The sequence below is a fragment of the Pseudoalteromonas sp. CO348 genome, assembly GCF_004208845.1.
GTDB lineage: Bacteria > Pseudomonadota > Gammaproteobacteria > Enterobacterales > Alteromonadaceae > Pseudoalteromonas > Pseudoalteromonas maricaloris.
This window is the reverse complement of sequence record NZ_SGPI01000042.1, coordinates 1-57,671: the sequence shown is the minus strand read 5'-3', so window position 1 is coordinate 57,671 and position 57,671 is coordinate 1. Positions and strand designations below refer to the sequence as shown.

Here is a 57,671-nt window from a genome sequence, read left to right as displayed (position 1 = left end):
CCTTTGGTGTGAGCCACTTTACGCGCCGATTTTGATGAAAAGCTCGCGGGGTGAACTCGCTTCTACACCATATTCAGGCTTTTGGTGGGAGCCGCTTTATGCGGCGATTATTAAGTTATTCTGACAATCCTTTGACCGTATTTGTGAGGTTTTCTGCGCCTTGCTTTATTTCATTCATCACTTTATTCACTTCATCGATTTGTGCAAGACCAAGCTCTGTGCTTTCAGACACCGTATTCATCAGTGCGGTGGCTTCTTTAGTTAACACTTCATTCTGATTTACCACATCATTGATTTCGTTGGTCGACTGCGAAGTACGTGCTGCCAAGCTTCTTACTTCATCGGCTACCACCGCAAACCCTCTTCCCTGCTCGCCCGCTCTGGCGGCTTCTATCGCGGCATTTAACGCAAGTAGGTTAGTTTGCTCTGCAATCGCACTGATGGTAGACACAATTGCCGAAATCCCTTTTGACTGTTCATTAAGCTGTGCTATCGCGGCCATTGCACTTTGCACTTGATTAGAAATAAGCCCGGAGGTACTGACGGATTCTTGCAACAGCAAGCTCGCACGGGCCGCTATTTGCTCGGTTTGCTCTGATGTCACCTGCGCAACCTCAGCAGCTTGTGCGACTCGATGCGCTTTTTGCACCCGCGCCGTGATATTTGTTGCAAACTTTATCACTTTAATGACTTTGCCATGTTCATCAAAGATAGGGTTATACGTTGCTTCAATCCAAATATCTTCGCCATGCTTACCTAAGCGATGAAAGCGACCACTTTTATGCTGGCCTTTTGCCAGCTCTTGCCAAAAATGTGGCTGCTCTTTATAAAAGCTGTCGTCACAGAACATTCGATGATGCTGACCTTTAATCTCACTGAGTTTATAACCCACAGTTGCCGTGAAATTTGGATTCGCATCTAAAATAACGCCCTCGGGTGTAAACTCTATGGTTGCCATGGACTTATTGAGTGCGTTAGCTATCGCTTCTTGTGCTTTTATAGTGAGCTTTTCTGCTGTGATGTCATTCGCAATTTTAACAATACGGGTCACTTTGCCATTTTCTTCAACCGGAAAATAGGTCGCATCGAGCCAAACTACGTCACCTGCTTTGGTAAAGCGCTCAAAATTACCAAACTGAGCTTGGCCACGCTTAAGGCTTGCCCAGAAACTGCGATATTCCGGAGAATTTACGTAGTCCTTGTGGCAAAAAATACGATGGTGCTGTCCTATCACTTCAGCCTCTGTGTAACCCACGACAGCGAGAAAATGTTGATTGACTGCAGCTATTTGACCATCGGGTGTAAATTCAATTTTTGCGACCGCTTCATCAATCGCAGAAAGTAATGCCCGAGCACGGTTGAGTTCAGCGGTCAAATTTTCAACTTCTTGATTTGGCTTTCGAAAAAAGTTCATAAGCTATTCCGTAACAAACAATATGCATGACTGCATTATTATCATAATTTTGGTAATAAAGTATGAATTATAGATAAGAAAGTGGAGTTTGGCGTTCTAACATACGCACCAAAACAAGCCGCGCGCTGATCACACAAGCAACGCGACTTGGCATTATATCAATGGTATTGACTAACCAGTGCTTTGGATAACTACTTCTGTACCGTTAGACGGTAGTCACCCGCACCGCTGTATGAGTAAACCAAAATGCGGTAATAACCTGAATTTGCCGTATAGTTAATTGACTCTTGTGAGGTTGGCGTCTCCGAAATGGCAACTTGTTGCCATGCTCCACCTTGCCAAGCTTCGAGTTTCAAATCGAAGTCTGCGTTCGCTGGCCCCTCTAAAGTAAGTGCTATTGTGCCACCGCTGTACTGAAACCAACTGCCGTCAGGTTGTATGGCTTGTTGCTTGTCTGCTAAGTATCCAGTGTAAACATCTCCCGCTGGTGGTGGGGTTGTACTACCGCTTACGGTAAATTGGATCTCTGTAGCGGGATCAGAAATATTGCTGATGGACAAGCCAGAGTCGCTTCCATTCCACCATAAGGCATTCGTCCCTTTGCTACTCAACGCATTCGGCAGTGTGGCGCTAAACTCTCCTGCCACATCAAATAAATCGCCATTATCCCCACGGTTGCGACCATTTTCAGGATCTCGTTTGGCATCACCATGCTCCATTTGGATATACGGATACCATTCATTCGAGTTATTGCCCGCAGAATCAACGTGCCAAATAGCCAAACCTGAATCGAGTTGCTCTGAGTTTTGTCCCGATTGATGAATAGCCTCAATGTAAAAGGCTTCATTCGCGTTACTTGGGTTGGTCCATTTATATGAGCTATTAGCGCCCGAAGTATGACTGAGCCTTCCCGTTGGGGCATTAGCATTTACGGCTGGATTAAGTTCAGTTACCGTATCCCAACCAGCTATGGCCCTGAAGTGTGCGACAGGTGGCGTCGGCTTAAAACGGTTGGAAGCACCAATCGCGCCAAATCCCATAACGCCAAAACTTGCGACTGAGCCTTCTGAGCTGCCGTCATAATCATAAAGATCGGGCCAATTTGTGATTAAGTGACCTGACTCATGTACAAAGGTGCCAATTGCAAGGCTATTTCCCATATCCGTGATTTGATAGCGATCGGTACACACGCCATCAGCACAAAAACGTGGACTGAGTCTTGCCATATGTGGCCACAGACCTTTAGACCATGCACTATCAGAGTTGCCGGCATAAAAAATATTTAATCCACGGATCTGCCCACTACTATTTGTAGTCAGCGAGCTAAAATCAAATCCCTGTTGAAATTCAAGCCAGTTCAGCGCTTCTTTTATGAGTTCTTGCGAGCGTACTGTTGAGCTTAATGCGCTATCCGCGTAATACGCTTTGTTTTTCTTTGCGGTGTAATAAGCCGTTACCGTATTGGTATAATCCAGCTTGCCTCCAGAGACCGACGAAAAATACCCTCTTACTGACTGCGCATTACCAAATTCATTGTAATTTTGGTCATTTAAAAAACGCTCAACCTGCGCTTTTGTGATAGTGCCGCGCTCATCAGGGAAATCGATGATGATAGTTAACCCTTTTACTTGACCGCTGATCTCGGCATTCAACGCCATTGCATTATCACTACGCTCAAACTGATGCATATGTATCAAGTCGACTGGTGTTTGGTTTTGACCCAACATTACCTGCTGCGCCGCTTTTACCTTTTTTGCAATAGCAGTTGAGGATAGTCCTTGCTGCATAGCATTTACTGAGTGACGTTGTATGCCTTGCTTGTTGCGTTTGGTCACAAGCTTACCTGTAGATATAAGCTGCTCACCATCAGCCGAAACCTGTGCGTAAGCCATGCCTTTAAGTGATGCATCATACACCACAAGCTCGCCGTCAGGTGTACGCTGCTGAGCAAAGTACGTATTACCATTAAGAATAAGTGTTATTACCTCACCACTCGGTTGGGTAAATTGGTACTGTTCGTTTTTATAAGGGATCGCCGCGTTTACTGCGACACTGGTTGCCAATAATGAGGTTGCGATAATTGCTGATGTTAATTTCATTTTTCCTTTCCTAGGTTACATGTTGTACAATCCATTAACATACAGAATGGATACAAAATTGCAACAACTCTCAAACCATTAAAGGTACAAAATTTATCAACCAGATAAATAACAAATAGTTACATAGCTTGTAATTCCATCATTTTAGAAGCTTTATATTTCAAAGTGAGCAAAAAAAATCCGTTTAAACTATTTTTTTCAATTTTTAGTTTACAAGTACTAAACATTACATTAGCATTGGTCTCGTTCCTTTGGGGCTGCACCTTTTTACCTGCGTATCTAGGCGTGCCTAAAGTCACAATTGAACTCCCGAGAAGTAGAGCTTGCCGACTGGGATGTTGGCATTATTGGGATTTCCTTGGCACAGCTTGTTGCTATTGGAGTTTTTATGCAGGCCAGATGGCCTGCTTTTTTTTGTCCAAAATTCGCCATCTAAGCTTTATACCAATTGCCGAGTGCAACTCAACTGGTTAAACTCAAAGCACATGTTCCTGATTTGATGTAAACCATGTCGGCACTACGTAAACCCGTTTCGGTATTGGTCGTAATATACAACGAACATAATGAGTTTTTGCTATTACAAAGAGCAGACGATAAACACTTTTGGCAATCAGTCACTGGGGGAGTAGATCCCGGTGAAACTCCAATCACTGCCGCGTATCGAGAGTTAAAAGAAGAGACAGGTATTGACGCCGCGGCGCTTGGGATCACCATCCACTCGCATAATAAAACGAATCAATACACTATAAGACCGCAGTGGCGCCATCGTTATGAGCCGGGTGTTACCATAAACACTGAGCATGTTTTTAGTATCCAAGTACCGTCAGGGATCAGTGTGGTACTTGCTGAAGATGAACATACAGACTTTATTTGGCTTAACAAAACACACGCTTGTGAACGCGTCTGGTCCCCAAGCAATCGACAGGAAATAGAACTCATAGGAGTATGATTGAGCTATGTTTACGACATTAGGATCTTTACAAACACCATGTTTAGTTGTTGATAAAATTGCTTTTTTGCATAACCTTTCGCGTATGGAAAAGCATCTTGATGCTTTTAATGTGGCCCTTCGCCCACATTTGAAAACGGTAAAATCCATTGCAGCCGCAAGCTATATTTTGGCCGACAAACAAGCAGGATGTACGGTCTCCACCCTAAAAGAAGCGGAAACGTTTGCTGCACAAGGTTACACCAATATCACTTATGCGGTGGGGATCACAGAAGATAAGCTACAACGCGTTCTTGCCCTAATCAACCAAGGTGTCAATCTAACCATATTGCTAGACAGCATGGAACAAGCCATGCTTGTCTCGCAATTTTGCTCGGAAAATGAGTGCACGATTCCTTGCTTGATAGAAATAGACTGCGACGGACATCGCGCAGGACTTAGCCCTAAAAACAAAGAAATCGTGACCATCGCAACCATACTGGAAAGCAGTGGTTTATATCGGGGTTTACTAACGCATGCCGGTGGCTCATACGCGTGTAGCACGGCTGAGCAACTAATACAGTTTGCTGAGAAAGAGCGCTTAGCCGTTGTGGCTGCTGCATCCATGCTGGAAGAGGCTGGGATCACCACAGCAGTGCTGAGTATTGGCTCTACCCCAACGGCACTGTCAACGCAAAACCTCGATGGGATCACTGAAGTGCGAGCTGGGGTCTATACATTCTTCGACCTTGTGATGGCTGGTATCGGCATATGTGACATCGAAGATATTGCACTAAGCGTGCTAACGCGTGTCACTGGTATCAAACGTAGTGAAAATAAGCTCTTTATAGATGCAGGCTGGATGGCGCTTTCAAGAGACAGAGGTACCGCGAGTCAAGCGTTTGATTGCGGCTATGGCCTCGTCTGTGACCAAGCGGGTAATTTGCTGCCTGGGCTCAAAGTAACCTCAGCAAATCAAGAACATGGCGTTATTGAATGTGAACCCGGCTTCACCTTACCAGACGTGAAACATGGTGACCTACTACGTATTTTACCAAATCATGCATGTGCAACAGCTGCTCAGCACTCGGGCTATCATGTGTTAAGTCATGATGACATCGAGTTTTGGCCAAGATTTGGGGGGTGGTGATAGCTGTACCGCCCGACACAGGATCAGGAGCATTCTTAGTGGATTAGTTTGAGCCGAGTTGATCTATGTAGCGCTCTATAACTTCCTGAATAGATCGATGCTCCTGAACGGGTAAATAATTTATATGGGCCAATAAAAACTCTTTGGTACCATAATTACTGAGTAGTATCTGATTTACTCTCTCTAACACCTGCCTGCTTACTTGAGTCTTATTACACATCACATGACCTAAAATAAACCGAGGTGAATCCGCGATTAGATAGGACTCATATTTATCTTGATTGGCTTTCGCGTATCGCATCACTTCAACAGGGTAACCAAGCAGAAAATCCACACGTTTCAACTCGAACATCCGATGTACAGTTTCATAATGATTACTTCCACCTCTCACCACTTTATTAGCGCTATCCACCTGTGCTAATTGCTTATCTAAAAAAGGCCCATATGACAGATCGTCAGCAGTTACTATCAGCTTATTTCTGTATACGTTAAAAAGTTGCATAAGAGAGACTACATTACCTTCTTCATCAAGCACTTCTTTAGATAGCGGAGGTGAATCAGCATGTTGATATAGACGTCTACTGATATAAAAATTTACTGGCAAGCTGAATAGAAAGTTTTTTTCGCGATAAGTAGTTTTTACTTTGTTAAGAGTGCAAATAGCTGATTTATCTTGCTTTAGCATTGAGCGTAACGTCCGTTTATAACTTGCGCCGAGAAACTCAATGTTTGAGAGGTTTAACTGTTCAAATAGTATTTTGTTGGTTGCGCCAGCAATATTTTCAGGTTTAGCTTTTTGCGTCAAAATAGCGAGGTCTTCTTCATCATCCAAAAATATCTGAATCGTTGTTGCATCAACATTAGCAGTGACAGCTAAGCAAAAAACGACAAATAGGTACCTCAGAAAATTCATATACATCATTCAATTACCTGGTAAACAAAAGGATTCCTGAGCCTAATACCTCCCTCTCTAAATTTAGTTGAGGATTTTACGATTGTAAAATCCATACCTTTCATCAACTCACAAGAATATTATATTGAATATTGTATACTTTAATCCTATGTTAAATAGGCTTGTAAATTAGCAAGCTTATTTAATAAGGATACAACTGTGAAAAAGATATATTTGAGAAGAGCGCACTGTTATGCGCTTCTATTACTATTAACGGCAGGTCCGGCAAGTGCAGCTCAACTCACTGACACCTGTAAATCCTCAGCCCCATTTACTGGAAGAGAAATTGTCAATAAGCAACCTATTTGCCTTCCGAGTGGCACTCGAACTTACTTAAGTATTCCAGGTACAAATAGTGTAAATAGTTTGGCAATTACCACTGGACATGGCTCAGGAAATCTTAATTTATATTCAAAAAATGGGGGGTGGCCAAAACTGGACGGTAGCGATCCAAATTCAAAAAGAAACGGTAATAGCGAATGTATCGTGCTTAAGAACTTAAACCAATATTGGACTTACATAACGTTAGATGGGACCAGTCAAGGTGCCTCATTGGTCGTTGATTTAGGTGCAACCTCATGCCGTAACTTAGGTTCTACTCCACCACCTGGAGATAATGATGGTTATCCTTTAAATTATGCCAACATCAAAGTGTTTAGATTTCAATTTAGCGATGCGCAACTTAACTGGAATTCAATGCAGCGTGATTTAGCTGACGCTGCAGCATATTACACGGACCAATCTTACGGTAAATTTAACCTCACATATGATACATCGGTGCCAATAATTAATATTAATCGACCCAAAAGTGACTTTGACAGTGACTTTCACGGTTGGACAGCTGAATGGAAGAAGCATGTTAAAGCAAACGGCGTTGACCCAGAAAACCCTGGAACTGGTAATGTGGTAATGATGGTTGCCCCTCAAGTTGGTAACTTCAATTCCAGCGCTGCTCCTCCTTCAATCAGTTTATATCACCACACATCAGGCGTGGTGGCACATGAGTTAGGACATGCACTAGGGCTACGTCATGCTAAAGCGCTAGAAGCTGGCCCTGGTAGAGTAATTGGCGATCATGATTATGCAAAGGAAAGTTTAAACTATGGTAACGTATATAGCATGATGGGAATGGGCGCTCATTCTTTAGAAGAATATAACTTACTGTACAAAAAGTATTTCGGTTGGATAAGCGGATCAGAAGTCCCACTCATTACCTCATCGGGAACATATCGCATTTATGCATTTGACCACGGACGCAATGATCAAGGATATATCGGATTAAAGCTGAAGTCAGGTAACGGCTTATATACGTATTGGTTAGAGTACAGAACTACAAATGCGCGATATCCAAATACCAAAAACGGCATACTCATCAATTTAGAGGGCTACTTCGAAAATGAGCAAGACCCACGCTTTTGGAAAACGACCTCTTACCTCTTAGATATGACCCCAGGGTCAAAAACACCAGGCTGGTGGGGTGACGACCAAACCGATTCGGAGCTAACAATCGGAAATTCATATACCGATCACTGGGGAGGATTCAAAATCACCCCGACATCAAAGGGCGGAGCAGAAAATAGCGCTACCGCATGGATAGAAATAAAAGTAGAACTACTTTAATGGAGTAAGTAACGATGGCTATCGTTTGAGGATGATTGCCATCGCTATACCTCTGAGTGAATTTATTTATAGCAGATCTTATTACGGATCTATATATATCATATCAATGACCTCAGCCATTATATTTTTTCTTTCTCTAACATTGCGCTTATTTAACTTTCTTCCTTCACCGACTCTATCACTGGCTACAGCAACGAGCATATAAAGCGCTTTACTATGTTCTGCAACCGATTCTCTTCGTATCATTTGAGGCACTTTGGGAATATACTGCGACTTGATGTCTGCAAAGTGCGCAAACACTGAAACCAAATCTTCCTGCTTTGGGTAGCTCTTATCTGCGCACCAACACACTAGAGTAACATTAAGATTTTTTGAATAAAAATGCCCCCAATTTAGTTCAATATTTTGGGCTTTTAATAATGGATGAACCAAGTGTAAGGAAACTCCATCTACAAGTAGTTTTACTAAGTAAAACGAATCTAGTTGCAACTGATTGTCGACGATAAATGAGTCTATCGCTTTTCCTTCTTTATCTATTAATTCAACTAAAACTCCTGAATAAGCCCGATCAGACGTTAAATATATCTTAAAGGGCACCAGTAGGCTGGCACCAATCAGTGCACAGCCAATGAGCAGCGCTATAGCTAATTTCCTAAAAGGACGCTCCAATTTCATTTCCTTTATCTTGGGTTCACTTCAAAAATAACTGGATAGTCAAGTAGAGCATTATCAGCCCCATCTTTCAAAGTGATAACTACATTGATTTCTGCCCCAGATATTTGATTTTGCGTAGTTAAGTTATAACTCATTCTTATTGTCTCACTGTCAACAAAAGACGCCCCCGTAGTATCAATTTTCACACCAGCAGGCATATTCGAAAACTGACTAAACAAATTTCGTACCTGCGACATCACATTTTGAGAGGCCGATACATTTACAGTAACAGGAACGGACTGTCCCGCAGCAACATTAACAATAACCCTAGGTGTGCTGCCATCTACACTGATCGGAATGATTTTACTTTGATGTTGTCCTTCGAACTCAGCAACTATCATGATTTGATGTTGACCATCGCTAAGCTCTAAACGCTTGGTGAAAGTCCCGTCATTTTGTATATCTGTGTTTTCGTTATTTACTCTTACTAATGCATCTACTTGATTGACACGACCCATGATAGTTACAGAGTTTGAGTTAATTATTGAGTTTGGCTCTGGAGAAATAATCTCAAGGTCTAACTGTTCAGGGTTATCGTCTTGAACAACCAATATAAGATCTACGATTTCAGAACTAATCGTCGCATTAGATGAATCCTTTAGAGTCAAAGTTAACTCAATCGGGTATCGATCAATTGCAGCATTCTGTGAAGCACTATATTGATAATCGAACCCAATTCCTGAGCGTGTACCATAGACTCTAAGTATCTGAAAGTTTGTCCCATAAGGTCTTAATGACAAACTATATGAATATCTTCTGACTAATGCTCTTTGTTCACTTGTTAAGGGCACCTCATAAGTTATAACTTCACTCACGCCACCTTGTATTAGTTCAATATATTCAGATTGAGAACTCGCACGAACTTTTAGCATCAAATACTTTTCTACCAGTTTGCCATTACGTTCAGCTTTAATTTGCAAACGGTGCTCACCAGAATCCAAATTTAAAGTTACCGAAAATGCCCCTATGGAATCTACATCGGCAAGCTTTCCATCGACTGTAACTTTTGCGTCTGCATGAGACACTTGACCATTAATAGTTACTTCCCCTTTGTCAAACTCAGCCCCTTCAACTGGACTAAATATTTCAAATGATAGTGGCTGAGGTAATACTTCAAAACTGACGCTTTTACGGACAGATTTATAACCATTAGTCGCATCGATGAAAACTTGATGTTTACCTTCTGCAAACTTGATTCGCTTATAGAACTCTCCTTGAGCATCAACAGTAGCCTGATGCCCTTGAATAATCACAGATGCCAGAGGGTCGCTAATACTGCCTTTAAATAACACTTCTGATTGCGAATAACCCTCCTGTTCAGTAGGAGATTGCATATTTAGTATGAGCTCATCCGTATCAACACTTACAATAATCGTTTTATTCACGTGTTGCTCAGCCGTTGAGGCGCGAACCACTATTTGATTAATACCTTCACTCAATAATAGTGTATGTGAGAAATCTCCATGTTCAGTGAGAACCACACTTTGCTCATTAATATCTAAGGTAGCCTCCGGATCGTTAACCTTTCCACGTACTTGAAATTCATTTGTACCTATTTTCTGTTCTTGCCTTAGATTGTCAAAACTGACTTGGAGCCTTGCTATCCCTACATACAAAAAGATATTCAAGAAATGTGTATGTACTGTGTTACCACTAGCATCAAGCAAATCGATTGCTACGGGTATTGTATACATACCTGGACGTGTCGATTGGCCTACATACACGTGATAATCAAACACTATAGTATCTGCAGGTGAACCCAACAGTTTCTTATAAGTAAAATTGACCTGAACCCCATGTGGGAGTGGGTCCATAAAAGAAGTTCGATAACGGTTTAACTGTGATATCACATCACTTGTTGTTTTCAACTGCCACTCTTTTTGAGCAGGATCATCAATTCTAACTTCAAGGTGGGATTCATCCGCAACAACTCTGTTGACTACTAGTAGTTTTTTACTCTCTCCAAACTTATTCGTAGCAACGATCTGTATCATATTTTCCCCTTGGTTTAGATAGTATTCCAACTCGAAATCTCCTACCTGAGAGTCGACCGAAATAGGGGTTCCATTGATTGTCAGTTGGGCATTCTTATCGTCCACCGAGCCGTGAATTAATATCTTTTCGGACATTGTATTTAACTCAGCCTCGTTAGGAGAGTCTAGCTTTAATGTTGGACTGCCAAAAGCAACGGAAAAGTTAACAACCTTTTGTGTTGACCCTGCGTCGTTAATGGCTTCCACTACGATTTGGTGGTCACCAACTCTATACTCTGAGGTATATAAAAAGTTACCATCCTTGCGAAGAGTCACCTCTACACCATCAACCAGTACCTTATTAACCGGAATTGAAACATCTATTATCCCGTCTATTGTTACAGGCTTAGCTCCCTCGTTAAATACTTTAAATAACTCATTTTGCCTAGGAGTGCCTATCTCAAAGGCCGGTTTCGGCATCGCCTTACGCTTAAATACGACTGTTTTTTCAGACACGTTATCATTTAAAGTAGAGTGTGCGGTTATCTTTACCTCGTTATCACCTAGCTCTAAAGGTAGGTCCAAATAATGATAAGAATCGAAATCTGATATAACACTCACATAACCACCTTCTCCTATAAAATACCTTTTCGCAGGAAGGCCATTGATATAGACATCAGCAAGTTTGTCATTATTAGTATCAACTTTTACCCTAACCACTGAGAAATATGTTTCTCCTCCGTCCATCGGCTCTTTTAAAGTAATATCAGGAACAGAATCAGACGTACCCAAAACATCAACATAACTTAAATAGTTCCGACTATTTGTTATGGGAGATCTGTTATCTGGCAAATTGACATAATGATTTACTCGCTTCTTCCCTGTGGTAGCACCACCCTCATTAGTTTTTAGCCCAACAATGACTTTTCCAATATAAATCCCGTCTATATTACTTTGATTGGAATCCATTTGAACAAGTGACTTCATATTAATTTCAGAATGATTTCTTTCAACTCGATCTCGAGAGAAAACATATTCAGGCTCATTAAATGTAATAATTTCATCTCTTGGATAGCTATAAAGATCTTGACCAGCAACTAAAGTATACTTATAAGGTTCAAAATTAAGACTAAAACGCTTACCAACCTGAACCCCACTAGCATTACTAACCATTATTTCATAATTCCCCAACAGAGAATCAACTCTCCCCCCCATCAGAAAGTATTCATTTACATCATTATTTAAAACCTGTCTTTTTATTTTTAACGGCTTACCATTCAAAGTAGCTTTTTCAGGAATAAAATTCACTACAGATGCTAACACCGATGTACTCGTTGACCGTACAATGCCATTATCTCTATGGCTCCATAGAATTATTTTTGGCTCCTCATTTATTTCAATAAATTCGGATAAATAATGTATTGATTGGTAATATATTTGCTCGCCTGCATCATCAAACACTCGGATCGTTGATGCATCATCAACTAACTCGCCTCGCGTCACTAATATTTGGTATATTTCATAAGGAAACTCTAAAATGATCGTTCGCTGACCCAGTTCGTCTACACCGAGATCATCTACTATAGTCCCCTCATCTATTCTGCCATAGGCTCCATTTGTAGTTCCTTTACTTGCAGGAGTAGGAGCCTGAAATAAGCCAGACTCTAAGCTTCTAGTCCAACCTAATGCAAACCTAAAACGTTTAGCTTTTGAATATAGTGCTTCGTCTATTTTTAGCGGTAACCTGATAGTATCTGGGGTAAGTACTTTTAAATCAAAAGCGTATTTCTCATATCGCAAAACTCTCGTTAGCTTTTGAATTGAGCCATCCTTAAATTCAAGTTCGGTTAAGACTGTATTTTTTCCTTCTTTCAACCCACTTTCAAATGTGAAATCAAACTGAACAGAATTTTCATCTATAGCTTCTACCCACGAACCATTATTAAACCTAGCTCTTTTTAACCCAGATGAAGTTGATACTTTTATGGAAGGCCATGCGGTATGAATTATTTCCCTATCAAGTAGGTTTGAATACTTGGCTGTATAAGTGCGTTTATTTACTTTAAGTTTATATACGCTAACTCTTCCTTCATACTCTGCATTGATCGTAATCCAATTTTCTTCTTCGGTAATAGGGATATCTACGGAAAAACGACCATCCTCCAGTGCGACAGTTCGACCATTCACCGATAGCAAAGCATTGGGTTCAGAAACTGAGCCTGATAATACGATATTATTAGATGAAACATGTTGGTCATGGCTATGTGAAAATACCTTAATTTGGGGGTATTCATCTGGATAATAGTCTAGTCGATATATTTCGGTGCTAAGTACTCCATTTCGGCTGAGCTCAAACTCCAAATAATTTCGACCGGGTTCAAGGTTAACAGGAATATCAAAAAAACCTTCCTGAATATCTATATTTTTACCTTGATACTTTAGTGTTTCCGCAGCAATTACATAACCTTGATATCTAGTATTAGGTGAACTTTCCACTTCACCATCTTGGTGTGAGGTAACTACCATAGCGGCGCCGCCATTAGGCTTAACCAAAGTCAGCTGAATCCAAGCTTCTTCAGTGTAATTAGCCTTAATGAATGCATTTTTCAAAGTCATGGGAACACTAAATTGATAAACACCGTATGTAGGATCACTACCAATAGACTCAAACTTAATCCCCAAACTTGGATTCATTGAGGGATCATTATCTGTGATACTTGCTTTAAACCCATAAGTAGATAACTTTGGATAGGCGTTATCTCTGGAGGCCTTGCTCGCAAATACCTGCTTACCGTCGAAGTCAACTGTTATATATTCAGGAAGTGTGATCAACCATTTATTACTTACTTTGAAGCTTTGAAATAGCTCAATTTCTTCGACGCTTCCTGCTGGTAAAGTAAGTAGACGAGGTTCAGCTCGCAAATTTATCATTTTCTCAGCCGTTACACCGAACTTACCATACGCAACAATTTTTAGTTTATTTTCACCAGCAGACAGTGGTACAGGAAATACAGTGAACAGGTCACCATTTAATACCCCTTCAACCCCATTAACTACAATGCGCTCTGCTCCCTCTTGCTTTCCTGCTACCGTGACAGATTTGGCATAAAGAAGCTGCCCATCTGTTTGGGAAGTGATATCAAATAAAGGTGGTTTTGCATATTTCACTGAGAACTCTAAATAAATGGTACCTCCATTTGCGTCTCTTCCCTTTAATACAATACTGTTTTCACCTTCTGTTAATTTAAAATCATTCAGTCTAAAACTTCCATCACGGATCTGAACCGCTTCTCCATTAATTAGAAGTACTCCAGATTGAGTATCAATAAACCCAAAAATATCGATCTTCGACGATGAGACAATTCTGATATCTTCGATATTTGTTAATGTAACCCCATGCTCACTTCTTGGTGGAAATTTTAATGTAAAGGGTGAGGTAACTTGCAATTTAAAACCCTGAGTAGCCAATAAAGGAAAGTCCGTTCCAGACAACTCGCCATTCACGAACTTAGCGGTTTGATATAAACCAGTGTCAGAGTTCACACCTGTAATAGAATCTAGTTTCCCTTCTCCGTACTTCTCCAATAACCCAAAGGCAGATTGACCGTTCCTTATACAAGGTAAGGCGGTAAAGTTAATACCAAATTGAAGCGCGATGGAACTACAACTAGAGCTTTCTGTAATTGGAATAATGTTCGATTCAACAGCATCAATAATAACAGCTTGCATCAGCTCTAAAGTAAAATCATCACCTACCCAGCTTTCACCATCGTATGTGTATTCAGCCGTAACTTCGCCATCTATACCAAGAGTAGAGACGCCTTGAACTTTTGCACTACCACCCAACCGTCTCACCAGTTCAGACGCTCGCGGGAGATCTAATAGTTCGGTGGGGTAGTATGTATAATTTCTACCTTTAACTAGCTTAATATTTGGAACAAGAAGTCCAGTACCTTGCGTAGATTCTTGTTGATTACTAAATCCATCGTTATCGAAATCTGCATCTCCATCTGAAACGGAATTAGACCATGAATACGCATTTCTCGGATCTGTATACAACTCGTTTATTTCTACATCATTCGTAAGGCCGTCACCATCTATATCTTCGTCACAAGCATCCCCAAACTCATCACCATCGATGTTTTCTTGTAATTCATTATGGATTAGTGGGCAATTATCATTCGCATTTGATACTCCATCACCATCTAGATCTTGAGTTGATATATCGCAAGCATCCCCTTTCCCATCCTCATCAACATCAGACTGATCTTTATTAGGAACGAATTGACAATTATCAAGAGAAACAAATGCGCTTCCAGATAACAATAGGTTCATCAACGAAGCGTGATCTTGTGCGCTGTAAGATTTATAAGCAGAGCCATCATTAGAGGAGGCAAACTGAACAGCTCCCCTCTCTGGTGTATGGCTAGGAATGCGTATATATGAAACACCATCTTCGGTAGTAAGCTTCAATTGGCTGTTAGGTTGATTCACCACAACACACTCACAATTATATGGGTCAATAGTTGTAATCAACTGGCCAATCATCTTTTTACTTTCTTCAGTTAACTCAAATTCAGTATACCTATGAAGCGATAGATCAAACTCTCCCAGTAAAACTTGTTGATTAGAATCAATGGACTGTTTTACAAAGTAAAGCTTTGAAGATTGGCTCTTTGAATACTCTAAGTTAACACTTTCTACTTTATAAAGGCGTTGTAATAGCAAAGCTTGATTTGAAGGCTCTCCCAATTGTTGATAGTCCAGCACAGTGTCGTTGTCATCATCGTCGTCACACAGATCTCCTAGCCCATCGGTATCATTGTCCCTTTGATCTTCATTTGATACTAATGGGCAATTATCTATAACGTCACCGACTGAATCACCATCGCTATCTTCTTGACCTGAGTTCGGTACTAGAGGCGCATTATCGTTGTAATCTTTGATTCCGTCATTATCATCATCGTCATCACATGCATCACCTTGTTCATCATCATCTGTATTTATTTGACTCGGGTTTGGCAATGCTGGGCAGTTATCATCCTTGTCAGCAATACCATCCTTGTCTGCGTCTGCATAAGGAGGGTGCACTTTGTCATCTTTGGGATCAAACCCCCCCTTTATCTCGTCACTATCAGAGAATCCGTCACCATCCGTGTCTGTTGCAAGTGCATCAGTCTTGTAAACAGTCAACTCTTGGTAATCCGATAAGCCATCATTATCACTGTCACTATTGGTTGCCGATGTACCTGTAACCTTGACTTCTTGATAATCACTTATCCCATCACCGTCTGTATCACCTACGCTCGAACTTGTACCCAACTGGAATTCTTCAATATTCGATAATCCATCGTTGTCTAAATCATCTAACGAATCATCAACGTTAATATTTAAACCATTCACCTTCTCATACCAATCAGGAATACCGTCACCGTCAGTATCCTTATTATCATTCACAGATATAATGCTTGCTAATATTTGCAGTCGACCTGATTGTGAGTTATCAGCTAACTTAACTTGATTATTGTCTAAACCGCGCACTGAATGACCAATAATATTTACATTGGTACTTAGCTGGCTAATATGTGTTTCACCGTCTGAAAGGTTTGATAAGCTCACCGCAGCCATATTGTCAGGCAAAGAGTCTCCCACAATATGTGACAGCGGGTATTTGGCATTAGGGAAATAGAAGTAAACAAGGTTTCCAACCGCATTATCAGCCGTTTTATCTTCGATATATGCAGCGACAGTGTCATTTAAGACAACCCCCTCTTTTGCCATTGTCTTTACTGAAAATAATGCGCCAGACTCAGGTACTAGCTTTACATTACCATTACTATCCTCTTGACGTATCTGGTAATAGTAATAGGTATTTTCGGATAGTCCTTTAACCCGAGTCCTAAATAACCCCATTGCCGTCATTTTATTTTTGATTACTTTATCATCAGTGTAAGTAAACTGTGCTTCACGTGTAGTAGAAGAGACTGGGTGAGTGCCTTTCGGATCTAAATACACATTGACAGTGCCTCGACTTTCCGCAGGTGCAGACCACGCGACAATAAAAGATCGAGTATTCACATCAGAATGTAGTACGCTAGATGGGTGTACTTCTAGTGCCATAGCAGAGATGCTGCTAATAAAATAAAATAAAATTATAATTATCGATTTAAATCTCATTGTATCCCTACTCTTGGCATTTAATTGACGTTGGGTAAGTAAATGTGCAACTTGCTTCAGCAGCGCTATTGCCTGATGCATCAGATATGCTCAATTTAAATGTATTACTCCCCTTATTAAGCTCTGAGGCCTTTGGTGAATAGATAAGCTGCATGTGCTCTGGCTTTAGGTGCAAAACTTCCTCTGTTATGACGCCAATTTGATGGTGGTCTAGCCATAGCTGAGCAAAGTTAGGTGACTGATTTAATTGAATAGAGTCTTGTAAATTACTTGCATTAATAACCGTTCCATTCGGCATAGTGATATTGAGCATTTGAAGGTCTATACCACTAACATTTCCAATTCCCGGATAGCTGGATAGATCGTCACTACCGCTTGAAAAGGGATCTTCTATAACGAATGAGAGCTGTATTGGCTTAGGATAAATTGTTGCGTAACCAGTTAAGTCTTTATAGTACGTTTCTCTAACGATTCCCCATCGAGTATCATACGTATCACCCACGAAAATACCGTGTCTGTATTCTGGAATTACAGCTTTAACAAAAACGGGCTGGTTTGCATAGAAATCACCGACGTTTGTTACTTTAACCTTCCCAGCGCGGTGAGCATAATAATGAACTTGGTCTTCACCTCGGCATTGCCAAATATCTTTATCCTCTTTACAGACTAATTTACTATCTATGACCTCCATTTCTGTACCTTCATCAGCATAATTAAGCACTGAAAAGTGAATATCATCGGCCTTTTGATGAGTCGGCATAACTTTTGTAAAGTCTTTAATTCTAGTGATATCATCCCTTGCATATGCGCTCTTAGGCCCTTCCCAGCGATATCCTTCTCCGGTTAGTTTCCACTCCATTACATCATTCCACATCGCCTTTTCCCCTGTGAGTGGTTCTGATTGTGAGTTACGCATAAATCCATGTGGCTTGAAGCTTATTTCTTCCTCCAAAGGCTGCCCCACAATAGCTGTTATTCTCCGGTCAGATTTTTGGGTAAGTAAAATAGGCCCCATATCAATATCTAATTTGTACTTTAGTGCCTTAGAGCCTATTTGAAGGTTGATGACATAAGTTTCTGCTAAGCCTTGAGTATCTTTATTACCAAACTCATCTATTGTTGGAATGGCCTCACTCATCTTTATATCAGCTAACCAAATACCACGGTTATTCGTTCGAAATCCATTTATTGGTACGCCCTGTATGTCACCAGGTAAAATTTCAATTCCCGAGTCTGGAGTTGGAGAAATAACCTTTACCTCAGCATCACTGACAGGATTACCATAAGCATCTTTTGCTATTAATCCTAATGCGTTAAAACTTTGTGTATACATAGTTCCTTGGAGATCAGTTAAACTACTAGAAATTACGCGGCTAATGGCACCAGCTTTTGCTTCAGCTGTAAAAATAACGGGGGCGGATTGACCTGGAATAGCCATCATCGCGATTTGAGGGATTTTTACCAATGAATTTGATATGTCGCTATTGCCTCCATTAACATATAACTTATCGCCAAGCTTATGATAAACCTCTATTTTCCCGTTTTCATCGGTATCAACCTGTAAAGTTCGTTTAGTAGTAGAAGACGCACTTTTTCCTAACTTACCTTCTCCTGAAACGATCAACCAATCCACTCTCAAGTCTTTAATACCATTTCCTTGAGCATCTAAAAAAGTTACAGCCCAAGGATCCGGAAGCACCTCTCCAACAGGGCATTGACTTCCACAATTCTGTTCTGTTTTCTCTATATTTATTTTTGCCACCGGTGCAGAAATAACTTTTACAGTCAAAAGGATAGGTTCAATATCAGGTATTCCAGGAACACTTACTCTTAGTTGAAAATCCTCAACTAGATTTGGAGCTGCAACTTTAACTGCGACCATGCCATAGCTATCAGATTTTAATGACTCTAGTTGCGTATCGGTGAGCCCTGCTTTAGCGGCAGCGGGACTTGGAGCACTCTCATTCTTTTTTAATGAGTTACGTTTAATAACTTGAAGCTTTTTAGCCTCTTCAGACGCGATACTTTTTTGCGTCAAAACCACATCAGCATTTGCTACAGGTTGTCCCCTTTTATCTGTAATTAGCAATAATATTGGTTCAGCAAGCTCAGTCCCCTTTACTGCAGTCTGACCCTCACCTAGAAGCACAGACGTTTTAGCCGAACCAGTTGGCGCATCAATATCAATAGAAAGCTGATATGCACTCACCATTTCAGATGAAATAACGAGTGTATAAATCCCTGTGGCCTCAATTTCAAAGTTTTGTACCGCTATATAGGTGCCTCCTACACTAGCTTTTCGATGCAGAAGCATTCCTCCATTTGGGTTTAACATTTGGAGACCGAGCTTTGCTCTACTCTGCAGTGGGAGTAATTGAATATTAACTTTTGAACCTGCTAATGCTACAAATGTATAAACGTCTTGTTCGCCTAAGGCGTCAATTCCTCCTCTTACTTTCATTCCAGAGAGCAACTGTGTTAAAGACTCACTGTTTTCCAATACTTGATTGGGCATGATACTTAATGTAGCTTCATTACTTTTTAGTCCATTTACTGTCACTGACAGCATATACTCCCCGGCTTCTATATCGTTTGGAATTTGAACAAGTAATGAGTTATGGGATGCGTTTTGGACTGCTAGTCTTTTGTTACCGGCCAAAACGATATTTTCACCGACTTCGGCCGTAAAACCTTCTCCGGATATTAATACATAACCACGTGGTAGCGTTACGCCTGGAGAAATATAGTTGATAGTTGGCGCTGAAATTTCCTGCTTTGATAGCTGAAAAGTTCCACTATCTACCAACATACGAACTTCTAAAGCTACTCCATGTGGCAAATCAAATCTATCACCAACAATTACTCCTCCCTCATATCGAGCTTCTCGATATGCTTTGGTATTAGAGTCATAGTATCTGATACTCTCAACCGTTTCAGAACTGCCGATTGCTTCTAACATTTGATAAGAATCAAAATCACTTGGAGGGCAAGTGATAGAAACCAAATTTAACCCTTTTTTCAAGGGAAATTGGTGACAATAGGTGCCACCAGGAAATACCAGTTCACCATCACTTTCACTGGCTATTAGGTAACCTTCCCCTGATTGAATGTCAAATTCTACACCTTGTGGCTGGCCATCAAGCATGAAAGCAAACTCGAAACCGCCAGTTTCAGTATTAAAGCGTTCTATTCTATTTACTTCAATAAACTGAGAAACTTGACTTAATAAATCATAAGACGTTAGACCAAAAGGCACTAATTGAGGATAGCCGAAGTAATTCAACCCTTTTTTTAAAGGAAATTTAAATTCACTTGTGGCCTTTTGGTTTATATAAAAATTGATATCTGAGATTTCAATACCCGCAGTAACATCAAATAACAGAGGCTCTTCAACCCCTTCTTCATACGAAGATTCCTTAGGGTCATAATACTCTCGTTCAAAGAACGTAGAGTCAGGGTTAGTCACCAGTATATTAAGCCGCTCAGCTTCCAAGCCAACATGTGAGGAATCCAGAGGCTCTATTTTTAAAAAATACTTCCCAATCGGTACAAATAAGTCGTATTGCCCATTGGTTAAACTGTAAGTACCAACAATTGACTCTTTGGTATCACTATTTACTGCAATAACATGCGCGCCAGTGATCGTTCTACCAGAGACACCATCAAGCACTTGACCAGAAATGCGTCCATAACGAGTTTTTGTGTCAGCGTTTCCCATATAACTTGCAAGCGTGCTGATATCATCTGCTTTTAGCAATGAACCTCGCTCAATATCCGTATCTTGAGTAGGGTACATAGTACTATATGGCAAAGAACTGTGAGCAAGCCCAATACAATGGCCTATCTCATGAAGTGCAACGTTATAGATAAGTTGATCAGAAAAGACCTTTGCACCGTCAAAAAAGATATCAGCGTCAAAGATAGTTCCAGCAGGATAAAACCCAAGTGGAATATCATTTATCCCATCACCATTTAAATCGGCATTATCGTCGGTGATCTCAAGCTCTTTGTTGATGCTTGTGGAGGAACAAACAGCCAATACAGGTTCTGGGAATTCATGTGCAGTGTTAGCGAATGAAATTACGTTATACCCATCAATATTTGGTCCCAGCGCACTACCTCGCCCTTTGCCAGTTTCAGGTGTGGTTCCGCCATAAGAGAATGTTACATTACTATCAGGTAAAGCTTGCCAAGTGGCAAAAGCTTCTCGTAACTTTTGTTCTAAAATATTAAACTCTAAGGGAGGATAGCCTGACTCGTTTAAACTCCATACGTAGGGCTGATTATTAGCATCCCACTTGACTGGAACAGGTTGATTTGAACTATCGAATTGCCAATTTGGACTTCCACCAAATGCCGGGAATATCACCAAAAATAGTAATAAGCAAATCCAGTTTGCGATTTTCATGATTTCAGATTCTTATTGTTTAGTTAATACAGTTTTGTCGTACAGCTAATTCACGCACATCTTGTTGATTCGCGTTATTAAACAAAGTGATAGCCTCTTTCAGAGATAAATCAATATCACATAGAGCTTCTAGCCTGTAGTCTTGAAATTTATCATTTTGCTTTACACGTAGTAACTTGACAGGGAAATCAATTAAATCCCGTTGATTATCCCACCATCCGATTACAAAAAAGAATTCGCTCAGAGGGCGTTCAATTTTTCTTGTTAAAAGAAGGTTTGCTAAATTGAAAATGCTATAACCTTGTTTTGCATCCACTGCAATTGGGTAAATACTAATGCCTGGTATCGACAGCATATATTTTCCATAGTCCAGTTCCCATTTAGGAGAATAGACAACTGGCATCTGACGACTTGATACCATTGTGGTATTTTCTGGTAAAGAAATTACCACTCCTTTGGTAGCCAACGTCTTGATCGTCATTTCAAATTCATTATGGCTAGAGTCAAGGCGAATATGCGACGCTGCATTATCAATAAAATCTATATTCAGTGGCTGAGAAAAAATAACTTCACTGCTGTGAGGTGTCACATTGAACTGTATATAATTTGGTTTTGATAATGCTGTAAAGCAACATAAATACATCAAAACAGCTATTATTTTACTTTTCATTTATTAACTTCCCCATATCCTTTTTGGGATCTATGCTCTTATTACTTGTCTGTTTATCTGTTTTTTTACTCTCAGCTTTGACGGCAATCGCTGAATGGTTCTTAATACTTTCAATACCAATGGCACCTAACGCAATAGCTGAAGCATCTACACGTGTTAACACAAACTTATTAGTGAAATTCACTGTATTTACTGCCTTATGCTTTAAGTGTATAACTTTGGCTGTTGGCTCTTTTCTTGGTTTTGTCAGATTCGCTATTCGAGCTAAAGGAGCGAGCGCTTCTTGACGATGTGGGATCTTTTGCGTTCGTTGATATGGCGCGACTCTCTTTTCACCCATTATGGCTTTCAAGGTTTCTATAGAGTCTGCTTCATTACCGTGCGCGCTACGTGTGTTAATAATCAACAGAGCAAGTAATAATGCCTTAGTTGTAATATTATTCATTTTCGTCCCTCTACACCGTATTTTTGCTTAAGCAGCTCTTTGATCCGCTTTTTTCCTTGAGCTAGAGTTAACGGTTCTTGCTCAAGCACAGCTTGGCTAGCTGCTGATGATTTGCTCTCTTGGCTACGTCCTAGGCTACTCACAGCAGGAGCCATATAACTTGTAACTTTCAATTGCTTAAATTTAGGCAGCGTAGCAGACTCTGAACCTATACCCTGAATAAATACCACCGAGTCAGCTCCACTGACTAAACGTTGCTCACCTAGTTCACTTTTTCTGGTGAAGTACAGAGCCTCTTCGCCCTCACGGAGTAAAATTTGATGTGAAATATGTTGTGTTACCTCCACATTTAACACTGGGTGCAAGGCTGTTCCTCCTAGCTGAGTGATTACAATCTCATTTCGTGCCGGTATATTTTTTGCGGACGCACTCAAATCATCTCGAACTAACACCTGATTGAGGGTAATAATTTGCCCATCTCTCCATTCGCTCCGCTTTGACATTACTTTTCCTTGTACAACTGTATCTGCAAGCTGTACCTGCTCTGATAATGACAAAGCTAAGCTAAACTCACTAAAAATAAGCAGCAAGCTTAGAAATATAACTTTAGAAAATGCCATTTCTTTACTCCTTCTTAGGTTCTGCGGTTATCTCTCCCGCTTTTACTTCAAGCCTAATTTCCGGTTTTGTAGTATCGAAGAGTAATACGTGATTTCGATCGATCCCCGGGTCATATGCAAATGCGCCGACTTTTTTAGCATAACTACCAAACATTTCTCCTGGTAAAGAAGTACCTGAATGCCAAGAGTATCGATTTTCGTTTTGAGAAAATTTCTCGTTATGGACTGTGTATTTTGGGCCAGTGCGAGTCACTACTCGTCTCGCAGGAGTGTTAGGTGTACTATCTAATAAGCTCCCCTCAGTAAGGCTATCAGTTGGGTTGCCTTCTTGATCTCTGTGGTTATTGAGGTCAGCAGCCTTAACCAATAACTGCACGCGACCATTTAGACCATCCCCAAATAAAGAACTCAATACCCCGGGACTCACCTTAACTTCCCAGCAGTTACCCGTTTGTCTAGTGGACGCCTTTACAACGGTGCAACCTGAAAACTGTCCATCGTTTAATACACTAAATTCCAAATCTTCGGTATTTAGCATGACGTCCTTGCCATTTTGAGAAAAGCCCAGAGCAAATGAGCTACCTTCGGTATTCGGATGGCGTATTGCTTCGTTAAATTTTAATCGAAGAGTAATATCCTCTTGGTGACTTAAAAAGCGCAAATGTGGAATTGTCTGTGCCTTATATCGTTCTGATATAAAATAAAATTTTTCTTTCGCATCGCGATGAAACCAAGGATTTTCGTCAAATAACGTAATGTCTCCATCCCGATTTATTTTTCCTTGCCACTTCATCCCATACTTTGCTTCTCCTCCTTGAACAACCTCAACTTGCTGCAAATAAGGAGGCAGGTTGGCAACGTCGTAAAAAAACTGACTATAGCCTGTTAAAAATTTCAAAGAATATGGGATAAGTACTTCAGCGTAACGCTCTAACAAACTATCACCGCTGAAGCAACGCTTTTGCTCTACAGAAGACTTAGTGCAAGTCTTAACTAAGGGGTTATCTTTAGAAAAAGGCTTTGTGATATCTTTCCTGATGAAGTTTGGTCTTAACAGAAGCTCACCAGGTTTTATTAACTTTCCATTGGAATTACTTTCGTAATCCACCCCTTTCATCGTCTGTTCAATATAGTAGAGTCCTTTAGGCCCACCGAATGCCGAGGCCTCCCACCAATCAGAGTCTAGACTATTGAAATATCCATTGAACTTAAACCGGTGCGCATTAAACTCGCCACTCTCCTCATCTAATTTCGCGGCCGCATGCATGATTTCATACTGAGGCAGACGTCGGCGAGATTTAAAGTTAAGTGCCAAACCACAAAGGTTTAATTTTGGGCGTTTATCTGATTCAAAATCAGCTAAGTCTCCAAAATAAAACATCATGCTTAGTTCACCGCCTCCGCACAGCTTGCCAGCTTTTTTAAAGGTTCTTTTAGTCGCGGCTCTATCGAAGAAGTAGTATTTTCCTTCTACCCGTAAGCTATATGGACTTTTATAACTTCTATCGTGCTCGTAAAATACCGAAAAGTCAGTTGGAAGATGTGCTTGAAACAACGGAACATTATATATGCCCTTTGCCATGGTGTTGGGATCGAGCAAATTATCTAAAGTATTTACATGAGATGGATCGCTTTTGCGCCCCCATATTTGGCCTGAATGAGTGATGAGTTTGCTTTCATTTGAATTAATGAACCATGTATCAACTACTTTTTCGCTTATAAATTCAAATATTTTACTGGGAATAAAGTGTGCTTCGTAATCATCAGGTTCGCCAAGAGCATCCCGAGCCAGAGTTAAATGAGCGTCACCATGTACATGAGCAATCGAACTCATATCTTCAGCATGATGCAGTGCGTGTCCAAACATCCACATTGCTTTTGCACCGCTTAATAACCGGCCATGCTGCTCCAAACTCCACTCTTCTGTGGGTGCCATCTCATAGAGGTCATCCAGGGTATTCAGATATCCCATTGTTAAAATTGCACTGTTAAAAAAGCGTCCAGCCGTAATCTCACTAGGTTCTAATGCACCGTATATATTAACCAAGCCATTTAGAACCAGTGGCCAGTCATTCATAGAAAGAGGAGCACCTGTGTAAGCATGTTGAAAATGCGACATTACTCGGCTCAGCGGCGTGTCCTCCATCACCACACCATCAAGTACATTTAAACTTTTCTTTCTAAAGGCCGGGTACTCAGGGCTAGCCTCGTCTTCGTCCATCTTTTTATCTTTCAATGTCTTGAATTGAGGGTCATATCCCCAAAGGTATGGATAAGGTTTGTTTAACGTAGCATTCTGCTGAGCAACACCTAGACGCTCTATTACATAGTCTGGATGAAGTTGATACAGTTGATAATATGCAGAGTGTTCTCCATCTAATTTCTCTAGTGATTTTCTGATAACTTCAGTAATTCTAGGATGAGTGGTATTGGTATCGTGAGCAAAACAAGGCCAATTGATAGCACTTATTAAAGCAACTACACCCAACTTTTTTTTATAGTCCATTATACTCGTATACTCTCGGTTTTTTAATTTGCTCTTGGCAGGTTACTGAATTCCAACAATCGGTTTCAGGATAGCGATAATATAACTCTTTAAATATCGGGTTATATTTCTCTCTCACCGCTTTTTGTATTTCTTTTGGAAGCACTGGTAAATAGTTGGTTTTTATGGAATAAATATGCTGTGATACCAAAGTTCCTAAACTGTATCTAGCCTCTTCAAAAAACGAACTCTGACGGTAATATTCTGAGCTATCCGGTGCGAGCTGCTCCATCGCCAAGCTCGCGCGCTCAGCCTCTTTTTCTATTCGAGCCAAAACTGTCTCCAGCGGAGCCACTTCAACTGCAAAGGGAATTGGGTCATCAGCTTTGCTTGGGGCAAAACCAGCACTCGAATAATTAATATGGTACATAGGATGGTACACTTCGAAGTGTATTAACGCATAAGCGTTAGGATATTTGAGATCTAAGTGCTCCCTTGGAAATAAAATCGGTTGGTTTGCATCGCCAATTCTTTCATAAAGATAGCCCATTCTATGTCCACTTCCCCCATGACCTCCATACTCAACATGCGCAGATTTAATTAAAAATGGCGCTTCAGGCTGTTTACCATCTTTGGTTGCTATTGTTACAACTATCGGGCCTCTGAAACCAAAGGACTTATCAAATGCACTACAGCCAGTGAGTGTTAGGACTATAATACACAGAAAACTGTGACCAAACGTTAAATACTTTTTCATAAAGTAAACCATAAAATAATATATTAGATAGCCGTAATTACAGGATTATCTGAACTACCAGAAATTCTATCACCAAGAATACTAGCCAGTTGAGAGACTTCTTCGATCACAAAATTCCCATCCCATATAATTAATGTAAATTTTTAAAGCAACAACACTTACCTTTTTATAGTTCATTATATTCGTGTTCTCTTGGTTTTTTTAATTTTTCTTGGCAATACATCAAAAGCCCACAGTCGGTTTCTGGATAGCGATAATATAACTCTTTAAATATCGGGTTATATTTTTCTCTCACCGCTTTTTGTATTTCTTTTGGAAGCACTGGTAAATAGTCGGTTTTTATGGAATCAATATGCTGTGATACCAAAGTTCCTAAACTGTGCCTAGCCTTTTCAAATAACGAACTCTGGCGGTAATATTCTGGGCTATCCGGTGCGAGCTGCTCCATCGCCAAGCTCGCGCGCTCAGCCTCTTTTTCTATTCGAGCCAAAACCGCCTCCAGCGGAACCACTTCAACTGTAAAGGGTATTGGGTCATCAGCTTTGCTTGGGGCAAAATATGCACTTGAATAATTAATATGGTACATAGGATGGCGCACTTTGAAGTGTATTAACGCATAAGCATTAGGATATTTGAGATCTAAGTGCTCCCTTGGAAATATAATAGGTTGGTTTGCATCGCCAATTCTTTCATAAAGATAGCCCATTCTATGTCCACTTCCCCCATGACCCCCAACCTCAACATGCGAAGATTTAATTAAAAATGGCGCTTCAGGCTGTTTACCATCTTTGGTTGCTATTGTTACAACTATCGGGCCTCTGAAACCAAAGGACTTATCAAATGCACTACAGCCAGTGAGCGTTAGGACTAAAATACACAGAAAACTGTGACCAAACGTTAAATACTTTTTCATAAAGTAAACCATAAAATAATATACTAGATAGCCGTAATCACTGGGTTATCTGAACTACCAGAAATTCTATAACCAAGAATACTAGCCAGTTGAGAGACTTCTTCGATCACAAAGGTTCCATTTTCCAAATCAGACAAAACACCTAATTTTGAAAGCAGGTTCGTTTTGTTATTCTCCAATATATACTTGATGGCTTCATCTCTTTCATACTGCCCCATTTTAACATTAAAGTTTAATTCAATTAGTTTATCTTTATCTGATGATAAGGCGCGTTTTAATTTTATATAACGTTCAGCAATAGCGAGATACTCATCCCCTAATCCAACATTTGAATAATTTGATTTGATGTAATCAAAGTCAGCTATTTCAGCTAGCCCTAATAACGTTAATAACTTACTATCGAAGCCAAAGTCGTCTCCAATTGACTGATTTAGCGCTTTTGATAGTTGAGCAATTGCATCAGGATCATTTTGAGCGGATAGTTTACCAAATGCCCAGCTCGCGGGACCTCTAAAAATAGGATGAACGCTTTCATCTGCCATTAAACTAATTCTTGATTTAACACTAGCTTTAGGATGAAGCGTAAAATACATGAGTGTTTCTCGAAGCCGTATACCACCAGCTTCGTCACTGTTAATATAGTCAGAATAAAATTGAGAGGATATTGCTGTAGGCCCTGCAAGGAGAATATTTATCATGATACTTTTTTGTACTAATGATAAACTACTCGTACCTTCAGATAAATCAATCATTTCTTGCTGTAGTACGGAGTACAATTTTGCTTGATTAACATGATTTGCTAGAGCATTTTTACAGCTAAATATTGCCTCTTTAAGCAGCTCAGCGTCATTTGGCAGTGGGTTAAGGGAGTTAAAATCAACCTCAAATTTATTTAATTTAACAACAATTCCAGGTACTTTATTCAAGCCAAGATCTGAAAGATGTGGCAACTCTCGAATTTCATCTTCTACCTTTTTAATTTCAATCAAGCTAAGTGCATTAACAGAAAAGCTAAACAAGGCAAACAAAAAACCAAAAGACACTGTCTTTATAATTCTATCAAACACAGTAGTAAAATCCTTTAAACCCATATAGGGTACGGCATAATATACAATAAATGAAATTTGTCAACGCAATGTTATCAACTAAATTATAAATTAAGATCTTTAATTACAAAGTAAGAGGTAATTACATCTCAAAACAAAAAAATGACAGCGATGTCATTATAAAGTAGAAAAATAATCGATATTTTTTAGTCACATCTAAATATAAACATGATTTATACACTTCTTTAAAAACCACATGCAAAACTGCCCAAAAAGTCCAGTCATCATAGACACACAGAGGGGGAAACAAACCAATAGCTATTCTTACGTTATTCATCTATATTGGGAACATGCATTTGATGCGAACAATTCTTATGTAGTAGGAGAGCTAACATGGATCCAGTCACACTTATTTTTGATTACCTTTTTACCATTCAAGCGTTTTTATTGATTTTCGTTATTGTGGTACTAAAAGGGAGTATCAAATTTGTCCCGCAGAACCGTGCGTGGATTATTGAACGTTTCGGCAAGTATCAATCCACTAAAGAAGCCGGCCTAAACTTTATTCTGCCATTTATCGACCGCGTAGCGGCCGATAGGAGCTTAAAGGAGCAAGCCGTTGATGTACCATCTCAATCAGCCATAACTAAAGACAATATTTCATTGATTGTTGATGGTGTACTTTATTTTAGAGTTTTAGATCCGTATAAAGCGACTTACGGTGTTGACGATTATATCTTCGCGGTAACTCAGCTCGCGCAAACCACCATGCGTAGCGAGCTGGGTAAAATGGAGTTGGATAAAACCTTTGAAGAGCGAGATTTACTTAATACCAACATCGTCGCCGCCATCAACTCAGCTTCTGATCCTTGGGGTATTCAAGTACTACGCTACGAGATTAAAGATATTGTGCCACCAAATTCTGTAATGGAAGCAATGGAAGCACAAATGAAGGCTGAGCGTGTGAAACGAGCTCAAATACTAGAGTCAGAGGGTGACCGTCAAGCCGCAATCAATGTCGCGGAAGGTAAGAAGCAAGCGCAGGTGCTTGCAGCTGAAGCCGAAAAGGCAGAGCAGATCCTAAGAGCTGAAGGTGAAGCAAAAGCGATTATTGCCGTTGCAGACGCACAAGCCGAAGCCCTTCGTAAAGTCGGTGAAGCCGCAAATACCGAAGAAGGCCAAAAAGCCATCCAGCTTGACTTAGCAACAAAAGCCATTGCAGCAAAAGAAGCGATAGCTAAAGAATCTTCTGTGGTATTGCTACCAGACAATGGCACAGATGCAAGTTCGCTTGTGGCACAAGGCATGTCTATTATTAATACATTAAATAAAAAGCAAGGGTAACGCCTATGGCCTTTTTACTTGAGCATTTAGCACAAACCTTAGTAGTACTAGGAATTGCTTGCCTAATTGTTGAGGTTGCTGTGCTTGGTTTTGCGACCTTTGTACTGTTCTTTTTGGGTCTGTCGCTGGTGATCAGCGGTGGTCTAATGTACGCAGGTATGCTCAACCAAACTTGGCTGACCGCACTTTGGTTTAATGCGTTAGTCACAATATTACTGGCTGTGTTTTTATGGAAGCCACTAAGACGCATGCAAGATGTCACTGACAACAAAGAAGTAACCAGTGATTTTGCTGAGCTTACCTTTACGCTAGAAAAGGACTTGAATGCGGATAGCCGTATTTTTCATACTTATTCTGGTATTGCGTGGCAACTAAAAAGTAAACAGCCTATTACTGCAGGAACACAAGTCAAAGTGGTTAAAAAAGAGGTTGGAGCGTTTTGGGTAGAGCCTAATTAAGCAAATTGGTATAACCTTGCGCACAAAGTGCCTAACAGCCAATTTTGTTAGGCACTTTCTGTAATCCGCAGTATTCAGAAACAACTTTTTACCTTATTCTCTTTTCGTCTAGTACCTACTCGGTTTACTCTATCCTACACAACAGTTACACTCAAATTTAGGTACAAGGCTAAACACCTCTGAACCATGAATAAAATATAATAAAAACAAGGGATTATAATCTACAATGATTCGGGTCGAAAACTTAAGCCGAGTATACGGAAGCGGAGAGACACAAGTGCATGCACTAAAATCAGTTTCTCTAGAAGTAATGGAAGGTGAATTTGTCGCAGTAATGGGGTCTTCTGGCTCTGGAAAGTCTACCTTAATGAATATACTTGGCTGCTTAGATTCTCCAACTTCCGGCTCTTACTATCTTGCTAATCAAGAAATTCAGGCCGTGGAAGATGAAGCCTTATCACAAATTAGAAATCAAAAAATTGGCTTTATCTTTCAAACATTCCACCTACTCACTCGCCTGACCGCACTGGAAAATGTCATCTTACCGCTAAGGTACACAGAGACTTCCCCATCAGAGGCAAAAAGTCGCGGACTTGCCATGCTAAAAAAAGTAGGTCTTGATAGCAGAGCACATCACAAACCCTTCGAAATGTCTGGCGGACAACGCCAACGTGTTGCTATTGCTCGGGCTCTTATCAATGAGCCAAAAGTCATTTTTGCCGATGAACCAACTGGCAACTTAGATAGTAAAACCTCGCATGAGATCATGGAATTACTATGTCAGCTACACCAGCAAGGCCACACTATTGTAATGGTAACGCATGAAGACGATATTGCAGCATATGCCGAGCGTATCATCAGAATGAAAGATGGCGAGAAAGTGGAGGATAGCCAATGCGCAGCTATATTATAAGCATCGCCCTGCTCACCTCTTTGCAGGCTTTTGCCAAACCAATTATCGTTTCGGGTCTTATTAAAGCAGGTGAAACTCAGGTCTTTCACGCGCCGATGAGTGACTCTTGGAAGATTCAAATTCAATGGATGCTGCCCGAGGGTGAAGTTGCTAATAAGGGTGACATCGTCGTCGTCTATGATTCAGGCTCCATCGCGACCTCCATCGATCAAGATAAAGTTGCACTTGATGCTGCAAAAGATGAGTACAAACGAATTGAGCAAGACGGCGCCCAAAAGATACTCGAAGCTCAGTTTCAGTTGAAAAAAACCATTTTGCTCGTCGAAAGAGCCAAAATAGATGCTAGCGTGCCAAAAGCCAATATCAGCACCTACGACTACGAGCAACACCAGTTGACGTTAGAAAAAGCGATTATCGAAAACCATAAAGCCGAAATCAGCTTAAGCAAGGCCGAAACTGAAGCAAAGGCAAATACTCAGAAACAGCGACTAGAGATAAAGCGGCTAGAAGCAAGCCTCACGCACAACCAAGAGCAGCTCGATAAAATGAGTCTAACGGCTAGTAACAGCGGCCCAATTCTGTATACGGATCACCCTTGGAATGGCAACAAGTTGTTTGCTGGCGCAACAGTACAACCGGGTTGGAAAGTAGCAGAAATCCCTTCTACAGCGGGTCTGTATCTAGAAACCTGGATCCATGAAGTAGATGCTATTGGCATTAAGGAAGGTCAAACCGCCGATTTAAAATTTGACGCCTTTCGCTCCTCATCAACGCCTAGTACCCTCACTGAGCTATCAACACAACCAGAAAAGCGTCAAGACTGGGGCCAAGGCATGTATTACCGAGCTAAGTTCACATTCAACACCGATTTGCCACTACTACCGGGCATGAGCGGAAGCATAACTTTGCCAGGAGAGAAAAATGAAAGTTAAGTTGCTGGCAGTCATCATTCCACTCTATTTACTAGGCTGTAGTCAGGCCCCCAGCGATATACATATCGTTAAGGCACAGCCAATCACTATCACAGTAGAAGCGAATGGTGAATTGGAATCAAAAAGCCGAGCGTTGATAGCCCCTCCTTCAATCAAGCGTATGTGGCAATACAAAATAAAACAGTTAATGCCTGAAAATACCACGGTTCAAAAAGGCCAAATTGTTGTTTCATTTGACGATCAAACCGTTAGAGATCGCTTGATGGAATACAATTCGAAGCTAAGCCAAGCAAAAAAAGAGCTAGAAAATAAACAAGCTCAAGTCGAGAAGCAAGAAGAAGAATACAAACTCGCACTCGCTGAAGCGCAAATGAACTTTGATAAGGCAAAACGACGCGCAGAGATCATAGATAACTCACGCTCAGACAACGATCGTAAAAAAGCGCAAATCGACTTCACCATTGCAAACAATGATTTAGAACTTGCCCGCGGTAAACTCGCTTTTCATCTAAACAACAAAGAACTGAGTATCCAAATGGCAAGAAGTAAGGTTGCACGAATGGATGCTGAAGTAAAAGAGCTAAAACGTGATATAGCGCGTTTACAAGTAAAAGCGCCAATGGAAGGGTTAGTCGCATATCGAGCAAACAGGGAAGGAGAAAAACCCAGTGTTGGTGAATCCATGCAATTTGGTCAACCTGTTGTTGAGCTATCAGTTATTGAACAAATGCAAGTAAAAGCACAAATTAAAGAAGCCGATTTTGGACGGATTACATTGGGGCAAAAGGTCAAAGTTACCATAGACAGCGCCGACGGTTATGTTATCGGCGGAACACTCGTTGAAATAGGAAAAGCTTTTAGAGAAAAGTCGCATCAAGATAAAAGCCGCATTGTTGATGCTATTATTGAGCTCGACAAAGTCGATCCCGAAAAGCTGCGACCAGGATTGACCGCTCGTGTAGAGATAGTGACAGCACAACTCGATAACGCCTTGACCGTGCCATTAAACGCGTTAAAACAAAGTGCGGGTAAAGTGTTTATAGACACAAATAGCGGAGAGAAAGAGGTCACTGTCTCTTATACCACACCGACACTTGCCGTGATTTCTTCTGGTATTAGTCAAGGCGCGGAGGTAAAGCTATGAGAAAAACATTACTCGCAGTCATTGTCTCACTATGGTTACTTGGCTGCCAAGAAGCAACTGAACAGCCTGCGCAACTATTATATACCGTGGAGTCGAAGCCTTTTGCTATCACCGTTAATGCCGAAGGCGAATTGGAGGCCGAAAGTGAAACCGTCATATCCGCCCCAACCTCAGCGAGAGGGGCTCAGACGCTCGCATGGATCATGCCTGAATACACTCAGGTGAAAAAAGGCGATGTTATTGCCCGCTTCGATGGTAGCCAATTAGAAAGACGAAAACGCTTTAGTGAATTCGACAAAGGCAAAGTCGCACAAGACATTACCGTCACCGATAGTGATTTAACCACGAGAAAATCCCATTTGGATAGCGACAAAGTTATCGTCAGTGAAGAGAAACACTTTGCCGAAACCTTTTCAGTTGACGATGAACGGATCCGCTCAAAGCTCGACATTTTAGATCAAATGCAAAATGTTGAGTATCTCAATGCAAAAGAAGCTTATTTTGGCTGGCAGACAGAGCAATTTTCATCTTCTGCTCTTGGAGAAATGGAATTGTTAAAACTGCAGTCAAAACAGCATGAAAGCAAAATTGCGATGTACAACGCAAACTTAGAAGGTCTTGAAGTCATCGCGCCACACGATGGCTTACTTACCCTCAGTGCCGATTGGCGTGGAGAGAAACCCAAATCAGGCCAAGCGCTATGGCCTGGGCAAAAGATCGGGGGATTACCAGATATTTCATCCCTGCAAGCTAAGCTTTTCGTTCATGAAAAAGAAGCGCTTGGCCTTACGATTGGCCAAAAGGTTGAGTTTACCCTGCTCTCCAATAGCGATGAGCGCTTTGATGGTAAAGTCACAAAAGTATCACCTTACCCACAATCTATTCGTCGTGGAGATCCACAAAAATACTATGAGATCATTGCGAGCCTTGATGAGACTCCAGCCCACTTCAAGCCGGGCAATAAAGTACTCGCTACGGTAATTGTCCAAGAAAATAAACAAGCGCTACTCGTGCCTAAACATAGCGTGATCAATGATAACAACGCATTTTTTGTTCAAGTTAAAGACGGTAGCCAGTTTAAACGCGTAAAAGTGGAATTAGGCCAAAGCAACCTAAGCCATACTGAAGTATTGGCAGGTTTGTCTCCCAGACAACAAATTGCACTCGTCACGAATAAGGAGCTGTAATGAAATATTTGGATTTATTTACCGACGCTATTGTTCAATTAAAGCAGCATAAGCTCAGAACCCTATTGACCTTGCTCGGCATGATTTTTGGTGTGGGTGCCGTTATTGCTATGTTAAACATCGGTGAAGGTGCTGAACGAGAAGCGCTAAAAATGATCGATTCTATGGGGATCAATAATGTTATTGTCAGCGCCAAAGACATTGAAGAGAATGACCTAAAAGAACAACGAAAACACTCGCAAGGTCTTAATCTATTAGACGGCCAAGTGATTGTCGACGCCCTGCCCTTTGTTAGTGACTTTTCGGCTGAGCGGCTGGTGGATACCTACCAGATATTTAGCGAATTCGGCAGCTTTGAAGGAGAAGCCGCGGGTGTCACAGCAAACTATTTTAGCCTTGCGCATTATGAACTCGCGGCGGGTCGCCTGCTAAATACGGAAGATAGCAAGGAATATAGGCAGGTTGCATTACTCGGCGCAAATACCGCAAAAACTCTGTTTCCCCTCGGGAGCGCTGTTGGTCAACAAGTAAAAATTAACCATTTATGGTTTGAGGTTGTTGGCATTTTGCAAGCACCACACCTTAACAAAAAGGAGTTTCAAGGCGTTGCTCTAGGTGGTGAACAAAGCCGAATTTTTGTTCCGCTAACGACCGCTATTCATCGCTTTAATAAAGGGTTACTTGAGCCAGAGGTTACCGAACTGAAACTCGCCATCGACAAATCTCAAAGTCCAATTTTGGCATCTCAAGCTATCACTAACATTTTAACTAACCGCCATAGCGATATTGATGACTATAGGCTAACCATTCCCGCCGCTTTGCTTGCTCAGCAAAAACAAACGCAGGCCATTTTTAATATGGTGATGTCTTGTGTTGCGGGTATATCACTCCTTGTTGGCGGTATTGGTATTATGAATATCATGCTCGCAACCGTACTTGAACGAACCAAAGAAATTGGCCTCTTACGAGCAATAGGCGCCACTCGGAAAAATATTCAAGTCCAGTTTATTACAGAGAGCTTTACCATCTCGATATTAGGCGGACTACTCGGTGTGGTGTTTGGTATTTTACTTTCAGAGATAATTGCATTTTACTCAAACTGGGCAGTGTCTTGGTCTCTAAGTGCTATTTTCCTATCTTTTAGTATTTGTGCCTTAGTTGGCTTAACATTTGGTGTATATCCCGCAATCAAGGCTTCAAAGCTAGACCCAATCGAAGCACTGCAAAGTGACTAATCAACTTGGAGGGCAGTAATGCCCCCCTATATTTTATACCTAAATGACTTTTTCTCATGCTGTTTTATGAGCAAAGTCATTATATAGCATGCTTTTTGTTGGACTTTTTTTCGTCACAAGGTAAACTTTTATCCGATTTAACTCAAAAATAACAGGAAGCATTATTGGAGCACAGAATGCTCGTACGATTTGTGTTGGTTTTCGGCTTAATAAATAGTTAACTAGCTGAGCTTTGCAAAAATCGCTGACACAGTAAAATGCTGCTGAGAATGGAACTTCAAGGACAAATAATGAAAAAAGTAACGCTTATCGCGCTTTCTCTCGCCTCTCTCACTGCTTGTAAAAGTAATGATATCAACCGCGTCGTGAATGACGGTGTAGACGGCGCCATTAATGGTATTTTTGGCAGTTCAGGAACCGTTGTTTCAGCAACGAGTAGTGGTTCTAGTAATGATTATTCTGTCAACAAAGAAAAAGTGTGGCCTCATCAAGCGACTAAAACGGCTCGAAACTATGGCTCATTCGCATTTGTAAAAACGGCAAAAAATCCAAGTGGAAAAACCAGACTTAAATTTAACGAATGCAAACATCCGCGAATTGGAAAAATAAGGTGTGAAGGCTATCTATACGAAGTTTCCCCTGAAGGCTGGTTAGTAAAAGGCGATTCGATCCACTTTGGCACACATTCCTACACTGATATCGTTATCCCTGCTGGGCAGTATTATATAAAAATTAAAGGTGAAGGTGTGGGTAAAGAAGTCTATGCGACCGGAACCATAGAAATTGCACCATTTGAAACTAACTACATAAACGTTACTGTTCAATAAACATAACAAAAAGTACCTAGCACTTCTAAAGCAGCTAGGTACTTTTTACCAGACCAATTACCTCTTTAATCAAGCAACCAAAAACAACGCTTCTTATTCACTTTATTTCATCAATATTGTGCAAAACTTCCTAAGACAAAAGCCATGTTACTTAGATTTTGGTGAAAAAAGTATTCTCCTTAAAACCATTTATAGCTTGAAGATCAATTCATCAAATCAATTAATCATCGACACCGCCAAAAAGCTTAGTGGAACTACTCAGATATCCTTAATCTAATAATTGTGGCGACTCAGACGTAAAATCAATCCATGCATTAGTGCCTAATAGTTCAGCACCCATCACACTCGGATCTTCATATCGCATAACGAAATTTTTTGGTCCGTGCGCGTAGGCCACTACTAAGCCATATTCAGAGTCCAAAAAGCCTCCGTGTGGAACAAGTCCCGGGTAGCTAATACGCCATGCGTTACTGTGATTACTTACCTGTCCTAACGTTAGCTTACCGATCACGTTATCTGGTAGTAAAAAGAACCAGGTCCATGGGCCACCTGATACAATCGTCATTACTTCATCGATGCCAACACCATTTTCAGCGCTATTGACATGTAGTTTCCCAAACTTTTCTTGTAGATAGAACTTAACTTCGCTGCTCATCGCTTTCATATCGTATACCTTAGGGTAAGGTGCAACGCCTATCTCTGAAGTAGATAAGAATCCGCCACGATGCATTTCCGGTTGACGCCCAGCTTGCTTGATTTCATTTAGTAGCTCACCTCGGTGCAAGGAAAACAGCGACAGTAACTGCATGCTTTCTTGTTCGTTAATCGCCCTTTTCTTGGACACCTCCAGAATAGGCCGAGCCTCTTCTGGAATATTCACTGTGCTCACCCTCACCCCGACACGACGTAATACTTTATTTACCTGTGCAATCCCTTTTGACGAGGCTCTGCCATCACTATACGACAGTATAAGCTGCCCCTCACTCTGGGTAGCATTGGCGATACAGCTTGATAGGGGCAATACCGAAACAAGCGTAATAAGCACTAAATTAGAAAACTTCTTCATATTAATTTCTCCTCAAATAATTAGACAAGTAAGGCAAAACCATCACTGTCGAGCCTATTTTCCAAGTCTAAATATTAATAATGAGTAGAAAAACATAGTTACAGTAAACAAATTAAACACTGAGAGTAAACAATAAAACAGCTGTGTACTTGCGTATTATGTGGCGTTTCGACTATTCTCTGAGTTATTCATATTTTAAGTAGGAAGTTAAGAAATCAATGAATGCGCGCACTTTTTGTGACTGCGCTTTATGATAGGGATAAACCGCGTAGAGCGCATGGGGACTAATTTTCCAATCCGGTAACAATGGTAGTAATTCACCGGAGTTTACTTCTTTTGCAACAAAAACTTCTGGAAGGATCATGATTCCAAGCCCAGCTAATGCTGCTTGTTTTAAAGCCAAACCGTTATTAACGGAATAGTTGCTCTTTTGAATATTGACAACCTGAGTGTCGTCCTCTCGCGAAAATGTCCACCTAGTTGCTGAAGAAGATAGACTATAAACCAAGCAATTATGCAATATCAGTTGTTGAGGACTTGTAGGTGTACCATATTGTATTAAGTACGATGGAGAAGCGCAAAGAACGCGATCCATAGTAGTTAGTTTTCTGGACCTAAGCGTCGAGTCTGTTAGTGCTTCTCCTCCACGAATTGCGATATCAATCCCTTGTTCGACCAAGTCGATATACTGGTCGTTCATGACAACTTCTACCGATATTTCGGGGTACTGTTTCATAAATTCACAAATGGCTGGATTTAACATTAATATGCTTACCGACATTGGAATATTGATCCTTAAAAGCCCTGAAAGTTGCTGCGAAGACTCTATGATAGAAAGATCAGCACTCGCCCATTCATCCAAAATAGTCCTGACGTGGTCATAGTATTGTTGTCCGCTCTCAGTTACATGCATCTTACGCGTGGTTCTATGAATAAGAGGGCTTTTTAAATAGGCCTCAAGTTCATTGATATTTTTACTTATCGCGGCCTTTGATAACGACAAATCATCGGCCGCCGCGCTAAAGCTTCCAAGCTCGACAACGCGCCTAAATACCGTAATTGCTTTTAGCTTATCCATATACCTATCCTAATTTTATAGCCTTCAGTCAGTGCGCTTCATGGCACTTTGACATAGGCCTATCGAGAGATAAAGCCTGCCGATTCAAAAATAATAAGCACTATTCTCATAGGAGATCGACGACTTATTCGCACATCTTCAGGAATGCCAACTAGTAGCGATAAAAATTTAGCCAACGCTAAGTTTCACAGGTCTAGTAAGATATATTTAATAATCAATATGTTAAGGAAGTATATACATAATAATCAAAAATGACCTACTCATTTGATAGTGTAATTATTAGAAACGAGTCTCTAAATAACGTACACTTCCGCACCCACTGATTATTGAATAAAACAAAATAAGATATCAAGATGATTAAAAGCGCTATATACAAGGGAATCGTAACTTCATTGCTTGCATCAACTTTAGTCGCATGTGGCGGTGGAAGTGGCAGCGACAGCAATGATACCGGAACTGACCAACCAATCACGCCTACCAACAAAGCCCCAGTAATTGCAACCATAACACCAATTACTGCAATGGAGAGAGACTCAATCACAGCCGTTGCGACCGTAACAGATGAAGATGGTGCGATTGAAACTTTGCTTTGGGAGCAGACAGCTGGTACAACTGTTGAGCTAACAAATAACAATAGTGAAACGTTAGAGTTTCGCGCGCCTGATATCAATGAAGCGACCACGTTAACTTTTAAGTTAACTGCGACAGACGATAAAGGGGTCTCAAGCTCACAGGAATTGACCGTCAACCTAAATGCGTATGCTCCACTTTCAAGCTTAACGATTTCAGACACGGTGCTTGCTCAGTGCTTATCAGATACACACAAAGATGCAGGTATATCAATTGTTGAGTGTCGTGACTATCCAATCGAAACATTATCAGGTTTATCTGAGTTAACAGGTTTAACTACTGTAAATATTACCAATGCAGAATTGAAGGATCTAAGTGAGCTTGCGAACATCTCGACACTGACGTCATTAAAGCTTGATAATGCTTTTTTAGAAACCGTTGATACTCAATATCTTGAAACTCACTTAACCCAAATAAGTGCGCTTACTAAGCTAGAATCACTATCAATTACTGAGAATGACATACACACTTGGGGAAACAAACGCTTATATTTCAGTAACTTAGATCTTTCTGGTTTCGAGCAATTAAAAACTCTTGAATTAGCAAACAACGATTACAACTACGAAACGCTCGCCTTAAATACGCTTCAGAGTGAAAGCCTAACGACTTTAAAGTTAAAACATTTTCGCGTCGATGACATTGGCGAATTAAGACGTTTCACTAATTTAAATAGCCTAGCGCTAGACAACATTGCAGATTTAAGTTCACTCGCATTTTTAAACTCCATACCTAACTTGAGTGAATTACTTTTAAAAAATGTAGCCGCCGCAGACCATGCAGCTGTCGAAACCAAAACAGGATTGAAAAAGCTCATTCTAGATGAAACACAAATCCAGGATTTCGAATTTTTAAGTGGATTTAGTGAATTAGAAGTGCTCGAACTAGCTGCTAGCACACAACTTGATATTAGCAGTATTATCAATAATAAGACGCTTAGGTCTTTGTCATTAAATCAATTCAGACTTAGTAATACAAGCCAACTTGCAAGCTTTACCGAACTAGAATCACTAACGCTAGATTCTCTGAACATTTCGTCTCTTAGCTTTTTAAAATCTATGCCAGAGCTAAAATCACTTGATTTATCAAATCTGAATTACATCAATGATCTTGGCTGGTTATCTTTGACACCAAATCTAAATACATTGAGTATTTCTCAGATTGGTAACAATGTGGATTTATCCGTTTTATCAAACCTCACTAAAGTGTCGACATTAGAAATTGAAGACGTCAACTATAATTTCGATTTTAATAATATTTCTGAGATGCAAGCACTAGAAAAGCTTCATGTTTACGCAGGGTCATTTGAAGGCGTAAATAATATCGCACTGCCAAGCTTAACTTCGCTCTACGCTAGTGCTTACAACTTTTCAGAGCTAATTGATCTAACTAACCTATCGGCAATTAGTTCTGTGGAACTACATTCACGCGAAAGTTACTACGCTAAAGCAGTAACTACACTCGACAATTTAGGTTCTAACTCAAAATTGAAAACACTAAGGCTAGAAGGTTTTCCCCATTTAGAAAACATCTCTCAGCTCTCGCAATTTAACAGTCTTGAAACATTGACAATCATAGAGTCAAAGGTAGCTGATATTTCTCCTGTAGCTACATTAACAGCTTTAAAATCACTGACGTTACAAAAGTTCAGTAAGTTTTTTAGAGCCGATATGCTTGCAAGTTTGAGCAAACTTGAAAGTCTAAAAATACAGGACAGTGCCATTTACTGTGATGATCAGGAGCTACTAAGTTCTGTTGATGACATAAACACATTCTTCTCTAACTCCAACTGTATTAAAAAGCCTATCGACTTAAGTTTGATCACTGACGAAGCATTTAAACAATGCATCATTGTGCGAGGTTATCAAGACGCACTGGGGCGAGACACTCTTACTTGCTACGGCTCTTTTATTAGCTCATTAGAAGGCATCGCTCAATTTGAAGATGTTACACACATACACTTTTTTGGTTCAATTAACAGTTCATTACTAGGAGATCCAAACTTAGCGCAGCTTAGTTCACTCAATAGTATTGAAGTTAATGGCCTAAATGATGAATTGACGACAAAAGTGGTACTTCCTCAAACGTTGACTAAATTCAAACTAAATACAAATAACACTATAGTGTACGACTTTTCTTTCTTTGTTTTACCTACTAGCGTGACTGAGCTAAATTTCAGTAATACCAAGTTGGCAGATTATAGTACTATCAAAAATTACAGCGCGCTTACTAACTTAGATTTAGACCATACGGGTATTTCTGATCTGTCGCCCTTATTCGGATTAACAAACTTACAATATTTAAGTTTATATGGAAACCCAGATATCGACTGTGCTCAAGTAAGCAAACTAAGAGAGTCGTTACCCAATGTTCAGGCTATCTGGACTAGTTGTAATTAACAGCTAGAACGTTAAGCAATTCGAATAAACACAGTCTCATTGCGAGGCTGTGTTTCATTTCCACAATCACATTCTGTAAATTGTTATCTCAACCCGCTATACTGGCGCAAAAATTTTTTAAGCAAATTTATGGCGCTCAAATCTACTATTATCAAAGCCCAACTATCACTCAGTGATATGGACAGACATGTTTACCAAGACTTTAATTTAACGCTAGCTCAACACCCTTCTGAAAACGAACAACGGTTAATGATCCGTTTACTTGCTTATGCACTAAATGCGTGTGAGGGACTTGAGTTTACCAAAGGCTTATGCGCTGACGATGAACCTGAACTATGGGTTAAGAATTACAGCGAAGAGATTGAGCTTTGGGTTGAACTAGGACTGCCTGATGAAAAACGCCTTAAAAAAGCGTGCAATAAATCAAAGCAAGTGATCCTTTACACCTATGGTGAAAATAATCAAGCGATTTGGTGGCAAAAACATCAGCCTAAATTATACGACTTTAAAAATCTAAGTATTTTCAGTTTGGATTATAGTGCGACTCAGGCTTTAGCCCAATTAGCAGATCGTAGCATCAAGCTCACTATTACCATTCAAGATGGCGAAGTATGGGTAAGCTCTGATAGCGCTAATATTGAAATCAAACCACAACAGTTAATGTAATATATGATTTTACGTAGTAAGTGTTGTAGCCAATCAAAAGTGGCTACAACGCGTTTACCTACAACCGAGATGCGGCATCGTTTAGCAAATCAGCATAGGCAGAATCTGCGCCTATCCGTTTTGCCTCTGCTCGTAAGTCATTGCTAATTCTTGCTCGGGTAAATTCATCAGTTAATAATTCATTTAGCTGATACGGTGAACGACTTATCAAAATCGCTTGCTCAAGTGGGCTTTTAGCTGCATTAATCTGTTGTGTATATATGCTCTCACTAGAGCGTTGAGCCGATGCACTCAATTTTGCCATCGCAATTGACAAATCTGAATACAGCTTTATGGCATCATAATCAAATTCAGCACTGTCGATGTCCATCACAGGAAGATCTCGTGCCAGAAATGCATTCACCGTTTGTTTAAACTCATGCGGAGCCTCATTCATAAACTCATCTATTCTGATAATATTAAAGAGATCTTGCCTTAGCGACTCTCGCTCTACCGTTTGTGAAGGCTCATTATTAAGAGTTTGAATATATTGCGGCAAAAATTCAGTCCTTGATTGAGGGTTAGCTAATGCGAGGCGATTATAAATTCCCGCTTTTGTTGCTCTGATAGCATCATTTGATACGTTATTAGATTTATTTTCTGATATCACAAACTGGTCATCTATCAGTAGTTTGGCTTTCTCAAAAGGAAGGTGACCAACAACAGCCTCAAGAATTGAAAAGCCTAATGCAGGATCTTCCACATTGGCTAGTTGACCACTAATTACATCGAGTAATTGCTGCTTTACTTCTGATAAATACATGGCAGAAACTTTCGCCTCTTCTTCATTAACCAGTAAGATAGTCTCAAGTACATTTAGTAAGCCAAATTTTGCCCGCTCTGATGCACTTTCGAATAGCGAAATTAACTCATTGGACAGCTCAATAGGAGCCAACGTACTCATATACTCAAGCACATACAAGCCTTGCTCTGATTCCACGCCTAACTGCTGTACCATATTCCACAATATACTTATTTTATCTTTTCTTGATATAGTCGGATCTTTTAATAGCTCTATTAGCTCAGCTTCAAAATCAAGCATAGCCTTTGTACCAAAACTATTCTTTAATGTTAAAGTAAGCGTATCTGCTAACTCTAATATTTTATTATTTTTTTTATCTGTTAATTTAACATCCATATCATAAAAATCGGGAAGTGTAGCTATGAGCTCGGACTGGCTAATAAAAGGAACGGTCTCATTATTTACTGCAGTTTTTTTTACTTCCTTTTCTGCTGTGGATACAAAATAAATGACAACCAAAAAAACAGCTAATAAAGATAATGCTACATATTTTGCAATTAGTTTCATATCCACCTCAAATTATCTAGTGCTTGGGAAGCTATTATAAAGATTTCTCGGAGTGAAAACGGTAACTAAATTCTCACCAGTAACCTTTTTGTATGAGTAGTTCACAAAAGTATCACAACGGAACTTTGCCTTCACTTTTACAAAACTACCATTTTGATATACCCATTTACCTTCTGTATATTGTGCTGTGATTGTGTATTCTGGATCAAAGCTACGTTGGGCCCACCCAGCTTCAACGATTTCTCCATGCCTAGTACCACGACCGTACTTCGCGCCCCAGTATGAGGAAGCACCTTTAAAGCTACTCAGCGTGTTTTTGTGAATGACAGTGTTATCATTCAATACTTCAAGTACTTTTGAACCGTCCCAGATCCCAACGTGCCCAGCCCAACCTAGGCCTGAAATTGATAGATCTCGAGCAACAACATCACCTACACTCGTTGGATTGCCAGCAAAAGCTGTTGTACTTATAGCGAATAATAATGCACCAGCAGATAAAACTTTCATGAAATTTCCTTTTAATTAAAAATCAACAGAATAATAACATTGAAAACAGGAAATTCAACCCAACCACAAAAATATAAACTAGGACCCAATAAATGCGCAACAACCCATAAATTGCATAAATTAAAATACCACAATAAATGTAAAATTCACAAAATCACAACAACATCTTATTTAATAAGTTTAAAAACTCAGCTAAAGAGTGAGAAAATATTTCTTACAACTAAACTCAAATAAAACGACTAAAAAATTTTCTATATTGCATTTTTATAAATTTACGTCTGTCGAAAAGCCAACACTGCTACACTTGCACTTGAGATTAAGGTCACTGGCAGTGGTATCTACCAGTGATTTTCAGCGGGGTTTTAGACTACAGCTTGCGCCATACTGAGTGCTTGTCTGGTTGTTGACCTTTGGTCCACCAGCGCGCTTGATATTCAACGCCTTGATAACTCACTCTGTCGCCGCCTGTATATGCCTTATTGGCATTCCATGTGTTACTAGCATCGGACTTATCGACCAGTTCCCACGCATCACTTTGATCGGGCTGCTGACCTTTTACCCACCATTTAGCACGATAGCTTTTTCCCTGATACACTGCGGTATCACCAGCGGTATAAACTTGATCGGCACGCCACGTATCACCATTTGGTGGTGCGGTTTGGTTAGTCACTGTGATGGTAAAGCTAACGGTTTTTTCAAACGTGCCATCAGAAACGGTTACTTGCCCCTGATAGTCGGTATTTTGCTGAACCCCAGGCGCAGCCAACGTGATAGTTGCACCGCTACCGCTATAGCTCAGTGATGCAGGGATCTGCCATGCAAAGGTGAGTGGATCTTTGTCATCATCAAACGCATGAACATGAAGTGATGTGCTTGAGCCCTCTTTTAGCGTGATATCGGCGGGGGTATGAACCACAGGGGCACGGTTTTGTGGCTTAGCTAAAATTGAAAGGTTAAAAGTGTACTGGGGAACACTAACAAATAGCTGATTAGCAGCGAGTTGCGCAGCATCAAATACAATATTGCCGTCACTTTGTTGTACGCCAATTTGTAACGTATTCGCATGATTATTATTAAGTGTGCTAGCAAATTGCGCTGCCCAATGATTGATATTGCTTTGTGTTATCGAGAGTTTTTCTTGTACCAACTCTTGGCCATCACCATCAAACACACGTAACCACACAGTGTCACCTACATTGACTTGTTGACCGGGTTTAATAAAGAACCCAGCAGACGTCCAACTTACCGGCTCAGTCGGTGTAGTATCACGCACTATAGTAACGTCGCTACAATTGTAAAAGCCTTCACCAACCACATCATCACGCTGCCAGCGCGTATACAAGATAGCATCTCCGCTAAATTTACTCGGCACCGCAACCTGCATTTCATAATAGCGTTTACCGTCTGGTGCGACGAAGAAGTCTACATTGCCATACTCTTGCACTAGCTCTAAATCTTGCCACGCTAGGGGCTTTGACTGAATATCCGCCTCCGGTTTGGTGAGATAAAACTGCCAAAAGCTTGGATTATGAGGCGTTGTTGCACGAAATCTCACTTTAATTTGGTTTTGAGCATCTGGCGTTATCGCAGTTCTTTGCCACTCACTCGACGCGATATTCATACCTGCTTTGTTTCTGTCGCCACCCGCACAAAGTTGTCCGTCAGGAACAGCAGCCTGTACAGCTTGTAGATTAAAATAATCAGGAACATTCGCTGCAAACTCATGCTTTTGAACAAACTGCACATGCTCAGATGCCAGGTAAGCTGCTCGACATGCCGCGTTTGGGATATTGCTTCCATCTTTTGGCCACCAAAATCCGCCCTGCTCCTCACAAATCGCTTGTCTTGCCTTTGGACTATCCATATAACCATGTGCAAATGCGTTCGATGCAGCCATGCCAAGTGCCATGGCAATACTGACTGTTAACATAGAGTTTTTCATTTTCTTCTACTCGTATTAGAGAAGTGACCGCCGCCACTTCGATTAAGATTAGAATGAGCGAGAGTCTACCGATGCTTATCACCGAAATTCGGCCTAGCTCTGTACACATAGGTTTTACTCGATAGTAAACACAGCTTATCCTGGCCATACCACTGTGCTTCGACAGTAAAAACAACGCTGTCATTTTTAACAACTGATAAACTTTTGCACGCCCATGGCATACTCGCCTTCATTTTTTGTAATAAAAAGGTATCCAAGTTAATTTTATTGTGATCTCCAACTCGAATTCGAGGCATTTTACCCAAGCACAAATCAATAACAACAGGTGAGATTATTAATTACATTCAATACTTTATGACTAGACCAAAAAACACCTTTACGCCTTAATTCAGGCCTAACCACCTGTTTACTCTGACTATTATAATAATCAAAACAATTGAAATACTTTATTCTCTAATAATTAACAATCAGAAAGCGCTACTCTGTGTAAAGTTTTATCTACATTGGGAACTAAATTACATTTAATAAAAACACTTTTTTCTTATCAAAAAAATTAAAAACAACCCTTTTTACGCAGTCTATTTTCCTACTAGAGCCTTAAAATTTGGCTATACTTTGACTTTACTGCTCACTTGGAAATGATTTTGCGAACGCTATTTACGTTACTGTTGCTCATTGTGGTGTTTATCACAGGGTTTATTATGGGTGTGTACACTTTACCGATAATGACGCAACCTCCGGCGGCTAACCACACAGAATTACTGGCGATCAGTAAAGCCGCAACATACAAAGGCCAATTCAAAAAGGAGCTTAAAGATTCAGACGCATTACACTACGCTACCGGTGAGATTTATTTTACGGATAACCACATTGCATTTGTGGGCGAGATAGCCCCAGGACCAGACTATCGGCTTTACCTCGCCAAAACCTTTATAGAGACAGAAGCCGACTTTAAAGCACAAAAACACACCATGGTGGAAATTGCTAACATAAACCAATTTTCGCAGTTCGTGCAGCCCAAGTATCGCCAAGTTGATCTGGCCCAGTTTCAGAGCGTTATTATTTGGTGTGAGCATTTTGAGCAGTTTATATCGGCAGCGCCATTACAACGCGTGGATAGTAACTAGATCTGAAGTGATGGTGCGACCGGTAAACAAACGAATCAACACTAGCTCTGTTATGCTGTCTCTCTTTCCAAAATAACAACCATGGAGTCAGACTCACCAAAGCCAGATGCAGGAATAACAACCTGTTTTAATTGCCAGCCATTTTGCCCTTCAGCATTTAATAACGACTGCACGTCTGGTGTCCCTGATTTAAAAAATCGCAATTTAAATGGTAATTCAACTGTTTTATATTCATATTTTTTCATCACTCTAGCCTCCTTAAGAGTAAGACTCGCATAATCTAAATTAAAAGTGGCAGCTAGTGCCTTCTGAGTTTCCATGGAAGCACTCGCTTCTCTTTCGACCCTCTGAATGGTTCTTTTGCTTAAACCAGAAGCACCAGCTAATTGCTCTTGGGTCCACCCCTTGAGCATCCTTTGCCTGATTATCAAAGCAGCATCAATTTTCATTTTTTACACTTATATCTATTCCCTAGTGTTATTAAGTAATACCCTAAAAATATGAAGTTTAAAACGCCAAATAAGTGAAAGCTTGGCGACAAAGAGGCGACAGTACGGACAATTCAAAGCTTTTTTGCTTTATAGAAAGCCCACATGTCACTCTACACTTTGGAGTAGGAGCCGCTTCACGCAGCGATGAACCTACGAAACCTAAGCCAAAAAAAGCCACACTGTTGAAGTGTGGCTTGGGAGCATTGCATGGGTGTATTGTTGCAATGATTCTTTCCTGTAATGCGAGTAATTAAGCGACTTGCTCGTCGTCTTGCCCTAACCGAATTAGGTAATCAAAAGCGCCTAAACTTGCAGTCGCTCCACCACCCATCGCAATGATAATTTGCTTAAACGGTGTGGTGGTTGCATCGCCTGCGGCGTAAACGCCCGCTAGACTTGTCGCCCCTTTGCTATCAATTTCGATTTCACCAAAGCGGCTAAGTGCAACTTCACTCGACTTTAACCATTCAGTATTTGGTACAAGCCCAATTTGTACAAAAATGCCGGCCAATGATAGTGAATGCGATCCACCGCTCACTCTATCTGTGTAGTTCAAACCCGTTACTTTATTGCCGTCACCAACTACTTCGGTGGTTTGTGCGTTTTTAATAATGGTAACGTTAGCAAGACTTTTCGCCTTTTTGATCAGCACTTCGTCAGCTCTAAGCGTATCGGCAAATTCTAATACCGTAACGTGTTCAACAATATTTGCCAAGTCGATAGCCGCTTCAATACCCGAGTTACCGCCACCAATAACCGCAACAGGTTTCCCCTTAAATAATGGACCATCACAGTGCGGGCAATATGCTACACCTCTACCCTTGTACTCGGTTTCGCCGGGTACATTCATGCTTCTCCATCGTGCACCTGTTGCCAAGACTAGAGATTTGGCCCTTAATACCGCACCGCTTTCAAGTGTGATATCAATGGTTTCACCTTTGTTAATTGCCGCTGCACGCTGGTTCTTCATCACATCAACGCCATACTGGTTAACATGCTCTTCTAACTGTGCAACCAGCTTAGGACCTTCCGTTTTTTGCACTGAGATAAAGTTCTCAATACCCAAAGTATCGGCAACTTGGCCGCCAAAGCGCTCCGCAACTACTCCTGTATTTAGCCCTTTACGAGCAGCATAGATAGCAGCTGATGCACCAGCAGGGCCGCCACCTACAACGAGCACGTCAAACACGTCTTTCTCGTTAAGTAATGCCGCCTGCTTTTCGCCGGCTTTACTATCCAATTTGAGTAGTATATCGCTCAGGCTCACTGCGCCTTGGCTAAATTGCTCACCATTTAAGTACACGGTTGGCACGGCCATGATATTGCGCGATTCCACTTCTTCTTGGAACAAAGCGCCATCAATCATGGTGGTGGTAATATTTGAGTTAACAGCCGCCATGAGATTCAAGGCCTGTACGACTTGCGGACAAGTTTGGCAACTCAGTGAGATGTAAACCTCAAAGTTCAATGCGTTATCTATATTCCTGATCAGTTCCAAATCGTCTGCCGATGCCTTAGTGGCATGGCCGCCTGAATGCAATAATGCAAGTACCAAGCTGGTAAACTCATGCCCCATAGGCACACCAGCAAACGTAATTTCGCTCTTTGTTTCAACGCCACGCACCACCATTTGTGGAATACGTTCACCTTCATTTGATTCAGATAAAGTAATTTTGTCGCTCAATGACGCTAAGTCTTGTGCTAACCCTTTTAGCTCTTGCGATTTTTTACTGTCATCAACAGCAATGACCAGTTCAATCGGACGTTGTAGAGAGCTAAAGTGGCTTTGTAGTTGAGTTTTAATTTGGTTGTCTAACATATAAGGTAACCCTCTGCAGAAACTACAGTAAAAATTCGCAAAAACGATGAATTTGATTCATCTAGATGGTTGAGATGGGAGTGCATGCTGCACTCCCCTGACAAATTAGATTTTGCCAACTAGGTCTAGTGAAGGCGCTAGTGTTTCTTCACCTGGCTGCCAAGAAGCTGGACAGACTTCACCATCGTGAGATGCGATGTATTGAGCAGCTTGTACTTTACGTACTAGCTCTTTAGCACTACGACCAATACCTAGGTCATGCGTTTCGATAACTTTGATTTCGCCCTCTGGGTTGATAACAAAAGTACCGCGAAGTGCCAGACCTTCTTCTTCGATCATCACACCGAAGTTACGAGTAATACGGCCTGTTGGGTCACCAATCATTGGGAATTGGATTTTCTTAATGGTGTCTGACGCATCGTGCCATGCTTTATGCGTGAAGTGCGTGTCTGTCGATACAGAGTAAACTTCAACACCCATTTCTTGTAGCTGTGCATAGTAGTCAGCTAAATCACCAAGCTCTGTTGGACACACGAAAGTGAAGTCCGCTGGGTAAAAGAATACGATTGACCATTTACCTAGTAGGTCTTGCTCAGAAACTTCTACGAAGTCGCCACCATGGTATGCTGTTGCGTTGAATGGTTGAATTTTAGTATTGATTAATGAAGTGCTCATCGCTTTCCTCACTGTTGTTTAGTTTAAAATAATGTTGGCGATTAGTGTTCGCCTTGGCTTGAGTACAAAGATAAGGGGAAGTGATGATTAAATAAAATGGATTGTTTGAATCACTGTAATCGGAAAAACCGATAACTCACTTTTAAATGATCAACTAATTCAGCATAAGAGTATAAAAATAAGATAATTACGGTATGATCCCAGCAATTAACTACAGCAGAGCGTGACTATGCACCCGTACTTCAATCATATTCAACTTGGTTACTTTGGCTTCGTTCCCTTTTTGGCTTGTATCGCGTGGACGCTAATGACAGGTGTATCAAGTGACGTGCTTCATGCTTTTCAGTTTTACAGTCTGGGGATTCTAGCTTTTATGGCGGGAAGTTTATGGCGTGCAGGTGAGCAAACCTACAAACAAGCGATACTGGCCGTGATTGTCGTGATCCCTTACCCCCTGCTTAGTATTGCAGCACCACAATGGTTGCTTCTCTATCTCGCTATCGCATATTGGCTCGTATATTTTATAGAACGCAGTTCGTCTCGCTGGGGTGACTATCATAAAGACTATCAAAAAATGCGAACGGTGCTAACTTCTCTCGTTTTTGTTAGTCATCTATTTATGATTGCTCAAGCACTTGAGTTAAACGCATAAGCGGCTTGCTTCTGAAGCTCAATTAACTATAACTAAAGATAACTGAAGCACCAGAAGCCAAAGTATTTTGATCAAACGCGCGTTACCTCCCTTAGTCATATGGATAGCCATCATCATTTTTGGTGGCTACATGTACTATATTGGTCACTACGAATACGAGAGCTACGAAGAGTTGTTCTGGTTCGGTATTTCTTTTACTTTATTCAATTTGATCACCAGAGAAATCGCAAATCCGTTCTTACGCCTTGCCCTACTTGTGTATTGTGCGGGCCTACTCCTTGATATTATTGATAATTTCACCGACGGTTTTTCCATTCCCTTACTTAACTTTGACACTTCTTTGAAAAATATCGGTTTTTTACTCATCAGCTTTGGTTTTTACTGCATGATCACCAATAAAAGAGCCAGCATTACAGAGCTAAAAAAAGAAGTAGAGAGAAGAAGGTTGTTAGAGGAACGGATGCGGTATGAAGCTAACCATGATGCAATGACGGGTGTAGGCAGTCGTCGCGCATGTTTTGAAGGCTTGCAAACACATCGCTTTGATAATCAATGGCTGCTCTACCTCGATTTGGATAATTTCAAGCAGGTGAATGACAACTATGGCCATCATATTGGCGACGAGGTTTTGATTAAGTTTACGCAGAATATGAAAGATTACTTTGGCTTAGACTACAGCTTTCGTATCGGGGGAGACGAATTTATTGCCTATATTAATGCAGTGCTTCCAGATACAGATGAGGTAAGAGCAGCATTATTAAAAGGATTACACGATTACAAAATTAACGTCAGTATTGGAATGGTCAAAGTTGACCCAGCTAAACAAGCAGATCTCATCATCCACGAAGCCGATGAGCATATGTATGGCGATAAACGCGGTAAATCACTCAGGTCTAGTGCTAGAGGGTAACACCATAACACAGTTTTATTGATTCAATTTCAATGATGCTCAGCGCACCAAAATCCAATCACAATTCTACGCTAACTTCTCTAAATTTATAGCTTTTTTAAAACCTAAAGAAGTAGCACTATTTTCCAATGATTGCTAAGCTTGCGTTAATATCAAGTTACAAGGGAAAATAACGTGTTTGCAAAACTATTTACAAACAATGAAACCCAACAAGCCTTATTAGCCGCGCAACAAGAGATTGCCAGTTTAAAACATGCGAATGCGCAATTAGTTGCTGAAAATGAGTCATTAAAACAAGAAGTTGTAAGCTCACAAGCTGCGCTCAATGATAATACTGACAATCAACTACTGCAGTGTGCATTGACTGGATTAAGCCAAGTGCAAGGGATCCGCGAAACCGTTCTTGCAAGCTTTATGAGTATTGAAGAAGAAAGCCATTCAATTGAGCAAGTAAACTCCGCCTTTTCTAAATCTGAAACCGCATTGCGTAAAATACTCACGGGAATGGAGCAGCTCGGCGGTAATATGGACAGAATGACCACCAATATTTCTGGCCTATCGCAGATGGCCGATAGCATTAATACCTTTGTTACGACAATTTCAAAAATTTCAGATCAAACGAATCTGCTAGCGCTTAATGCTGCCATTGAAGCCGCCCGGGCGGGTGAAGCTGGCCGTGGCTTTTCGGTTGTCGCCGATGAGGTACGTGCACTGGCAACCAACACCAACGAGTCCGCCAACGAAGTCTCCGATCTGGTCAAAAAGATCATCGATACGACTCATACAACCGTAAGTGCCGTGGAAGAAATTCAAGCGTCTAATATCACGCTATCTGACAGTATTGGACACCTAAACGATGAATACGAAGGGATAGTAAGTTGTTGTGATTCAATGAAAGACACCATTTTGGTTTCTACCACCCAAACCTTTATCCAGACCGTAAAGCTCGATCATGTCGTTTGGAAAGGAGACGTATACAACGTCATTATTGGCAATAGCCATAAAAATATCAGCGACTTTGCCGATCATACGATGTGCCGCTTAGGTAAGTGGTTTGGTGGCGATGGCGCCCAAAAGTTTGGTGGTCACAATGCGTTTAAACGCCTAGAAGCTCCGCATAAAGAAGTCCATAGAGCTGGTGTAGAAGCAATGAAAAAGTTTAAAGCAGGTGATTCTCAAGGCGCAGTAAAACAGCTTAACCAAATGGAACATGCCAGCGTTGAAGTAATGGACTTACTCGATCAACTAGGGCATTGATAAGAAGCACTACAGGGCTTCTCAATTTACCCGCTTAACACGTAGAGTGGCAGTCACCGATTGAAAGCGGGTAACATTTCATGTAATCCTGAGCTGGTACAGGTATGCATTATTCAAACACACAACTCTCCTCAATTAATGCAAGTAACGCTTCTTCAAACGTTTCATACTCATCAATTATTTCCCAAGTAACTCTATCTATGACAGCATAGAGTCGGGTGTTCAAATTGAAAACTACACGACTCATGTTTTCATCAGCATATGCAATAAATTGCTTCAGGGAGCACTCTTCATAAAATGATTCATTGGCTTCAATTATACCTGGTAGATAAATTGGACTTTCGATGGTGTTTGCACCATACACGTTTAAACCATTTACAGAAAAACCATTTGAAATTTTTAATAATTCTATAAACTGGTCTGATATTTTCCCCTTAAAAAATCTTAATGAGTTTTCTTGCAGCTTTATAAGTTGTTTCTCAGTTGCAGGAGGAAGTAAAAAACCTTCTTGGTATTGCGATTCTTCTATTTTGTTTTTCTGTTCGATCAAATTGATTAGTACGCTCATCATCATCTCACTTAGGATAAACCAAGCCTTCGGGAATTGGCCAATCGACGTTTATTGTTTCATAGTGCGTCATTTTTAAAACGAAAGCAGCAAAAGAAATTTGATGAGGAGTGTAGGCTAGGGAGATGATTGAACCTAGCCTTGTAACATCTATGTATTTAAAGGACTTAAAAAAGTGCTATTGGTTATGGGGTAATTGGTTAGATAGCGCAACGATATCGGCCATAACACGCTTCTCTCCAAGGTCTGCTAAGAAAGCTAAATGTTCCGTGGCTTTTACCTTTTGGAGATTCTCAAGCTTAGGTTCGCCACCAAGGGCAAGAGCTGGCACAAAACCATAGATTTCTCCATTTTCTAGAGGACCTAACTTCTCCAAAGCTCGTTCAAATAAAAGCCTATCATCAAGGTCTTTCTCATCAACAAGGTCCTTTGACATCGTAGCAAAAAATAACTCTATACATCGTTCAGAGCCAAACTTATTAAGCTCTCCAGTTTTGTTGGTAGGTAAAATCATTGCATAACCTGGGTTGATTTTAATACTTTGACCCGATGTTTCACCCCAAATAAACATTCGACCAAAAGCTCCAATTGCGATTACGTGGTACTTATCAGCCCCTCGTAATTGTCTCTCTTCGAACTCAGTACCGCGCAACCAATACGCTAAAGCTTCTTCATACTCTTTTGGGTTTACAGTCCAGAATATGCCTTTCCCCCAACTGGAAAAGCCATACTCTAGCCAGTAGTCGAGTAATTTTTTGGGTAATTTATCATGATAAAAGTCCAAAACCTCCTGTGAGGTTTCAATTGAGTGGGTAGCCGGCCCAAAACCTTTATAGTTATAAAAATTGTCAAAAAACTTATTCATTATTTGCACCTATGTAGGTTCATATTTAACTTTGCATCGGGACCAAGTGTAGAGAGTGCCTTTTTTGCCTCAATATCCATTATTTCAACTCGACTCGATGTAGTCTTCATACCGTTGTCGTCAAAGCCGTTATTATTCCATTGCGCGCCAATAGATTGGTTCACACTTGCATCCCCTAATTCAACGACCTCATCTAATCCGCCCGCTATCATATCAGGGTTATGTAGCGCATGAAGGGTTTTCATATCTTTACTCGCGAGCTGCTTGGCTTGCTTGATGGCTTCATCTCCAAAATACTCACCGCTATTAATAAGCTTTTCCTCGTACTTTAAAATAAGTTCGTTCTTAAAGTCTTCTCTTGCTTTCTTTTGTGCTTTCCCAGTTCCTTTTCGTCCAATCTTTTTAAAAGCGTCGCGGTTATCAAGGTATTCTTTTACTGACATGTTATTAAGCCCTGTCATTTGGCCTTCTAACTGTCGGTCGTATTCTTGTACAGTGCCTTTATCGTTCTTCTTAAAGCAAGCTACTTTATGTTGCGGCATACGTTTTATTGCCGCCCCTGGCAACTCATTCCCTTTTGGTGGCTCCAATTCATCGGCTTTGGCTTTGGAGGGCTTGTCGGTAACGCCTCGAATTGGTGATTGACCTTGATACTCATCCAGTGCTTTATTAACTCGCTGTCCGATTTCTTGGGCGGCTTGTTGCATATGCTGGTCGATTTTGGGGGTGACGTCGTCTAGGCGTTTAACCGTGGCTTGCATGCCTTCGATGGCGGCGTCTGGAAGTAGTAGGTCGTAGTGCCAACTGGTGGACATGTCATCGAGTGAATCGCGCAGGCCTTTGACGATGTTTTTAACTTCCGTAGCGGATTGTTTTCCTAGGTCTTGCCAGTTGATGTCTCTTAGGTATTTAACTGGGTCGCCTTTACCGAGCTTGCGCAGTACGGCAAGCGCAGCGGAGAGTGATTCTCCGGTATTTTTTAAGATAACCTTGCCTACGCCTTTGACTGCTGAGCCTACTACTGGCACTAAACCAATGCCGGTCAAGGTAAAGGCAAGCCAAGCGTCGGTGTCGTTGGCTTCATCATCGTCAGTCAGTAACATGACATTGGCAATGATATCTCGTAAATCCATGACTTGGTCGATAATCGGTATCATGGAAATCAAGGTGCCTACCACGATTTGTGACGTAGAGGGGTTTTGATTAAAGTCGCCTTGTAGTGTGCCCCATAACCAATCGCCTGCTTGGGTTGCAATGCCATTGGCTTCTATCAGTGGTGCGGTATTGCCGCTGCGTACCATTTCAGCGGCTTGCGTTGGGGTGATTTGTCCATACAGTGGGTTTTTAGGGCGATTATCTTCTGGCAGGTAATCGCGTTTATCCTCACCATATTGCACGGTATATTGACCTGGCGGTGCATTCTCAATTTTTGCTTTACCGCTGTCATCTAAGTTACCAGTCAGCGCTGTGCCGTTTGCAAATCGAATGGTATAAGGTGCGCCCATAATTGGGCTGCCATCTTGATAGGTATAAGACAGCTCAATGGTACTGCTCATCATGGTGGCAATGCCATCGGCGGCCAGTGAGAGTCGAGCATTCTCAGAGAGGGCTTGAATTTGCGGTACACTCGGCATAGTGGCGCTTTGCTTACCACCAATATCTTGCTCCATGCTACCGTCAAACACGGTCATGGCTTTGCCTTTTAAGGTCAGTAACTTGTCTGCAAAGATGTTGACGTTACCACTTGAGTCAATACTGATTTCACTGCCACCATTGGCAAGGGTGAGGTTGCCAGAGCCACTGCCTTTTACTGTGATATTGCCTTGGCTTTGAATGATTTGACTTCCCGCTGGGGCGGTGATGGTGAGATTATTGTCTGCCTTGAGGTTTATATCACTTTGGATAACACTGCGATGGCTGCGATCGGCCTTAAGGGTGATATTTTGTTTGGCGCTGACGTCAATTTGATTGGCGGTGACGTCTAGGTTGGTTGTTGCATCGGTAATCACCGACTTTTTACTATTTAGATGGGAAGGGTTGTAAAGCTAACTACTAGCTTTACAACTCAGTTAGAAAATTAGGAAACGTTAAAGCCTGCTAAGAAGTCAGTAAATGATGAAGCAAGTATATCTACATTTTCATAATCGGGATCGGCACCTTCATCAACTTGCTTATCTTTCCACCATATGAATACTCCTCCTTTCTGCGCGCCATCTACACCAATGCAAATAACATTACCAACACCATCATTACCAATAGGCAGTAGCTCTTCAGGAATCCTATCGCAATAAATAGAGAACATAGTTAACAAATCAAAGCTAGTATCATTTTTACCAATTCCAAATAAAACATTAATGTCAAAGTCAAAAAGTAATTCACCGTCAGAATTTTGTTTAGTAAACTGATTTTTAGTAGGCTGACCACCATTAAACTTTAGAAGAAAATCAACATATTCTTTGGGGAACTGAAGTTCAAGCTCATGACAGAGCTCTTGAATCTCAAGTAAGCTTGTTTTTGGATAACTGTTTTCAAAGTTCATTCTAATTTCCTAAAATGAGTAAGTATTTCGACCGCCAGAGTGACCTACTGTTGAGTGTAAGTCACTTGGAATTAATTGCAGCTTTGTGGAGTTCTCTACATGATGCCAGGTATGTGTCGACGGTTGCTTCCAAGCTGGATCTATATTTTCCATCAATTGATTCGCGTTTCTCATGTCCAGCTGTGAACCTGATGTTCCTCTACCAGATGTAGGGTCTGGGTTTAATTTTTTTATATCAACCTCTACAAGATAACCTTTATACTTCATAATATAAGGTCTGAAATCCGCAAAACCTTTTTCGGTAAAGTTAACACCATCAGGATACTTTTCAGCAAGCTCTTTTAATTTTAACTCTCTGATTTTCCTTTTTCTTGGCTGCATTGCATCTAGCCTTTGTTTCAAGATCGTATTTTTATGTATATCTAAACTGTAGTTTTGTCCTGCAAATTCTGCGTTCCGAGGGGGCTTTCCATCAATAAGTTGTAATTTATTGTCTTTACGGTTAGTTAATTTGGGTTTTGTTTTATCAGTTTGAGTTGTTCCAGCCCCCGGCAACTCATTCCCTTTTGGTGGTTCCAACTCATCGGCTTTGGCTTTGGTGGGCTTGTCGGTAACGCCTCGAATTGGTGATTGGCCTTGATATTCATCCAGTGCTTTATTAACTCGCTGTCCGATTTCTTGGGCGGCTTGTTGCATATGCTGGTCGATTTTGGGGGTGACGTCG

43 protein-coding genes are annotated in these 57,671 nt (G+C 40.8%); 17 read left to right on the top strand and 26 right to left on the bottom strand.

The window, feature by feature from the left end; all coding sequences use genetic code 11:
• Positions 1-115 precede the first annotated feature (115 nt).
• Positions 116-1,414, bottom strand: coding sequence for a PAS domain-containing methyl-accepting chemotaxis protein (locus tag EXT48_RS23350; protein ID WP_130166004.1), 1,299 nt, complete (start codon positions 1,412-1,414; stop codon positions 116-118).
• Positions 1,415-1,605: 191 nt separating this feature from the next.
• A complete protein-coding gene (locus EXT48_RS23345; RefSeq protein WP_130166003.1) occupies positions 1,606-3,513 on the bottom strand; it encodes a M6 family metalloprotease domain-containing protein in 1,908 nt (635 codons plus the stop codon).
• Between the two features lie 508 nt (positions 3,514-4,021).
• Between EXT48_RS23345 and nudB the strand changes: the two genes are divergently transcribed.
• Positions 4,022-4,462: a dihydroneopterin triphosphate diphosphatase gene (nudB, locus tag EXT48_RS23335; RefSeq protein WP_130166002.1), complete on the top strand. Its 441-nt coding sequence runs from the start codon at positions 4,022-4,024 to the stop codon at positions 4,460-4,462.
• Between the two features lie 7 nt (positions 4,463-4,469).
• Entirely contained in the window at positions 4,470-5,591 is a 1,122-nt protein-coding gene (locus EXT48_RS23330) for an alanine racemase (RefSeq protein WP_130166001.1), read from the top strand.
• A 43-nt stretch (positions 5,592-5,634) separates the two neighbouring features.
• Here EXT48_RS23330 and EXT48_RS23325 read toward each other — a convergent pair whose 3' ends face one another.
• On the bottom strand, positions 5,635-6,513 hold the full coding sequence (locus tag EXT48_RS23325) for a hypothetical protein (protein WP_017218222.1): 879 nt from the start codon (positions 6,511-6,513) through the stop codon (positions 5,635-5,637).
• Between the two features lie 189 nt (positions 6,514-6,702).
• Here EXT48_RS23325 and EXT48_RS23320 point away from each other — a divergent pair, with 189 nt between their 5' ends.
• Positions 6,703-8,163, top strand: coding sequence for a pre-peptidase C-terminal domain-containing protein (locus EXT48_RS23320; RefSeq protein WP_130166000.1), 1,461 nt, complete (start codon positions 6,703-6,705; stop codon positions 8,161-8,163).
• An 81-nt stretch (positions 8,164-8,244) separates the two neighbouring features.
• On the opposite strand, the gene EXT48_RS23315 is transcribed toward EXT48_RS23320, so the two are convergent.
• From EXT48_RS23315 to EXT48_RS23270, 10 genes are all read right to left on the bottom strand, one after another.
• Positions 8,245-8,838 (bottom strand): hypothetical protein, encoded by a 594-nt coding sequence (locus tag EXT48_RS23315; protein WP_130165999.1) that lies wholly within the window; start codon positions 8,836-8,838, stop codon positions 8,245-8,247.
• Between the two features lie 5 nt (positions 8,839-8,843).
• Positions 8,844-17,108, bottom strand: coding sequence for a thrombospondin type 3 repeat-containing protein (locus EXT48_RS23310; protein ID WP_130165998.1), 8,265 nt, complete (start codon positions 17,106-17,108; stop codon positions 8,844-8,846).
• Positions 17,035-21,435 carry a matrixin family metalloprotease gene (locus EXT48_RS23305; RefSeq protein WP_130165997.1) on the bottom strand — a complete coding sequence of 1,467 codons (4,401 nt, stop codon included), beginning with the start codon at positions 21,433-21,435 and terminating at the stop codon, positions 17,035-17,037. The genes EXT48_RS23310 and EXT48_RS23305 overlap by 74 nt, the downstream gene beginning before the upstream one ends.
• A 19-nt stretch (positions 21,436-21,454) precedes the next feature.
• Complete coding sequence (locus EXT48_RS23300) at positions 21,455-22,105, bottom strand: hypothetical protein (RefSeq protein WP_130165996.1); 651 nt, start codon at positions 22,103-22,105, stop codon at positions 21,455-21,457.
• Positions 22,095-22,550, bottom strand: a complete 456-nt coding sequence (locus EXT48_RS23295) for a hypothetical protein (protein ID WP_128726253.1) — start codon at positions 22,548-22,550, stop codon at positions 22,095-22,097. The genes EXT48_RS23300 and EXT48_RS23295 overlap by 11 nt, the downstream gene beginning before the upstream one ends.
• Positions 22,547-23,170, bottom strand: a complete 624-nt coding sequence (locus EXT48_RS23290) for a hypothetical protein (protein WP_130165995.1) — start codon at positions 23,168-23,170, stop codon at positions 22,547-22,549. The genes EXT48_RS23295 and EXT48_RS23290 overlap by 4 nt, the downstream gene beginning before the upstream one ends.
• A gap of 4 nt (positions 23,171-23,174) precedes the next feature.
• Entirely contained in the window at positions 23,175-25,676 is a 2,502-nt protein-coding gene (locus EXT48_RS23285; RefSeq protein WP_130165994.1) for a hypothetical protein, read from the bottom strand.
• Entirely contained in the window at positions 25,666-26,412 is a 747-nt protein-coding gene (locus tag EXT48_RS23280; RefSeq protein ID WP_130165993.1) for a hypothetical protein, read from the bottom strand. The genes EXT48_RS23285 and EXT48_RS23280 overlap by 11 nt, the downstream gene beginning before the upstream one ends.
• Positions 26,413-26,578: 166 nt before the next feature.
• The gene (locus tag EXT48_RS23275) at positions 26,579-27,325 is read right to left on the bottom strand and encodes a hypothetical protein (protein ID WP_130165992.1); all 747 of its coding nucleotides are present in this window, start codon (positions 27,323-27,325) and stop codon (positions 26,579-26,581) included.
• 23 nt (positions 27,326-27,348) lie between these two features.
• The gene (locus EXT48_RS23270; RefSeq protein ID WP_130165991.1) at positions 27,349-28,392 is read right to left on the bottom strand and encodes a hypothetical protein; all 1,044 of its coding nucleotides are present in this window, start codon (positions 28,390-28,392) and stop codon (positions 27,349-27,351) included.
• Between the two features lie 372 nt (positions 28,393-28,764).
• On the opposite strand from EXT48_RS23270, the gene EXT48_RS23265 reads away from it, so the two are divergent.
• The 8 genes from EXT48_RS23265 to EXT48_RS23230 all read left to right on the top strand — a co-directional run bounded on the left by EXT48_RS23265 (position 28,765) and on the right by EXT48_RS23230 (position 36,411).
• Positions 28,765-29,715, top strand: a complete 951-nt coding sequence (locus EXT48_RS23265; RefSeq protein ID WP_128725481.1) for an SPFH domain-containing protein — start codon at positions 28,765-28,767, stop codon at positions 29,713-29,715.
• Positions 29,716-29,720: 5 nt separating this feature from the next.
• The gene (locus EXT48_RS23260; protein ID WP_130165990.1) at positions 29,721-30,173 is read left to right on the top strand and encodes an NfeD family protein; all 453 of its coding nucleotides are present in this window, start codon (positions 29,721-29,723) and stop codon (positions 30,171-30,173) included.
• Positions 30,174-30,399: 226 nt separating this feature from the next.
• The gene (locus tag EXT48_RS23255; RefSeq protein ID WP_010377912.1) at positions 30,400-31,086 is read left to right on the top strand and encodes an ABC transporter ATP-binding protein; all 687 of its coding nucleotides are present in this window, start codon (positions 30,400-30,402) and stop codon (positions 31,084-31,086) included.
• On the top strand, positions 31,068-32,018 hold the full coding sequence (locus EXT48_RS23250; protein WP_130165989.1) for an HlyD family secretion protein: 951 nt from the start codon (positions 31,068-31,070) through the stop codon (positions 32,016-32,018). The genes EXT48_RS23255 and EXT48_RS23250 overlap by 19 nt, the downstream gene beginning before the upstream one ends.
• Positions 32,008-33,162 carry an efflux RND transporter periplasmic adaptor subunit gene (locus EXT48_RS23245; RefSeq protein ID WP_130165988.1) on the top strand — a complete coding sequence of 385 codons (1,155 nt, stop codon included), beginning with the start codon at positions 32,008-32,010 and terminating at the stop codon, positions 33,160-33,162. Before EXT48_RS23250 ends, EXT48_RS23245 begins: the two co-directional genes overlap by 11 nt.
• Positions 33,159-34,349: an efflux RND transporter periplasmic adaptor subunit gene (locus EXT48_RS23240; RefSeq protein ID WP_130165987.1), complete on the top strand. Its 1,191-nt coding sequence runs from the start codon at positions 33,159-33,161 to the stop codon at positions 34,347-34,349. The genes EXT48_RS23245 and EXT48_RS23240 overlap by 4 nt, the downstream gene beginning before the upstream one ends.
• Positions 34,349-35,584: an ABC transporter permease gene (locus EXT48_RS23235; protein WP_010607432.1), complete on the top strand. Its 1,236-nt coding sequence runs from the start codon at positions 34,349-34,351 to the stop codon at positions 35,582-35,584. The genes EXT48_RS23240 and EXT48_RS23235 overlap by 1 nt, the downstream gene beginning before the upstream one ends.
• Positions 35,585-35,874: 290 nt before the next feature.
• Positions 35,875-36,411 (top strand): hypothetical protein, encoded by a 537-nt coding sequence (locus EXT48_RS23230; RefSeq protein WP_010607431.1) that lies wholly within the window; start codon positions 35,875-35,877, stop codon positions 36,409-36,411.
• A gap of 268 nt (positions 36,412-36,679) precedes the next feature.
• Here EXT48_RS23230 and EXT48_RS23225 read toward each other — a convergent pair whose 3' ends face one another.
• Entirely contained in the window at positions 36,680-37,477 is a 798-nt protein-coding gene (locus tag EXT48_RS23225) for a hypothetical protein (protein ID WP_130165986.1), read from the bottom strand.
• Between the two features lie 184 nt (positions 37,478-37,661).
• Positions 37,662-38,555 carry a LysR family transcriptional regulator gene (locus EXT48_RS23220; RefSeq protein ID WP_130165985.1) on the bottom strand — a complete coding sequence of 298 codons (894 nt, stop codon included), beginning with the start codon at positions 38,553-38,555 and terminating at the stop codon, positions 37,662-37,664.
• A 353-nt stretch (positions 38,556-38,908) separates the two neighbouring features.
• On the opposite strand from EXT48_RS23220, the gene EXT48_RS23215 reads away from it, so the two are divergent.
• Positions 38,909-41,581 carry a leucine-rich repeat domain-containing protein gene (locus EXT48_RS23215; protein ID WP_130165984.1) on the top strand — a complete coding sequence of 891 codons (2,673 nt, stop codon included), beginning with the start codon at positions 38,909-38,911 and terminating at the stop codon, positions 41,579-41,581.
• A 129-nt stretch (positions 41,582-41,710) separates the two neighbouring features.
• Positions 41,711-42,247, top strand: a complete 537-nt coding sequence (locus EXT48_RS23210) for a YaeQ family protein (RefSeq protein ID WP_069021772.1) — start codon at positions 41,711-41,713, stop codon at positions 42,245-42,247.
• Between the two features lie 58 nt (positions 42,248-42,305).
• On the opposite strand, the gene EXT48_RS23205 is transcribed toward EXT48_RS23210, so the two are convergent.
• The 3 genes from EXT48_RS23205 to EXT48_RS23195 form a co-directional block, all read right to left on the bottom strand.
• Positions 42,306-43,595 carry a hypothetical protein gene (locus tag EXT48_RS23205; RefSeq protein WP_130165983.1) on the bottom strand — a complete coding sequence of 430 codons (1,290 nt, stop codon included), beginning with the start codon at positions 43,593-43,595 and terminating at the stop codon, positions 42,306-42,308.
• A 12-nt stretch (positions 43,596-43,607) separates the two neighbouring features.
• Positions 43,608-44,102 (bottom strand): hypothetical protein, encoded by a 495-nt coding sequence (locus EXT48_RS23200; RefSeq protein WP_045989288.1) that lies wholly within the window; start codon positions 44,100-44,102, stop codon positions 43,608-43,610.
• A 367-nt stretch (positions 44,103-44,469) separates the two neighbouring features.
• Positions 44,470-46,044 carry a lytic polysaccharide monooxygenase gene (locus EXT48_RS23195; protein ID WP_130165982.1) on the bottom strand — a complete coding sequence of 525 codons (1,575 nt, stop codon included), beginning with the start codon at positions 46,042-46,044 and terminating at the stop codon, positions 44,470-44,472.
• Positions 46,045-46,682: 638 nt separating this feature from the next.
• Between EXT48_RS23195 and EXT48_RS23190 the strand changes: the two genes are divergently transcribed.
• Positions 46,683-47,171 carry a DM13 domain-containing protein gene (locus EXT48_RS23190; protein WP_130165981.1) on the top strand — a complete coding sequence of 163 codons (489 nt, stop codon included), beginning with the start codon at positions 46,683-46,685 and terminating at the stop codon, positions 47,169-47,171.
• A gap of 50 nt (positions 47,172-47,221) precedes the next feature.
• On the opposite strand, the gene EXT48_RS23185 is transcribed toward EXT48_RS23190, so the two are convergent.
• From EXT48_RS23185 to ahpC, 3 genes are all read right to left on the bottom strand, one after another.
• Positions 47,222-47,620 carry a DUF4177 domain-containing protein gene (locus EXT48_RS23185; RefSeq protein WP_084204156.1) on the bottom strand — a complete coding sequence of 133 codons (399 nt, stop codon included), beginning with the start codon at positions 47,618-47,620 and terminating at the stop codon, positions 47,222-47,224.
• Positions 47,621-47,912: 292 nt separating this feature from the next.
• Complete coding sequence (ahpF, locus tag EXT48_RS23180) at positions 47,913-49,481, bottom strand: alkyl hydroperoxide reductase subunit F (protein WP_130165980.1); 1,569 nt, start codon at positions 49,479-49,481, stop codon at positions 47,913-47,915.
• Positions 49,482-49,586: 105 nt separating this feature from the next.
• Positions 49,587-50,156 (bottom strand): alkyl hydroperoxide reductase subunit C, encoded by a 570-nt coding sequence (ahpC, locus tag EXT48_RS23175; RefSeq protein WP_010377859.1) that lies wholly within the window; start codon positions 50,154-50,156, stop codon positions 49,587-49,589.
• 229 nt (positions 50,157-50,385) lie between these two features.
• Between ahpC and EXT48_RS23170 the strand changes: the two genes are divergently transcribed.
• The 3 genes from EXT48_RS23170 (at position 50,386) to EXT48_RS23160 (ending at position 52,975) form a co-directional block, all read left to right on the top strand.
• On the top strand, positions 50,386-50,808 hold the full coding sequence (locus EXT48_RS23170) for a DUF3429 domain-containing protein (protein WP_039491839.1): 423 nt from the start codon (positions 50,386-50,388) through the stop codon (positions 50,806-50,808).
• 130 nt (positions 50,809-50,938) lie between these two features.
• A complete protein-coding gene (locus tag EXT48_RS23165; RefSeq protein WP_017218245.1) occupies positions 50,939-51,718 on the top strand; it encodes a GGDEF domain-containing protein in 780 nt (259 codons plus the stop codon).
• Between the two features lie 174 nt (positions 51,719-51,892).
• Entirely contained in the window at positions 51,893-52,975 is a 1,083-nt protein-coding gene (locus tag EXT48_RS23160; protein ID WP_069021784.1) for a methyl-accepting chemotaxis protein, read from the top strand.
• Positions 52,976-53,084: 109 nt separating this feature from the next.
• Here EXT48_RS23160 and EXT48_RS23155 read toward each other — a convergent pair whose 3' ends face one another.
• From EXT48_RS23155 to EXT48_RS23130, 5 genes are all read right to left on the bottom strand, one after another.
• The gene (locus EXT48_RS23155; RefSeq protein WP_223193770.1) at positions 53,085-53,543 is read right to left on the bottom strand and encodes a YrhA family protein; all 459 of its coding nucleotides are present in this window, start codon (positions 53,541-53,543) and stop codon (positions 53,085-53,087) included.
• A gap of 178 nt (positions 53,544-53,721) precedes the next feature.
• A complete protein-coding gene (locus EXT48_RS23150; RefSeq protein WP_130165979.1) occupies positions 53,722-54,408 on the bottom strand; it encodes a GAD-like domain-containing protein in 687 nt (228 codons plus the stop codon).
• Complete coding sequence (locus tag EXT48_RS23975) at positions 54,408-56,417, bottom strand: polymorphic toxin type 15 domain-containing protein (RefSeq protein WP_240703435.1); 2,010 nt, start codon at positions 56,415-56,417, stop codon at positions 54,408-54,410. The genes EXT48_RS23150 and EXT48_RS23975 overlap by 1 nt, the downstream gene beginning before the upstream one ends.
• A 68-nt stretch (positions 56,418-56,485) precedes the next feature.
• A complete protein-coding gene (locus EXT48_RS23135; RefSeq protein ID WP_130165978.1) occupies positions 56,486-56,947 on the bottom strand; it encodes an SMI1/KNR4 family protein in 462 nt (153 codons plus the stop codon).
• Positions 56,948-56,956: 9 nt separating this feature from the next.
• Positions 56,957-57,671, bottom strand: a 715-nt coding sequence (locus tag EXT48_RS23130) for an HNH endonuclease (protein WP_130165977.1), incomplete at its 5' end; no start/stop codon positions are given.

What these genes read in the sequence shown, in the direction of transcription:
- EXT48_RS23350 (WP_130166004.1), bottom strand. Translation starts at nt 1,414, where the DNA reads ATGAACTTTTTTCGAAAGCCAAATCAAGAAGTTGAAAATTTGACCGCT.
- EXT48_RS23345 (WP_130166003.1), bottom strand. Translation starts at nt 3,513, where the DNA reads ATGAAATTAACATCAGCAATTATCGCAACCTCATTATTGGCAACCAGT.
- nudB (WP_130166002.1), top strand. Translation starts at nt 4,022, where the DNA reads ATGTCGGCACTACGTAAACCCGTTTCGGTATTGGTCGTAATATACAAC.
- EXT48_RS23330 (WP_130166001.1), top strand. Translation starts at nt 4,470, where the DNA reads ATGTTTACGACATTAGGATCTTTACAAACACCATGTTTAGTTGTTGAT.
- EXT48_RS23325 (WP_017218222.1), bottom strand. Translation starts at nt 6,513, where the DNA reads ATGATGTATATGAATTTTCTGAGGTACCTATTTGTCGTTTTTTGCTTA.
- EXT48_RS23315 (WP_130165999.1), bottom strand. Translation starts at nt 8,838, where the DNA reads ATGAAATTGGAGCGTCCTTTTAGGAAATTAGCTATAGCGCTGCTCATT.
- EXT48_RS23310 (WP_130165998.1), bottom strand. Translation starts at nt 17,108, where the DNA reads ATGCATCAGGCAATAGCGCTGCTGAAGCAAGTTGCACATTTACTTACC.
- EXT48_RS23305 (WP_130165997.1), bottom strand. Translation starts at nt 21,435, where the DNA reads ATGAAAATCGCAAACTGGATTTGCTTATTACTATTTTTGGTGATATTC.
- EXT48_RS23300 (WP_130165996.1), bottom strand. Translation starts at nt 22,105, where the DNA reads ATGAAAAGTAAAATAATAGCTGTTTTGATGTATTTATGTTGCTTTACA.
- EXT48_RS23295 (WP_128726253.1), bottom strand. Translation starts at nt 22,550, where the DNA reads ATGAATAATATTACAACTAAGGCATTATTACTTGCTCTGTTGATTATT.
- EXT48_RS23290 (WP_130165995.1), bottom strand. Translation starts at nt 23,170, where the DNA reads ATGGCATTTTCTAAAGTTATATTTCTAAGCTTGCTGCTTATTTTTAGT.
- EXT48_RS23285 (WP_130165994.1), bottom strand. Translation starts at nt 25,676, where the DNA reads ATGGACTATAAAAAAAAGTTGGGTGTAGTTGCTTTAATAAGTGCTATC.
- EXT48_RS23280 (WP_130165993.1), bottom strand. Translation starts at nt 26,412, where the DNA reads ATGAAAAAGTATTTAACGTTTGGTCACAGTTTTCTGTGTATTATAGTC.
- EXT48_RS23275 (WP_130165992.1), bottom strand. Translation starts at nt 27,325, where the DNA reads ATGAAAAAGTATTTAACGTTTGGTCACAGTTTTCTGTGTATTTTAGTC.
- EXT48_RS23265 (WP_128725481.1), top strand. Translation starts at nt 28,765, where the DNA reads ATGGATCCAGTCACACTTATTTTTGATTACCTTTTTACCATTCAAGCG.
- EXT48_RS23260 (WP_130165990.1), top strand. Translation starts at nt 29,721, where the DNA reads ATGGCCTTTTTACTTGAGCATTTAGCACAAACCTTAGTAGTACTAGGA.
- EXT48_RS23255 (WP_010377912.1), top strand. Translation starts at nt 30,400, where the DNA reads ATGATTCGGGTCGAAAACTTAAGCCGAGTATACGGAAGCGGAGAGACA.
- EXT48_RS23250 (WP_130165989.1), top strand. Translation starts at nt 31,068, where the DNA reads ATGCGCAGCTATATTATAAGCATCGCCCTGCTCACCTCTTTGCAGGCT.
- EXT48_RS23245 (WP_130165988.1), top strand. Translation starts at nt 32,008, where the DNA reads ATGAAAGTTAAGTTGCTGGCAGTCATCATTCCACTCTATTTACTAGGC.
- EXT48_RS23240 (WP_130165987.1), top strand. Translation starts at nt 33,159, where the DNA reads ATGAGAAAAACATTACTCGCAGTCATTGTCTCACTATGGTTACTTGGC.
- EXT48_RS23235 (WP_010607432.1), top strand. Translation starts at nt 34,349, where the DNA reads ATGAAATATTTGGATTTATTTACCGACGCTATTGTTCAATTAAAGCAG.
- EXT48_RS23230 (WP_010607431.1), top strand. Translation starts at nt 35,875, where the DNA reads ATGAAAAAAGTAACGCTTATCGCGCTTTCTCTCGCCTCTCTCACTGCT.
- EXT48_RS23225 (WP_130165986.1), bottom strand. Translation starts at nt 37,477, where the DNA reads ATGAAGAAGTTTTCTAATTTAGTGCTTATTACGCTTGTTTCGGTATTG.
- EXT48_RS23220 (WP_130165985.1), bottom strand. Translation starts at nt 38,555, where the DNA reads ATGGATAAGCTAAAAGCAATTACGGTATTTAGGCGCGTTGTCGAGCTT.
- EXT48_RS23215 (WP_130165984.1), top strand. Translation starts at nt 38,909, where the DNA reads ATGATTAAAAGCGCTATATACAAGGGAATCGTAACTTCATTGCTTGCA.
- EXT48_RS23210 (WP_069021772.1), top strand. Translation starts at nt 41,711, where the DNA reads ATGGCGCTCAAATCTACTATTATCAAAGCCCAACTATCACTCAGTGAT.
- EXT48_RS23205 (WP_130165983.1), bottom strand. Translation starts at nt 43,595, where the DNA reads ATGAAACTAATTGCAAAATATGTAGCATTATCTTTATTAGCTGTTTTT.
- EXT48_RS23200 (WP_045989288.1), bottom strand. Translation starts at nt 44,102, where the DNA reads ATGAAAGTTTTATCTGCTGGTGCATTATTATTCGCTATAAGTACAACA.
- EXT48_RS23195 (WP_130165982.1), bottom strand. Translation starts at nt 46,044, where the DNA reads ATGAAAAACTCTATGTTAACAGTCAGTATTGCCATGGCACTTGGCATG.
- EXT48_RS23190 (WP_130165981.1), top strand. Translation starts at nt 46,683, where the DNA reads ATGATTTTGCGAACGCTATTTACGTTACTGTTGCTCATTGTGGTGTTT.
- EXT48_RS23185 (WP_084204156.1), bottom strand. Translation starts at nt 47,620, where the DNA reads ATGAAAATTGATGCTGCTTTGATAATCAGGCAAAGGATGCTCAAGGGG.
- ahpF (WP_130165980.1), bottom strand. Translation starts at nt 49,481, where the DNA reads ATGTTAGACAACCAAATTAAAACTCAACTACAAAGCCACTTTAGCTCT.
- ahpC (WP_010377859.1), bottom strand. Translation starts at nt 50,156, where the DNA reads ATGAGCACTTCATTAATCAATACTAAAATTCAACCATTCAACGCAACA.
- EXT48_RS23170 (WP_039491839.1), top strand. Translation starts at nt 50,386, where the DNA reads ATGCACCCGTACTTCAATCATATTCAACTTGGTTACTTTGGCTTCGTT.
- EXT48_RS23165 (WP_017218245.1), top strand. Translation starts at nt 50,939, where the DNA reads ATGTACTATATTGGTCACTACGAATACGAGAGCTACGAAGAGTTGTTC.
- EXT48_RS23155 (WP_223193770.1), bottom strand. Translation starts at nt 53,543, where the DNA reads ATGAGCGTACTAATCAATTTGATCGAACAGAAAAACAAAATAGAAGAA.
- EXT48_RS23150 (WP_130165979.1), bottom strand. Translation starts at nt 54,408, where the DNA reads ATGAATAAGTTTTTTGACAATTTTTATAACTATAAAGGTTTTGGGCCG.
- EXT48_RS23135 (WP_130165978.1), bottom strand. Translation starts at nt 56,947, where the DNA reads ATGAACTTTGAAAACAGTTATCCAAAAACAAGCTTACTTGAGATTCAA.